The organism is Chryseobacterium sp. (genome assembly GCF_045629545.1).
In the GTDB taxonomy this organism is placed as follows: Bacteria; Bacteroidota; Bacteroidia; order Flavobacteriales; family Weeksellaceae; genus Chryseobacterium.
Window position 1 is genome coordinate 1 of record NZ_JAZQRK010000046.1, and the last position, 43,522, is coordinate 43,522.

The window sequence follows — 43,522 nt, forward strand, 5'->3', positions numbered from 1 at the left end:
AATGCCTTTTTACAATTCGTTTATTGCTACTTTTTGTCACCAATTAACACATGGCGAAACACCTACTATCGCTACAGATGGTGAAGTGAAATTGATTTATGTTCAAGAATTAGTACAGGTGATTCTTGATGAAATTAAATCCGAAAAATCAAATCCAGCCTTGTTAATAGAACCTACAGCACATAAAAAAGTATCTGAAGTTTTAGAATTGTTAAATGATTATAAAGCAAAGTATTTTGACAATGGAGAAATTCCCGTTTTAAATTCGAAGTTTGAACATAATTTATTCAATACGTTTAGAACGTATATCGATCATAAAAACCATTTCCCAGTAAAATTCACACAACACACCGATCCACGTGGAGCCTTTGTTGAAGTCATTCGTTTAGGTATTGGTGGACAATGTTCATTCTCAACAACGGTAGCAGGAATCACTAGAGGAAATCATTACCATACCCGTAAAATCGAACGTTTTGCTGTAATCAAAGGAAAAGCCTTAATTCAATTACGCAAAATTGATACAGACGAAGTTTTAGATTTCTATTTAGATGGAACCGAACCTGCTTATGTAGATATGCCAATTTGGTACACACACAACATCAAAAACATCGGAGACGAAGATTTATATACAATTTTTTGGATTGACGAGCCTTTTAATCCAGAGGATGCGGATACATACTTTGAAGTAGTTTAGTTGATCAAGTAAAAAGAGGGAAGGTAAAAGTAAAAAGTAGGATGTAAAAAGATAAAAGTTTTAAGTGAAATTTTATAATATGAAAGAAAATGATTTACTGAAAAGAACTTTTGATTTTGGAGTCACAGTTATTAAATATCTTAGAACTTTACCAGATACCTCTGATTTAAAAATTATCAAATATCAGTTAGTAAAAGCAGTAACTTCAATTGGTGCTAATTATGAAGAAGCTCAGGCTGGTTCTTCTAAAGCAGATTTTATAAACAAAGTAAATATTGCTTTAAAAGAAGCTAGAGAAACAAATTATTGGCTACGTATGATTGAAGCTCTTGAAGATGAAAAGAGTGGACTTTTATTACTGATTAAAGAATCAAATGAATTAAAAAACATATTAGGGACAATCGTGAAAAATGCAAGAGAGAAATAATTTTTTTAAAGTCTTTTTTTAATTTTAACATTTTCCTTTTTCCTTTAAAAAATACTAGGAGCAATCGTGAAAAATGCAAGAGAGAAATAACTTTATTTATGAGTTTATTTTTTTCCTTTTTCCTTTTTCCTTTAACCTTATATAGTAATGCAAAAATTAAAAGTAATGACAGTCGTGGGTACACGACCAGAAATCATAAGATTATCAAGAGTATTAATGGCTTTAGACAACTCTGAAGCTATTGATCATATTATTGTTCATACAGGACAAAATTATGATTACGAACTAAATCAAATTTTCTTCGAGGATTTAGGTTTACGTAAACCAGATTATTTCTTAGAAGCGGCTGGTAAAACAGCTACTGAGACTGTTGGTAACATCTTAATTAAGATTGATCCATTATTAGAAGAATTAAAACCAGATGCGTTTTTAGTATTGGGTGACACCAATTCTTGTTTGTGTGCGATTCCTGCAAAAAAACGTCATATTCCAATTTTCCATATGGAAGCTGGAAATAGATGTTTTGATCAACGAGTTCCAGAAGAAACGAACCGTAAGATTGTGGATCATACTTCGGATATCAACTTAACATATTCGGATATCGCTCGTGAATATTTATTGCGTGAAGGTTTACCAGCAGACCGTATCATTAAAACAGGTTCGCCTATGTTTGAGGTATTACATCATTATTTACCACAAATTGAAGCTTCTAATGTCTTAGAGAAATTAGGTTTAGAAGAAGGTAAATTTTTTGTAGTATCATCGCATAGAGAAGAAAATATCAATTCGGAGAAAAATTTTAGAGGTTTAATGACTTCTTTAAATGCAATCGCTGAAAAGTACCAATATCCAATTATTGTTTCTACTCATCCTCGTACGCAAAACATGATTGATAAAATGCAAATAGAGATGCGTCCAGAGATTCAATTCTTAAAACCTCTAGGTTTCCACGATTATAATGCATTGCAAATGCATGCTTATGCATGTTTATCAGATTCAGGAACAATTTCCGAAGAATCATCAATCTTGAATTTTAGAGCATTAAATATCCGTCAGGCACACGAACGTCCAGAAGCAATGGAAGAAGCTTCAGTAATGATGGTTGGTCTTTCACCTGAACGTATTATGCAAGGTTTAACACAAGTGTTACAGCAAAAGGTGGGTGAAGATAGAAACTATCGTCCAGTAACTGATTACTCTATGCCCAATGTATCAGAAAAAGTGGTAAGAATTATTATTTCTTATACAGATTATATCAAGAGAACAGTTTGGTCTGAAGAAATATAAAGGAGTATGAATATTATTTTTCTAACACTTGCAGGAATTGATTCTGTTGAGGAACGTGGCATCTATCAAGATTTATTACGGAAATTTCGTAATGAAGGACATAATGTTACCATCGTATCTCCTGTTGAAAGAAGAAAAGGAATTTCGACCAATTTTAAGAAGAAAGAAGGAGTTTCAATTTTACAAGTGAAAACCTTCAATATCCAGAAAACCCATATTATAGAAAAAGGTATAGGGACTTTGGCTATTGAATATCAATATTTATCAGCCATAAAGAAGCATCTCGGTGATCAGAAATTCGATTTGGTATTATATTCTACACCTCCAATTACTTTTGCAAAAGTAATTGAGTTTATTAAAAAGCGTGATCAGGCTTATAGCTATCTACTTTTAAAGGATATTTTCCCCCAAAATGCGATTGATATGAAGATGCTTACAGAGGGTGGTTTTATACACAAACAATTTGTAAAGAAAGAGAAAAAATTATATCAAATTTCAGATACAATTGGTTGTATGTCGCCAGCCAATGTGAACTTCGTGCTAAAGCATAATCCAGAGGTAAATCCGCAAAAGTTAGAAGTGAATCCGAATACAATAGAACCTATTTCGTTCAACTATTCTTTTGAGGAAAAGAAAGCGGTAAGAGAAAAATACCAAGTACCAGCTGATAAAAAAGTGTTGGTTTATGGAGGGAATTTAGGTAAGCCTCAAGGTTTGGATTTTCTACTGGAAACGATTTTAGCAACGAATAAAGAGGATGTTTTTTTCTTAATTGTAGGCGATGGAACAGAGTTTTCAAAAATGCAGACTTGGTTCAATAACCATCAACCTAACAATGCGAAATTATTACAGAGACTTCCAAAAGAGGATTATGATAAGTTGCTAGCAGCTTGTGATATAGGTCTAATATTTTTGGATAAAAACTTTTTAATTCCGAATTTCCCATCTAGGTTGTTGTCTTATTTAGAAATGAAAATACCTGTTTTGGTAGCTACTGATATCCATACAGATATAGGTGATATAGTGGAGGAGAATCGTTGTGGATATAAAGTAATTGCGGGTGACCAAACACAAATGCAATATAATATCAATTTGTTGTTAAATTCAGATTTAAAGGAAATGGGACAATTTGCTGAAAAGTTGCTTCTTAGTAATTACACTGTTGAAAAATCATATCAATTAATCTTGAATAAACTAAAATAATGTACAAACACTTTTTTAAAAGATTTTTCGATTTTTTTATAGCATTATTAGGGCTAATCATATTATCACCTATTTTTATCGTGGTAACAATAGGCTTATATTTTGCAAATGATGGTAAACCCTTTTTCTTTCAGGCGAGACCTGGTTTGAATGAGAAGATATTCAAAATAATCAAGTTCAAAACCATGAATGATAAAAAAGATGCAAACGGGAATCTTCTATCAGATGCAGAAAGATTAACACCTATTGGTGCTTTTGTACGTAAAACGAGTTTAGATGAAATCCCGCAATTGATTAATATGCTAAAAGGCGATATGTCCTTAATAGGACCACGACCTTTATTGCCACAATATTTACCTTTGTACAATGAGCAACAAAAGCGCAGACATCTTGTAAGGCCAGGAATTACGGGTTGGGCACAAGTAAATGGACGAAATGCAATATCTTGGACCAAGAAATTTGAATTGGATGTTTGGTATGTAGATCATCTATCTCTGACAACTGATTTAAAAGTTTTTTTTACTACTTTTAAAAAAGTATTTAAAAGCGAAGGAATTTCACAAGAAGGACAAGCAACAACAGAGGCTTTTAATGGAAATAATTAAATAAATGAAAAATATTGCAATTTTTGGAGCTGGAGGGTTTGGAAGAGAAGTTAAAACAATTATTGATAAAATAAATTCTATCCATCCCAATACTTATAATTTTTTAGGATTCTATGATGATGGTTTTGAAAAAGATACACTCATCAATGGATACCCTGTTTTAGGAGGAATTACTGATATAAATAGTATAAAAGAAAGTATCTGTTTGCTGATTTCCATTGGTGACCCCAAAATAAAACATAAAATTATCTCGAAAATCTCAAATAAAAATGTAGAATTCCCAAGTATTATTCATCCTAACTCATCTATATCAAATGATGCCGTTAAAATGGGTAAAGGATGTATTATTTGTGAAGGGACGATAATTACTTGTAACATAGAAATAGGGGATTTTGTAATACTAAATCTGATGTGTACGGTAGGCCATGATACTATAATTGATAATTATTGTGCATTTATGCCTTCTGTTAATATTTCTGGGGAAGTACATATCTATTCATCTGTATATGTAGGCACTGGAGCTAAGATTATCAATTTATTAGAAATAGGCGAAAATACGATTGTTGGTGCAGGTGCAGTAGTGTCAAAATCATTACCTGCAAATTGTACTGCTGTTGGAATTCCTGCTAAACCAATTAAATTTCACAATTAATAATTATCATATGGATACAAAAATATGGTTATCATCTCCACACATGGGAGGTAACGAACTAAAATACATTCACGAAGCATTCGATGCAAATTGGGTAGCTCCATTAGGCCCAAATGTAGATGGTCTAGAAAAGGATTTAGAAAGTTTCTTGAATACTGATGTTAAAGTAGCGGTACTTTCTGCGGGTACTGCAGCTTTGCATTTAGCTTTAATTGAGTGCGGAGTAGTACATGGTGACGAAGTTATTTGCCAATCGATGACGTTTTCAGCTTCAGCAAATCCAATTGCTTACTGTGGGGCAACTCCTGTATTTATTGACTCTGAAAACGAGACATGGAATATGTGTCCAATTGCATTAAAAGAGGCTATTGTAGATCGAATTTCTAAAGGTAAAAAGCCTAAGGCAATTATTGTAGTGCATCTTTACGGTATGCCTGCTAAAATGGATGAGATTACCAAAATAGCTGAAGAATTTGATATTCCTGTGATAGAAGATGCAGCGGAAGCATTAGGATCTACTTACAAAGGGAAAGCTTGTGGTACCTTCGGGCGCTTTGGGATTTTATCATTTAACGGTAACAAAATTATTACCACTTCTGGTGGTGGAGCATTAGTTTGCCGTAACCAAGAAGATAAGGATAAAGCTGTATTTCTGGCTACCCAAGCTAGAGATAATGCTCCTCACTATCAGCATTCGCATATTGGTTTCAATTACCGTATGAGTAATATCTCTGCAGGAATTGGTCGTGGGCAGATGGAGGTTTTACGAGATAGAGTAGAGGCTCGTAGAAAAATGCACGATTTTTACGTAAATCTATTTAAAGATATTGATGGCATAGAGGTATTCTCTGAGCCAACATCAGATTTTTATGCTAACCATTGGTTATCAGCAATTGTTGTAGACGAAAAAATAACAGGTAAATCCAGAGAAGATTTGCGTTTGGCATTTTTAGACCAAAACATAGAATCCAGACCTTTGTGGAAACCAATGCACTTACAACCTGTTTTTGAAACTTCACCTTACTATGGGACTAAAATATCAGAAACATTATTCGATAATGGATTGTGCTTACCTTCTGGATCTAATCTTTCTGAGGAGGATAGAGCAAGAATTAGCAAAGTAGTAAAAGATTTATTTTAAAAGATTAATTTAATAATTATAAAAAGCACCTTATCTTCGGATGAGGTGCTTTTTTTATAAAAACAGTTAGATAGAATTTCTAGATTTATTATTTTTATTAAATTGTTATATTTGTGAGGAATACAACACAAGTGAAAAAATATCCCCTTTGGAAAGCGATTTTAGACTACGGTATTACGATTCCATTAGTCTTTATTCTTACTCCTTTTTTAATTGTTTTAATTATTATTTCTGCAATCGATACTCAATCTTCTGGCATTTTTACGCAAAGTAGAATTGGCAGATTTGGTGAAAAATTTACCATTTACAAATTACAGACTTTTCATAGTGTGAAAGGGACAAAATCTAGTTTGGGTCAGTTTTTAAGAGATAAAAAATTAGACGAATTACCTCAACTTTTTAATATTCTAAAAGGTGATATGTCTCTAGTAGGTCCAAGACCGGATATTGAAGGATATTATGATTGTTTAGAAGGAGAGGATAAGGTGGTACTTCTACTAAAACCAGGAATTACCTGTGAAGCAAGCATCTTATATAGAAATGAAGAATATCTATTAAGCCGACAAGAAGATCCTTTGCAATACAATGATGAGGTTCTGTTTCCAAAAAAAGTGAAGCTAAATAAGGATTATTTTCACAATCAATCGTTAAAAAATGATCTAGGTATCCTTTTTCAAACTATATTTACTGTTTTAAAATAATCCTTGCATACAGAATATGAAGCAGACAATTGTAGCCGTTCACAAAGCTCATTTATTTTTTATCCTACTATTATCCACAAACTTGTTGGCACAGACAGATATAAAAATAAATACTCCATTTGTACCTTTAGGAATTATTAATATCGCCGCTGAGAAATCAGTGTCAAAACATATTTCAATTCAAGCTGAAGCATTTGTTTCACCATGGGAATCTTTTGGAGGTAAGAATCTTCAGATCTATATGGGAACGTTGGAAGGAAGGTATTATTTTAAAGAGATGATGCACGGTTGGTATGTAGGAGCGTATGGCTCTATTGCTGCTTTTAATTTACAAAAATGGAATTATTATTCTCCGCAGCCTGTATTTGATAATGAGGGGAACACTGAACTGTTAGCAGATGGAACTGTAAGATTGACTGAAAGATATCAAAAGGGCTTGGCTTTTATATTTGGGGTAAGCGGAGGTTATCATTTCAAGATCAACGATCATTTAGGATTGGATGCTTATATGGGAGTTGGAACTACACAATCCATCTACAAAGGTTATATGAAGGATAATAACCAGCGATATGATGGTGCTGAAAAATGGAATAGAAGCGGAGAGTTAATTCCCACAAGAGGAGGATTAATGATTACTTACCGCCTAAAATAATTTCTATTACTCAAATATGCTAATAGCGGTCTACTTAATTAATATCATTATTATATTAGAAGATATATATCATTTCGATTAGTGTTTATAAGGTATTACCGCCTTTTTTTCTTATAAGTTGATAAATATTCGATATATTTGTCTCTTTGTATTTTATTAAATAATAAGAACATTTGTTTCTTCCAAAAGTTATAGTATCAGTATGTCTAAAGCAGTCAATAAGGAAATAAGTATCAGCGAAATTTTAAAACCTTATTTATCCAAATGGTGGTGGTTTTTACTAAGTGTTTTTATCATGTTGGTATTAGGTGTTCTTTATATTAAAAAAGTAGCTCCTGTATACAAAATACAAACATCAGTTCTTATAAAGGATGCAAAAAAAATGTCTTCTGCATCTGGGGATTTTGGAATTTTGCAAAGTTTAGGTGGCTTTAGTGGGATGGGAACAAATAGTGTAGAAAACGAATTGAAGATATTCGAATCTAAAACCATCGTAGAGGATGTGTTGAAAATGCACAACTTTCAAACTCCCGTTTATGCAAAACAATCATTATTCGATTTAGAATTGTATGGAACCACAAGTCCATATAGAATTACCGTAATTTCTGAAAAAGAGAATGTGGAAATGCCTAAATATCAAATTGATATAAAAAGTAATGGTAATAAAATAATTCTTTCTTCAAATGAGTGGAAAAATGATATTATTTCAGAATTTAATAAAACAATCAGTTTACCTTTCGCAAATATTATTGTACAAAAAAACACTAGCTTCAAATCTCCGTACAAAGTAAAAATGGAGAATGTTTTTTTTAGATATACCAGTTTTGAAAAAAATGTTGAGGATTTTCAAGAAGCTTTAGAGGTAGAATTATTAGATAAAGACGGTACTATTATAGGATTATCTGTAAATATTGAAAATAGGGAGAAAGCTAAAGATTTTTTGAATGATATTGTAAGACAGTATAATATATATTCTGTGAACGATAAAAATATAGAATCTAAAAAAACTAAAGATTTTATTGATGAAAGAATAAACTTGATATCTAAAGAGCTAGGAGATGTAGAGACAAGTAAAGAAAATTACAAATCTGGTAACAATATAGTAGATCTTGCCACTGAAGCCAAAATTAGCTTGCAAATGAAAGAACAAAGCAAAGCAAAAATTTTGGATATAGAAACGCAACTAGAACTTAATAGAATTTTAGCTGGTACACTTAATAGAAAAAATTTGAGTGATGTATTACCTGTAAATATTGGTTTGGATAGTGAAGCTGCCATAAAGACCATAGAAAATTATAATGCGTTAGTTTTACAAAGAAACAAATTATTATTAAATGCAACTCCGGATAACCCCTTAGTAAAAGAAGTAGACAAACAAATTGAAGAAATAAAATCTTCGCTATCAGAGTCTTTACAGAAAAATACAACCTCTCTAGAACTTACTAAAAATAAGATATCTGGGCAGCTAATTTCTTCGAAAGAGGAAATAAGTAAAATCCCGAGGCAAGAAAAATTATTCAGAAGCTTAGAAAGACAACAGCAAATAAAGGAAAATCTTTACCTATTACTTCTACAAAAAAGGGAAGAGGCGGCAATCTCTATGGAAATTACCTCCGAAAAAGCAAGAGTTATAGACAAAGCTTATGTAAATAAAAAGATGGTTGCACCCAAAAAACCTATGATTGTTTTGGTATCATTTGTTTTAGGTTTATTAATACCATTTATTTATATCTACATTAAAGAATTACTGAATAATAAAATAATAACAAGAAAAGATATAGAAGGACTTTCTGAAATTCCTGTAATAGGAGAGATACCAAAATTATCTAGAGGCGCAAGCGAATTGATTACATTGTCTGATGTTTCACCACTAGCAGAAGCATTTAGAATATTGGCAACAAATCTAAAATACATTATACCAAAAGTAGATTCTGCTAAAAAGATAATGGTGACATCATCAGTAAAAGGAGAAGGAAAGACATTTGTATCAGTCAATTTATCATTAGTATTAGCTTCATCAGGTAATAAAGTTTTGGTAATTGGATCGGATATTAGAAATCCACAGTTACAACGTTATAATCTAGAAATGAAAAAGGCGACCGGTCTTACCGAATATTTATATGGTGAGGTGTCTGATGCAAGCGCAATTAAACACCCAAGCGGGCTTCATCCAAACTGCGACTTCATTTATTCTGGAGCAATACCACCAAATCCTGCAGATTTATTAGAAAACGGAAAATACCAAGAATTAATTTCAAGCCTAGAAAATTCTTACGATTTTATTATACTAGATACAGCTCCAATGATGTTGGTTACAGATTCATTGCTTATTTCTAATATTGTAGATGCTACAGTTTATATCACAAGATCAGAATATTCTGAAAATGATTATATACATTTTGCAAATCAGTTATCGGAAACCAAGAAAATAAAGAATGTAATTTTTGTGCTTAACGATTTGAATAAAATAAATTTTGGGTATGGAAATACCTATGGCTATGGATATACTGCAACTAAGAAAAGTTTTTTTAAAAAAATATTTTCCTAGATCATGAAGTTTATTTTTAGATATGATAAAAATAATCTAAAGATTAATTATTTTTTAAATATTATTAGACTACTATCTGCAGCCTTAGTTTATCTTATTACAACACCTTATATCAATCGTATTCTAGGAGTGTATTATGTAGGAAAGGTAGAATATGTAAATACAATAATTAATTATTTTCTATTATTTTCTGCATTGGGTATACCAATGTATGCGATAAGAGAAATTGCAAAATGTAAAAATGACGAGAAAAAGAGGGCTAAGGTAGTTTTAGAAATGCTCATTATTCTTGCAATTACTACAATTGTTTCATATATACTTTTATTTCTACTGATATTTAATCTAGGATCTTTTACAGATTATAGACCTTTATTGGTAATAATGAGCATTATGGTTCTACTTACCAATATTGGATGCGAGTGGTATTTTCAGGGTATAGAAGAACATTTATATATTACCATTAGACAATTGACAGTAAGGTTCGTAGGTGTTTTTTTAGTGTACTTTTGTATAGAACACAAGTCGGATTATGAATTATATGCTTGGTTTTTGGTCATTATTTCTTGTGGTGCCAATTTCCTAAATTTTTATTTGGTTCTGAAACTATTATTTAAGAATAATATAAGTTCACTCATCAAGAGTGTACAGATAAAACATCACATCAAGCCAATCCTTACTATTTTTGTAGCCACAATTTCTGTAAATATCTACCTGCAACTAGACTATTTATTATTGGGTATCTTAACTTCTGATGAATATATAGGATATTACTCTGTAGCCAATAAGCTTATAAGGTTTGTTATTAGTTTTATAACTATTATTGGTGTGGTATCTTTACCTAGACTCACGCATTATTTTCATACAAGCAAGTCCGATTATTTTATTTTAATAAAAAAAATATTTAATTATCTGATCATTATATCTCTGCCTATTAGCATCATGTTTTTTACGTATTCCGAATTTTTAATAGATTGTATAGGAGGAAAAGATTATAGTGAAGCCATTCTTACTATGAAAATTTTATCCCCTCTTTGCATAGTCGTAAGTATAGCTTATATTCTTGGTTTTTTAGTTTTATATCCTCAGAATAAAGAAAAAGTGTATACTTATGCTGTGTTAATTTCTGCTATACTAAGTCTACTATTTAATTATTATGCAATTTTGAATTTTCAGCAAAATGGTGCAGCTGTCATAGGTGTTTTAGCAGAGATAATCGCAGTAGTTATCATGTTTTGGTATATATCTAAAAATAAATTAATTCCAAAATTATTAGACTTTAACTTATTCAAAATTGTACTATGTGGAGTAGCAATGTTGATATTTTCAAATTTGTTATTACATTTCGTAAATAATTTTTGGTTTACACTGTTGCTTATAGTGGTATCGTATGTTGTTTATGCAGCATTACTATTTATATCAAAAGAAAAAGAAGTTAGAGAATTGTATAATGTATTGAAAAATAAAATGTCATGATCTATTTGCTAATTGCTATATTGATATTAGTTGCTGTATTACATTTCGAGGTACTAAATCGTGAGAAGGGTAAGATATTTTATATGTTTTTGCTCTATATTGTATTTGTTCTTTTATATGGTTTTAGATTCAGGATTGGAGGAGACTCCTTATCTTACGAAGAAAGTTATCCATTTATGCCAACCTTCAAAGATATTACAAGATACGGTTTGTATTATCGTGAATATTTGTATGCCTTTCAACCCTTGTGGCTGATTCTTATTGCGATAGCAAAATCTATAGGAAAAGAATTTTATTATTTTCAGTTTCTACATGCCATTATTATCAATGGCATTATCATGGTATATTTGATGAAGTATAGCAGTAAGCCCTTCTCTGTTCTGTTCTTACTGTATATATTGCACTATTATTTTTATTTAACGATAGAAATAGAGCGAGAAATTTTGGCGGTAGGAGTATTTTTGTTTAATATAAAAAATTTGGTAAATAGAAAGTGGTTACCCTATTATTTACTTTGCTTTTTATCCTTTTTGTTTCATATATCTGCAATTATATTATTTCTTCTACCACTGCTAGTTATTTTTAAAATATCATACAAGAATATGATAATAATAATGATTGCTTGTAGTCCGTTAATTTTCTTAAAAGAATTTTTCCTTACGCTAATAAAGCCACTATTATTTATGGAGCTGATGGAAAAAAAAGTAGAACATTACAACGAAATTGAATTTAGTATATTAGGTATTTTACTAAACTATTTTACTAGAGTTTTATGCATTATTCCTTTGTATTATTACTATTATAAAAAAGAAAATTCTGAAGACAAAATGTGGCTCTTTAATGGTATTCTTATTATATCTGTACTATGTCTTGGTTTAGTAGGTTTTGAAAGATTTTTGAATTATCTAATTATTCCTTATGTTTGCCTATTTGTAGAATTTATCTACTCTATAAAATTCGAAAAAAATAAAATCTTCGTTTATTCTATGGTTGGATTATTATCTTTTATCAATATAGGTTCTAATATTCCGGTAAGACTGCTGACAAAAAATAGCAAAGGAACTCCATACTATAGTTTGTTTTTTCCTTATGTAACCATATTTGAAAAGAAGATAATCTATGACAGAGAAAAATATATGATAGAAAATTGGTCAGAATAAGTATTAGAAAAAATGAAAGTAAATGTAGAAGAAATTTTATTCGTTATTGTTCTATATAAAGAAAAATTGGCGGATAGTCAAAGTTTTAAAACTATTACCAATTCTATCAGAAGTTTAGGATTAGATAATAAAAAAGTTACCTTATATGTACATGATAACAGTCCTGAGGCTCAGAGTCTTGATAAGGATTATGTATGGGAATTTGTGTACCATAGCGATATCTCAAACTCAGGACTAAGTATTGCCTACAATAACGCTGCATTGTTTGGTGAAAAAGGAGATTACAAATACATTTTCTTACTAGACCAGGATACTACATTCCCAGAAGATACTATTTCTACATATATAGATGCAATAAATCTACATACTGATATTAGTCTATTTGTGCCAATATTAAAAATTGCTGATGGAAGAATTATGTCACCATTCAGATGGTCTATGAAATGGGGTAAATTTTTAGATGAAGTTCATCCAGGAATTTATTCACTAGATGATACTGGTCCTGTTAATAGTGGATTATGTGTGCAATTATCTGAGTTTTGGAAAGTAGGAGGATACAATGAAAAAGTGAAAGTAGATGGTGCAGATACTCAATTTATAGAAAGATTCAAGAGGCACAATAACAAATATTTGGTTTTAGATGTACTAGGATTTCAGGATTTTTCTATTTTTGAAAAGGATATCAAAAAACTAACTACAAGATTTGATATCTTCTTAAAAGATGTTGATCATTTTGAGATGATTGATTCTTTCGATAGACCCCTATTTTTTATATTAAAAATAAAAAGAACATTGAGACTTACCTATGATATTAAGAAAATGGTTTTTATTAAAATGTTTCTGAAAAATGTTTTTCACGTATAAAACTTTGTTGCATGAGTAGATCTACATTTAGGTTTTATTTATTAATTTTTGTGGAGCTACTTTTTTTTCCTTTATTATACTTGTATCATTTTGGTTTAAATTTTTTTTCATCAAAAAGTTATTCAAGTAATGATAAAAAAAGAAAACCAATAGAACAAGATACTATATATGTTAATATACATGAATGGGGCGGTTATCTTGGGAAAAGAGAAAAAAACGTAAGTATTATTAAACCATTTACATGTGGATTATCTTACCAAATTGAACGTTTTCATAATGAAAAACGGGAGCTATCCATTGATCTTTCGGTTACCATTTCAGATCCTCAGTTGTATCAAGATTTAGATTCTATTAGAGAAGATGTAAATCAGATACATGAAGTGAATAATATTGGAATGGACTTTTCTGGTTATTCATATTTTTTTGAGAATATTAAAGACAAGAAAAATGCATATATAATTCTTACTAATACTTCTGTAAATGCTCAGCAAGAACTTTTTCTAAAGAGTCATATCAACTATATGGAGAATCATCCAGAAGTAGGGATGCTAGGAGTGTCTTATTGTAGTAAAGTGATACAAACATTTATAAGAAACAATTTTACTCCTCACCTCCAAAGTTTTTATGTACTTACAACCATTGATGTATTGAAAGAGGTTGTAAAAATAAATGGAGGTTTTCCTGGGGAAAATATAGATCATAAGCTATTACTTATTAGAAAGGGTGAAATAAATCTGTCCTCAAAAGTTTTAGATCTGGGATACAAAATGGCTATTGTCTTGGAAGATGGCAACGTATATTCTTTTTCTAAAAACAGCTATCTAGATAATGCTTATAACGCTTGGGAACTTCCTTTAGGGGATATAAGATTACAAAATAAGGTTCCAAACAGAATTAATCCCATATTACAAAAATCATGAAAATTACAGGCTGTATAGTTCTATACCAAAATAATAGGGAAATGTTGACCCAAGCAATTGATAGCTTTCTGTCAACAGATTTTGATGTTACCTTATACTTAGTAGATAATTCACCAGATAATTCACTTCAATCTATATCTATAGATACTAGAGTTGTTTATATTTTTAATAATAAAAATTTAGGTTTTGGTAAGGCTCATAATATTGCTATAAAACTGAGTTTAGAACAAAATTCAGAATATCATGTTGTTTTGAATCCTGATATCTATTATGATCAAAAAGAGTTCAACAAAATGATATCTTTCCTTACTGAAAATCCAAAAATTGGGCATCTGATGCCAAAAGTAGTTTATCCAGAAGGAGAAATTCAATATTTGTGCAAAAGAAACCCAACACCTTTCAATTTGTTCTCGAGACGATTTTTACCAAGTTCTATCCAAAAATTTTTTAAAACTAGTATGGATAGATATGAATACAAGGATCACGATTATAACGAAATTATTTACAATGTTCCTTATTTGTCTGGTTGCTTTATGCTTTTTAGGAGTTCTGTATTGAAAAAAGTAGGAGGATTTGATGAGAAAATTTTTATGTATATTGAGGACGCAGATATTACAAGAAGATTTTTGCAAATTTCGGAGACCGTATATTATCCAAAATCAGTAATTTCGCACCATTATGGAAAGGGATCTTACAAGAAAATAAAACTAATGATGTATAATATACATGGTGCTATGGTGTATTTCAAAAAATGGGGATGGTAAATTCATATTACACAAAACAAGTTAGATCAGAGTGCGAAGTTATATAGATAAATACAGGGTAAAAAAGAGATGCCTTTTTGTAAATGTAAGTGCTACTTCATTTAAATTAATCAATGGATATAAGCTCAATAAGTATTACAAATCCGTTAATTATTCTAGCAACGGACAGAGAGATATTGAAGACTATGTAGAGAAACTAAATGTGAAAATTATCATCATTGATAATACAAAGATCAATCATTTATCAGAAAAAGAGGTTAAATCTATTAGTGTTTTGAAAATGGAGGGTTTAGAGGTGATAGATGCGCAACATTTTTATGAAATTCTGAATAGAAGAGTTTCTCTAGTGAAGTTTAATCCTCATAAGTATCATGTAGATGATATTTTTTCAATAGGTATATCCAAAACTCAAGCAATGTTTAAAAGATTTTTAGATTTATTAGCAGTAGCTATTTGCTTGCCTTTTGCTATCCCGTTAATCATTTTTGGTGTTTTTATTACTAAAATATCTTCAAAGGGAAATGTTTTCTTTGTACAAGAAAGAATAGGTATAAATTCTAGACCTTTTAATATTTATAAAATAAGAACAATGTATGATGCGCCTATAGTTAACGGTAAAATCCAAAAGAAAGTAAATAGAATAGGTAGATTGCTGAGATTGACAAAAATTGATGAGCTTCCGCAACTGTTAAATATTTTGAAAGGTGATATGGCGCTAATTGGACCACGCCCCGAAACTTCTAATTTTGTAGAGGCATCCGTAAAAGAAAATGCTTTTTTTGATCTTAGACATTTAATACGTCCTGGAATAACTGGTTGGGCACAAGTTCATCTACCTAAAGCCACACCAGAAGATAACTTGAAAAAGTTAGAATTTGATCTTTATTACATTAAACATTATTCAATATGGTTAGATTTCGAAACAATTCTAAGAACAATTAGGATAGTTCTCACGATGAATAGCAACTAAAAATTAGATATGAAAAACTGTATATCATTTATATTATTATGTAATTTCATCCTTTTATCTTCTCAAAAAATCCCTATTCTAGGATTCATTGGTGTGCCAGGAGATAAAGCTACTGTAGAAAATTATAATACGATGAAGGATGCCGGATTTACTATTAGTCTAATGAATTTCAGCAATGGTGATATAGCACTCAATGCTTTGAATTCTGCCAAAGCTGCTGGTGTAAAATTAATACTATTTTATCCACAATTACATACAGATTCTAAAAATAGTATCACCAAAATAAAAGACCATTCTGCATTATTTGGTTATTTTATTGGCGATGAGCCTTCGCCAAAAGATTTCGGAAATTTCAATGTTTATGCTGATGTTATCAAAAAATATGATAACAACCATATGTTTTATACAAATCTACATCCCATCTATGCACCAAAAGAAAATCTAGAAGGATTAACCTATAGCGATTATATTGAGAAAGCTGTAAAAAATCTTCCATTATCTGTTATTTCATTTGATCATTATCCAATTGTAAATAATACCATTAGGAATAATTTTTACGAAAATTTAGAAATTATAAAAAAACAATCCATTAGTTCTAAACTTCCATTCTGGGGTTTTGCGTGTTCTACGATCCATTTTGATTATGAGGCACCAACATTAGCTTCTATAAAGTTACAACAATTTAGTAATCTGTTATATGGAGCACAAGGATTAGAATATTTTACTTATTGGACAATGACATCTGATGTCAACTGGAAAAAAGATAATTACTCTTATGCGATAGTAGATGATAATGGTAAGCCTACGGCTAGCTATAGTATTATCAAGAAAGTAAATGCTCAAATACAATTATTAGCTTCAGTTTTTATTAACTCGAATGTGGAGAATGTTTATCATACGGGCAAATCAATACCTTCCGGAACGACTAGGTTACCATCTCATGTTTTAGGTTTCAAATTGTTCTCTACAAAAGGTAGTGAAGCATTAGTTTCTTATATGACAAATGCGCAAGATAAATATATAATCATTCAAAATAAATCTTTAAAATCAAGCCTAAAATTACAATACAAAATATCTAGAAATATGTACAAAATAAGCAATGATACTGGTAAGAAAGATAAATTATCGTTATCTAAATCTTATACTAATACTATACCACCCGGAGATATTTTAATTTTAAACTATACTAATTAATTTTATTTAATAAAAATTTATGAAAATAATAGAAACACCCCTTAAAGATTGTTATATAATAGAACCTACTGTATTTAATGATGACAGAGGTTATTTTTTTGAAAAATATAATGAGAAAAAATTTGAACAGATGACAGGACTCAATGGTCATTTCGTACAAGATAATATATCTAAATCTTCATTTGGTGTTTTAAGAGGTCTTCATTTGCAGAAAGGAGAGCATGCACAAGCTAAATTGGTTTCATGTTTAGAAGGTACTGTTTGGGATGTTGCCGTGGATTTAAGAGAAGATTCACCAACGTATGGAAAATGGTTTGGTATAGAACTTACAGCAGAAAACAAAAGACAACTTTATGTGCCACGTGGATTTGGACATGGATTTTCGGTTCTTAGCGATACGGCAGTTTTTTCTTACAAATGTGATAATTTTTATAATAAGGATTCTGAAGGATGTGTGAAATATAATGATAAGGACTTAAAAATTGATTGGAAGCTTAAAGAAGAGGATATTGTTTTATCTGATAAAGATTTAGTGGCGCCATCTTTTAAAGATAAAAATTTTTAGTTTGCAGATTAAAAATTTTGCTGTAATTAATGTGCGGTTTTAGTTCCACATTAATATTTGTATCTTTGCACCCTCAAAAAAGGAAAGATGCGCACAAAATCTGTAGGTAAAAAAAAGATTAATATAGTAACACTTGGCTGTTCGAAGAACGTTTATGATTCTGAAGTTCTGATGAGTCAGCTAAAAGCGAACGGCAAAGAAGTAGTACACGAAGAAAAAGGAGACATCGTTGTTATCAATACATGTGGTTTTATTGATAATGCGAAAGAAGAGTCTATCAATACGATTTTAGATTTTGTAGAGGCAAAAAATAGAGGAGAGGTAGAGAAAGTATTCGTTACAGGATGTTTATCCGAAAGATACAAACGAGATTTAATTCAAGAAATACCAGATGTAGACCAATACTTTGGTACTAGGGATCTTCCTATATTATTAAAGCATTTAGGGGCAGATTATAAGCATGAATTGGTAGGAGAGAGATTAATCACGACTCCGAAACACTATGCTTACCTGAAAATTTCAGAAGGTTGCGACAGACCTTGTTCTTTCTGTGCTATCCCTTTGATGAGAGGTGGACACGTTTCTACTCCCATAGAATCTTTGGTAAAAGAAGCTCAAAAATTGGCTAAAGTTGGTGTAAAAGAATTAATTCTTATTGCACAAGATCTTACCTATTATGGTTTAGATATTTACAAAAAGAGAGCTTTAGGAGAACTTCTAAAAGAATTGGTAAAAGTAGAAGGTATAGAGTGGATTCGTTTGCATTATGCATTCCCAAGTGGTTTCCCAGAAGATGTTTTAGATATCATTAGAGAAGAACCTAAGGTTTGTAACTATATTGATATTCCTTTACAACACATCAATTCAGAATTATTAAAATCGATGAAGAGAGGAACTACGCATGAGAAAACTGATGCTTTGCTTTCAAAATTCAGAGAGAAAGTGCCAGATATGGCGATTAGAACTACGCTAATTGTTGGTTATCCTGGAGAAACTGAAGAGATTTTCGAAGAGCTGAAAGCTTGGGTTAAAGAGCAAAAATTTGATAGATTAGGTTGTTTCACATACTCTCATGAAGAAAATACTTCTGCTCATGTTTTGGAAGATAATATTCCTCAAGAAGTAAAAGAAGCTCGAGTAGAAGAAATAATGAACATACAATCTGAAATTTCTTGGGTAAAAAACCAAGCAAAAATTGGAGAAATCTATAAATGTGTGTTCGATAGAAAAGAAGGAAATTACTTTGTTGGTAGAACAGAATACGATTCTCCAGATGTGGATAATACGGTACTGGTATGCGCTGAAGACACGTATATCTCAATTGGCGAGTTTGCCATGGTGAAAATTACATCAGCAGAAGAGTTCGATTTATATGGTGAATTGGTATAGTTCATCAAGTTATAAAAAATTTAACCAATGACATGTTCATTGGTTTTTTTTATGTCTTTTTATCATTTTATAAAAATATATAAAACATTGATAATCAATAAAATGCATTTTCTTGAAATACTCTAATTTAAGCATTTTGTTAATTATGTTAACTTTTGACTAGTTATTTTAACACTATTTAACAATACCTTTTAAAGTCCCTATTAATAGGGACTTACAGAGAATGTTGGCTTTTTATTAATGTTTTATTACCATATGTTAACAAATAAAATAGGCTACTTGTTAGTTTCAATATACTTTTGCCTCGTCAAACAATAAAAATTCAAAATGATGAAAAGATTCATTCTCGTAATCATAATGATGATTTCAGCGCTAGGTATTTATTCTTTTTCGGATAATACTGTAGATGCAAAGAAAACAAGTTATGCGTCGTTTTACCACGATAAATTTAATGGTAAAAAAACTGCAAGTGGAGAAGTTTTTGATAATTCAAAACTTACCGCTGCAAACAGAACAATTCCTTTTGGTACCAAGATTAAAGTAACCAATTTGAATAATGGTAAAGAGGTTATTGTAAGAATAAATGACAGAGGACCTTTCCATGCTTCAAGATCTTTAGATATGTCTAAAGCAGCGTTCGTAGCAATTGGTGATGCCAAAAGTGGTAAAATACCAGTAGAATATGAAATTTTAAATTAATAACCTTTTAAAAATGCAAAAGCCAACTTTCTCAGTTGGCTTTTTTTTGTTTATATACTCAATTCCACCAAAGCAGGACAATGGTCTGAATGTACTGCTTCTTGAAGGATAGAGGCTCTTTTAAGATTGTCTTGCAAAGTATTGGTTGCAAAATTATAATCCAAACGCCAACCTTTATTTCTGGCTCTGGAGTTTTGCCTGTAGCTCCACCATGTGTAATTGTCTGGCTCACCATGAAAATGTCTAAAAGTATCTATCAATTCGCACTCATCCATAAAGTTGGTCATCCATTCTCTTTCCATCGGCAAAAATCCAGAAACATTTTTTAGTTTCACAGGATCATGAATGTCTATTGCTTCATGGCAAATATTAAAATCTCCAGAAATAATGAGATTGGGTATTTCTTTTCTTAAATTTTTAATGTAATCTAAAAAATCATTACAGAATTTCATTTTGAACTCTAATCGCTCAATATTAGAAGCGGAAGGTACATAAACAGAGATTACAGAAAAACCATCGAAGTCTGCACGGATTATTCTACCTTCGTTATCATAGCTTTCAATTCCGCAACCGTACTCAATATGTTTGGGTTTTATTTTGGTAGCAATGCCCACGCCACTATATCCTTTCTTCACTGCAGAATGCCAGTAACTATTATATCCCGCAGCTTCCAAACTTTGTATATCTATTTGGTCATTACCCGCTTTGCTCTCTTGTATGCAGATGATATCGGGATTTGCTAATTTCAGCCAACCCAAAAAATCTTTGGTAAAAGCGGCTCTTATTCCGTTTACGTTGTATGTAATTAATTTCATGAGTCAAAAATATAAAAAATCGGGCGGAAAAAATCGAAGATTTTTTCCCCCCGAGCCATGTATTAATTTTGATAGGGCTATTTCGGTTCCAAAATACAAATAGGAATAATACATTCTTCCAAAGAAATACCACCATGTTGGTAAGTTTCTTTATAATAATTAACAAAGTGGTTATAATTTTTTGGGTATGCCAAAAATGTGTTATTCTTTGCGAAAATATATTTAGAACTCAAATTTCCTTTGGGTAAAAATAGCTTTTCTGGATTGGTTACTGCCCATACATCTTTTTCTTCATAGGTTAAGCTTTTACCAGTTTTATATCTGATGTTGGTAGAAGTCTCTCTGTCTCCAACAACACGACTTGGCTTTTTTACATACACTGTTCCGTGATCAGTTGTAATCACCAACTTGTAACCGCTTTCAGCTGCAAGTTTTATTATTTTTATTAAAGATGAATTTTCAAACCAATTTTGGGTAAGAGATCTAAAAGTTTTATCATCTCGAATTAATTGATCTACAATATGATTATCAGTTTTGGCATGAGATAGAATATCTATAAAGTTATAGACAATTACCAAAAGATCATTGTTTTTATACTGATTGAAATCTTCATAAATTTTCTTTTCAAAATCGGCATTCAATATTTTAAGGTATTTCATGGATTTAGATTTTAGACCTAATCTTTTCATTTGGTCTTCAAGAAAATCTCGCTCAAATTCATTCTTATTGCCATCCTCATTATCATTAAACCATTTTTCTGGAAAACGTTTTTCTATTTCAGAAGGTAACAATCCTGCAAAAAATGAATTTCTAGCATATTGAGTTGCTGTAGGAAGTATGCTATAATAATAATCCTCAGACACTTTGTTGTAAAATTTTGTGAATAAAGGCTCTATCATTTTCCACTGGTCGTAGCGCAAATTGTCTACCATTAGTAACAATACCTTCTCTTTATCTACTTCCGCTTTTATTTTTTCTTTAAATAATGTATGACTCATTAATGGCTTATCAGACCCATTCAACCAATCCTCATAATTATTTTCTATAAATTTTGCAAATTGTATGTTGGCTTCTTCTTTCTGAGATTGTAAAAGATCAGCAAATTCATTATCCGAAACTTTGTCAAATTTAATTTCCCAATTCAGGATTTTCTTATAATATTCTGCCCAATCTTGGTAAGTGCTTAGATATGACATCTCAATAGACAGATTTCTGAACTCCTGCTGATATTGTAAAATAGTTTTTTGCTCCACCAAATTATCTTGCTGCAAGTTCTTTTTCAAAGAAAGCAATATTTGGTTTGGGTTTACTGGCTTTAATATATAGTCGGCAATCTGCGATCCAATAGCCTCTTCCATAATGTGCTCTTCTTCACTTTTGGTGACCATTACTATTTTTAGTGAACTATCTTTCTCCTTGAGCATGGGTATTGCCTCCAAACCAGAAATCCCTGGCATATTTTCATCGATTAATGTAAGTGCAAATTTCTCAGAATCCATTAATTCTAAGGCTTCATTTACATTATTCACGGGCGTTACATTGTACCCTTTCTTCTCCAAAAATACGATATGAGGTTTTAGTAAATCTATTTCATCATCGATCCATAATATCTTATCCAACATGCTAGTTTATTTTTTTTTCTAAATTAATTGTATCAAAAGTGCGACCAAAAGGCTGCTTTTATAAATTATAGCGAGGTGTTGATGCGTTAAAAATTAGTTAAAGAATAATTAACCCAAGAATCTTCCTCGCGAAGAGAAAGATCGAGATTTTAGGATGATAAAACTACCACAAGACAATGATGTTCTGTAAATAAGAAATGATAAGTAATCAAAATATAACTTTAAAATCCTAATTTTGCTCTACTTACAGTATATTTCTATGCAAAATAAACTTAAAATCATTAATGATCCCGTTCACGGATTTATAAAAATACCACACGAAATTCTTTTCGATGTGATAGAGCATCCCTATTTTCAGAGATTAAGAAGGATTTCGCAGACTGGTTTGCTGAATCTTATTTTTCCAGGTGCTACTCATACTCGTTTTCATCATGCTATTGGTGCCATGCATCTTATGTTTACGGCTTTGGAAACTCTAAAGCAGAAAGGAATTGTAATCACTGAAGAGGAAGAGAAAAGTGCCATGCTCGCTATCTTAATGCATGATATTGGGCATGGACCTTTTTCTCATGCACTAGAAAATATGCTGATGGACGATTGGCATCATGAAAAGCTTTCTTTGTTGTTGATGAATCGATTGAATGATGAATTTTGTGGGCAACTTACTACCGCGATAGAAATGTTTCAGGGGAAATATCATAGAAAATTTTTTAATCAGCTAATTAGTTCTCAATTGGATGTAGATCGGTTAGATTATCTTAAGAGAGATAGTTTCTTCACCGGTGTTTCCGAAGGTAATGTGAATGCCCAAAGAATTATTTCGATGATGAATGTTTGTAATGACGAATTGGTTATCGATGCTAAAGGAGTGTACTCCATAGAAAACTTCCTCACCTCTAGGATGTTTATGTATTGGCAAGTATATTACCATAAAACTTCTGCGCTTGCCGAATTTATTTTAGTTAAAATTTTAGAAAGAGCAAAAATGCTTGTTTCTGAAGGTGCTATATTGCCAGCAACAGATAATTTACAATATTTCTTGAACCGTGAGAAAAATGCCGCTACTGATGAAGATGTAGAAAGATTCACTCAGATGGATGATAATGAAATTATACACGCTATGAAACTTTGGCAAAAGTCCGAGGATTTTGTTCTATCGTATTGGTGCCAATGTGTCATCCAACGGAAATTTCCAAAAACCATTATTTCTTCACAACCTTTTTCAGATCAATTCATCCAAGATAAAATAAAAACGGTGAATGAAAAGCTAGGCATAAGCAATGCCAACGAGCTGGTTCATCAAATAGAGAGAAGCTTATTATCTTATAGTAAAGACAAGCAACCCATCTATCTACTACAAAAAAGTGGAGAAATTGTACGTTTAGATCAATCTGAAGACCAACTTCTTTCTGGATTGATGACCAATAAAACGACAAGGTATATTCTTACTTTTCCTCGTATTTAGAGGAAGTATGGTTGAAAAATATCATATAATTATAATTCAGTAAACTAAAAAATGTTGGTGAATAATAGATTTTCTTATCTTTGCAGGATATGGAATTCACAGCTTCGCAAATTGCGAGTTTTATTAACGGAAAAATTATAGGTGATGAAAATGCACTTATAACAGGCGTATCACCTATAGAAAATGGGGAGAAAGGTCATCTGTCTTTTATTGCTCAAGAGCGTTTTTCTCAGTATTTAGAAACTTCAGAATGTTCTGTACTTATTGTTTCTGAGAATATTATCTCTAAGGATAGTTACAAACAAACCATTATTACTGTAAAAGATGCTTATCTATCTTTTCAGGTATTAATGAACCTATATATGGAAATGCAAGGTAGAAAAGAAGGTGTCGAGCAAGGCTCATCTATACACGAATCTGCTACTATAGGCGATAAAGTGTATATAGGAACTTTTACTTACGTGTCCGAAAAATCCAAAATTGGTGACGGAACTCAGATTTATCCGCAAGTTTACATCGGTAAAGGAGTAAAAATAGGGAAAAACTGCAAAATAGATAGTGGAGCAAGAATCTATGATTATTGCATTATTGGTGATAATTGTGTTATCCATTCTAATACCGTAATCGGGGGTGATGGATTTGGTTTCCAACCAACGGCGGAAGGTTTCAAGAAAATTCCTCAGTTGGGGAATGTTATTATTGAAGATGATGTAGAAATTGGATCCAACTGTAGTATCGATAGAGCTACTATAGGATCTACAGTTATTGGAAAAGGAACCAAAATAGACAACCTGATCCAAATAGCTCATAATGTGAAAATTGGAGAAAACAATGTAATCGCTGCACAGACAGGTATTGCTGGATCTGCCACCATTGGGAATTGGAACCAAATTGGTGGACAAGTGGGAATCGTAGGTCATATAAAAATAGGTAACCAAGTGAAAATACAAGCGCAAAGTGGTGTAAACTCTAGCGTGGAAGACAAACAAGCCTTGTATGGATCACCTGCAATAAACTATAACGAATATCTAAGAAGTTACGTACATTTCAGAAATCTACCTGAAATCGTAAGAAAAATAAATAATCTTGAGAAATAACTCAAAAGATTCTACAATGAGTGATATGCAAAAAACACTTCAGGAAGAAGTAACGCTTTCTGGAATTGGCCTTCATACTGGTAAAGAAGTAAAACTAACCATCAAACCTGCCAAAGAAAATACAGGTTTCATCTTCGTAAGAACAGATTTAGAAGGGCACCCCCAAGTGGAAGCCGATGTAAATTATGTTGTAGCTACAGAAAGAGGAACTACTCTTGAAAAATTAGGAGTAAAAATTAACACGTGCGAGCATCTCCTTGCGGCCCTTGTAGGGTGTGATATAGATAATGCTTACCTCGAGATGGATGCATCTGAACCTCCTATTATGGATGGATCTTCAAAATTCTTTGTAGATGCTATAGAAAAAGTAGGTGTTATTGAGCAAAATGTAGCAAGAGAATATCTAGTGGTAAAAGAAGTACTTTCCTATAGCGATCCTGCTACAGGATCTGAGATTACCATTATTCCCGCAGATAACTACGAGATTACAACTATGGTAGATTTTGGGACTAAAGTATTAGGAACTCAAAATGCCACTCTTAAAAATATTAGCGATTTCAAAGATGAGATTTCTTCTGCAAGAACATTTAGCTTTTTGCACGAATTAGAAATGCTTTTAGATCACGGTTTAATCAAAGGAGGAGATATCTCAAACGCTATTGTGTATGTGGACAAAGACCTTACTCCTGAAACCACAGAAAAATTAAAAAAGGCGTTTGGTAAAGACAATGTTTCTATCAGACCCAATGGTATTCTAGATAACCTTACCCTTAATTATCCAAACGAGGCTGCTAGACACAAATTACTAGATGTAATTGGAGATTTAGCACTTTGTGGAGTTAAAATAAAAGGTAAAATTATTGCCAATAAACCTGGACATTTCGTTAATACACAATTCGCTAAGAAACTCAATCGCCATTGGAGATTGCAGCGTAAGAAAAACGTTCCAGATTTCGATCTTACAAAAGAACCTGTTTTCGATATCAACGGAATTATGAAGTTGATGCCACACAGACCACCATTCTTATTAATTGATAAGATTTTGGAGCTTTCAGATTCTCATGTAGTAGGTCTGAAAAATGTAACGATGAACGAGCCATTCTTTGTTGGGCATTTCCCTAAAGAACCTGTAATGCCAGGCGTTCTACAAGTAGAAGCGTTGGCGCAAACAGGGGGAATATTGGTACTAGCAAGTGTTCCAGATCCAGAAAATTATTCAACTTATTTTATCAAAATAGACAAAGTGAAATTCAAAAGAAAAGTGGTTCCTGGTGATACCATGATTTTCAAGATAGAACTTATTTCACCAATCAGGAGAGGAATCGTACATATGCAAGGGTACGGATATGTAGGAGATCAAGTAGCTGTAGAAGCAGAATTAATGGCTCAAGTTGCAAAAAATAAAGTGGAGTAGATGATTCATCAATTAGCAGCCGTTGATAAACGTGCAAAAATTAGCAAAAACGTTATTGTAGAGCCATTCACTACAATTGCGGCAGACGTAGAAATTGGTGAAGGTACTTGGATAGGATCCAATGTTACCATTATGGATGGAGCAAGAATCGGTAAAAATTGTATGATTTTTCCAGGAACAGTAATATCAGCTATTCCACAAGATTTGAAATTTGATGGCGAAGATACCCAAACCATCATTGGTGACAATACAACGCTGAGAGAATGTGTTACCGTAAACAGAGGTACAAAAGCATTAGGCTATACAAAAGTAGGAGATAATTGTCTCATTATGGCAACTTCCCACGTTGCACATGATTGTATCATTGGTAATAACGTGATTATTGCCAACGGTTGTGGCATTGCAGGACATGTAGAAATTGGGGATTTTACCGTAATGGGTGGTCTTTCTGCGGTACAACAATTTGGTAAAATTGGTAAGCATGTAATGATCTCTGGAGGATCGCTTATCAGAAAAGATATACCACCTTACATCAAAGTAGGTAGAGAACCTATTTCTTATGCGGGTATTAACTCTGTTGGACTTCGTAGAAGAGGATTCAATAATGATAAAATTTTCGAAATTCAGAAGATTTATCGTTATCTATTTCAAACCAAAATGAACGTCACACAAGCTCTTAATACCATAGAGAAAGAAATGTTACCAACTGCAGAGAGAGACGAGATTACAGAATTTATCAAAAATTCTCCTCGTGGTATCGTAAAAGGGTACGGAACAAGTAAAGAATAATAAACAAAAAAGTTAATATAAAAATTTAATGGCAACAAGTAACGATATAAAAAAAGGTCTTTGCATCGAGTTTAGCAATGATATTTTCAAAGTAATAGAATTCATGCACGTAAAACCAGGTAAAGGTCCTGCGTTTGTAAGAACGAAAATGAAATCTGTAACCAATGGTAAAGTGTTAGACAATACATTTTCTGCAGGTCACAAAATCGATGAGGTAAAAGTAATCACTAGAAAATTCCAATACCTTTACGATGACGAAAATGGTTTCCACTTTATGAATAACGAAGACTTTTCTCAGTTGTATCTAAACAAAGAAATGATCGAAAACGCACAGCTGATGAAAGCAGGTGAAGAAGTAACGATCATCCTTAAGGAAGCAGACGAAACTCCACTCTCTGCAGAACTTCCTCAATCTGTTTACCTAGAAGTAATAGAAGCAGATCCAGGTGTGAAAGGGAATACTGCTACCAATGCTCTGAAAAACGCTATCGTAGAAACAGGCGCAAGAGTAATGGTTCCATTATTTATAGAGCCAGGAGACAAAATCAAAGTAAACACAGAAGACGGTTCTTACTTAGAAAGAGTAAAATAAGTCCAAAACCCATAGATGGAAGTCTGAAGTTGATCTTCATGCTTCCATTTTTATTTTTTGGCAAAAACTTTAGCATTACAAATTATTTTTTTTGGCAGCTATTTCCGCCCTCCGTTCTCGCTTTTTTGCAAACTTCCCACGCTATTCCTTTGCTAGCATTTGCAAAAAGAGCTCCACTAAGGTCGGGCTGCGATACCCAACCCAAATTCCAATTACTTTATCCGTTTTCCAACAAACCAAGATAAAGAGGATGCAAATACCCTAAAGAAAAATATGACATTCCATTCTCCTCAAACCCTGAAAAATATTGCAGAACTTATAGATGCAAAATTTGTAGGACCAGAAGATTTCCAAATTTTAGGAACCAACGAGATTCACAGAGTGAAAGCTGGCGAAATAGTTTTCGTAAACCACCCAAAATACTACGAAAAAGCCCTTAATTCTGATGCTACCATCATTCTTATCGATAAAGAAGTAGAATGCCCAGAAGGCAAAGCACTATTGGTTTCAGAAGATCCATTTAGAGATTTTAATAAAATCAATACTCATTTTACAAGAATTACCAATTTTTCAGAAGAATTACACGACGTTCAAATTGGCGAAGGAACCAAAATACACCGTACCGCTGTCATTGGCAACAACGTAACCATCGGAAAAAACAGCCTCATATTTCCAAACGTAGTTATTGGTGACAGAACAGTTATTGGCGATAACGTAATCATCCAATCGGGAACTGTATTGGGAGGCGATGCATTTTATTACAGAAAATTGGAGGGTAATTATGATCGTTTAATATCTGTAGGAAATGTAATCATAGAAAACAATGTAGAGATTGGTAACAATTGTACCATCGATAGAGGAGTTACAGATTCTACCATTATTGGACAAGGTTCTGTATTAGACAACCAAATCCAAATTGGTCACGATACCGTGATTGGCAAAAGATGCCTTATTGCTTCTCTTACAGGGATTGCAGGATGTTGCATTATAGAAGATGAGGTTACCATTTGGGGACAAGTTGGTATGGCATCTGGCAATAGGATTGCAAAAGGATCAATAATCCTTGGAAAAACAGGAGTAAACAGAGACTTAGAAAAAGGAACTTACATTGGTATGCTTGCCGAAGATTTTAGAACTTATCTAAAAAAAGAAGTGAAACTAAAGAACTTATAAGCCAATACTATTTTAATCAACAAAAAATCAATATCTCCGACTTTAGATATTGATTTTTTGTTTAATGGAAAATTACGAAACTATCTAACTATCCTCAATTTTCCCTAATATAGATATTGTTATAATCCAAAATAGTGTCAAGCTTTTTATCTCGGTACAAATAGATTTTCAAGCTACCTTTCTCTTTTACAATAGAATCTCCCTTTTGAAATATGCTATATTCCCATTCAGGTGTTAAAGTTTCAATATCATATTTATCTTTACCCTTAAGTGTCATTGCATTATGGTTTCTGTTATCCCTAAATATTGTGTCTACTTTGAAATTATAAAAATCTTTCTTATATTTTTCCAAATATATTTCTTTTCGAGTTCTATTATCCATAAGACTTTCAATAAAAAAATACCCAAAGAAAATGATCAAAGGTAAAAAACACATGCTTAGGAGAAAAATTACAGCTTTTTTATTCATATTTTAAATTATCCTAATTTTACTGATGGTACAAGCTTAAAAATAGTTTTAGAAACTTTCATTAGACAAGATAAGAATATATTTTTCATTTTAAAAATTAAAAAAATGCTAATTGAGTTTCACAGAAAGAGCAACCAAATTTTTCCGTGAAACTAGATTGTGTTGCCCCAAAATTGGGTTATTTAATTTTATAAAAAAACACCAACTTTTATGATATGTCATGAGCCAAAAAGTAGGATTGAGATGGTTTTCTGACATCAAAAAAATAGAATAAGTAGGTTTGCAATACTGCTTTTAGGTAATTACTACCATAAATATCATGCTTAAAACAAATTTTTATAAACTCTATATTTCCACGATAATTAACGTGATTGTAGTAATATTAACGTTTTTTAATGAAGGTGATAAACATTAATCGCTAGGTTTTACCAAAATTCAAAGAAAATTAAGTAGATTTGTGAGCAATAATAAAAATTAAAACAACAATAAAATGTCAATTTTAGTAAACAAAGATTCTAAAGTAATCGTACAAGGATTTACAGGTAACGAAGGTACTTTCCACGCAAGTCAGATGATTGAATACGGTACAAACGTTGTAGGTGGTGTTACTCCAGGAAAAGGAGGAAGCGAGCACTTAGGCAAGCCAGTTTTCAACACCGTTGCAGATGCAGTAGAAAAAGCAGGAGCTAATGTAAGTATCATTTTCGTACCACCTGCATTCGCAGCTGATGCTATTATGGAGGCTGCAGAAGCAGGTATCAAAGTAATTGTATGTATTACAGAAGGTATTCCTGTAGCAGATATGGTAAAAGTAAAATCTTATATCTCAGAAAAAGAGTGCAGATTAATCGGGCCAAACTGTCCAGGTATTATTACTTCAGATGAGGCTAAAATTGGTATTATGCCAGGTTTTGTTTTCAAAAAAGGTAAAGTAGGTATCGTTTCAAAATCTGGTACTCTTACTTATGAAGCAGCTGACCAAGTAGTGAAAGCTGGTTTTGGTGTTTCTACAGCAATTGGTATTGGTGGAGACCCAATTATTGGAACTACAACTAAAGAAGCATTAGAATTATTCATCAACGATCCAGAAACTGAAGCAGTAGTAATGATCGGAGAAATTGGTGGAGGTCTAGAGGCTGAAGCTGCAAGATGGTACAAACAAAGTGGTTCTACAAAACCAGTAATTGGTTTCATCGCAGGTCAAACTGCACCTAAAGGAAGAACAATGGGTCACGCAGGTGCTATTGTTGGAGGAGACGAAGATACAGCACAAGCTAAAATGGAAATCATGAGAGAAAACGGTATCAACGTAGTAGACTCTCCTGCAGATATTGGTGCTACTGTAGCTAAAGTATTAGGATAAACAAACATAAATGATATGAAAAAAACTTTATTAGCCTCTGCATTGGCTTTTTCTACTCTATCTTTTGCACAAATAGATTTTAGTAGTACGCGATTTGGTGTAACTGCAGGTGGCAACTATTCTAGGGTGAAAAATGCACATAATCCTTCCGGAGCCAGATTTGGCTTCCAAGGTGGTGGTTTGGCATTGATCCCGATGGGAAGTAGCAATCAATTTTATCTTCAACCCGAGGTAGTGTATTATAGCGCTGGTGAGAGTGGGAAGGATAAAGATGCGAAAGGTATAGATGGTTATAATGCAGTGTATGCTAATAATTACATCAGTGTGCCAGTTTATTTCAAAGGATATTTTTCTGAAGCAGAATCAGAATTTTTCGGAATAATTGGTCCAAGGTTCAATTTCTTACTAGATCAAAAAGTAAAAAACGCTCCTGCGAGCAGACCTTATTATGATCCAGATGTAACAGATCCTAATTATCCACAGATCAACGGTAAAGCGAGTTCATTCAACTTTGCAGTGGGTGTAGGTATTGGATACAGCTACAAAAGACAATTGGAATTAGCACTGAAGTACGATTTTGGAGTATCTAATACATATCCTAATTTAGTGGAAAGTTTTACTAAAGATCCAAATACTGAGAAAAAGAAATCTGAACAAGTACTAAGTGTTAGTTTAAGCTACATTTTCAACTAAAAGATTGTAATTTTATCATAAATAAACCCAGAAATGAAAAATTTCTGGGTTTATTGTTTTTGGAAATTATTTATTTTAAGAATAATATCATTACAGGTCTTTAAAGGTCTCAGATAAATTGTTATCTGTAATCGCTAAAGGCTGAGCCTCAATTTCTCTGATGAAGCGTACCAATTTTGCCGTTTCTCTGGTCGGGTTGTCCCACCAATTGGTACTCCAAATACGATGGAACACAAAACCATGATTTTCTAATATTTTTTGCCTGTGAGTATCATGCAAATACGCTTCCCTGCTAGAATGATATTTGGCTCCATCACATTCTATCGCAATTTTCGGTACTCCTGGGATTTTAGAATCATACACGATATCGATACGGAATTCTGAAACCTTCAACTGTGGAATAAGATGCTGAGATCCCAATTCATCCACCAATCTTTGGTATACTTCCTCTTCAAATGGAGATTCTAAGTTATGGCCCAGGAAATCATCATAACCCGAAGCGTTAGAGCTATTTTCTGCAAGGCTTGTAAGTACACCAATTCTAGATTCTTCATTCTTCTCACTTACTGCTTTAGCATAGGCTAAATAAGCAAATAAGACCGCTTTCTTGTTGTTAGAACCTTCTGTCACCAAATAATCTTTATAGTTCATAAATACAGATTCTGGGATAGAAGTACAGACGTACACTTTGTATTTGGCTCTAGTTACAATTACATTCAGCAACTTGTATCCTTTAGAATGATTTATCGGACCAAACCTTTGTGCAAATTTCCCATCTTTGCTCACTCCATAAGTGGTTGATAATATAATAACATCTCTTTCGTCACCTTGTATATTTTCTAGATTTTTTATGAAAAATCCTTTTCCTTCTAGCTCTTGAATTTTTTTATTAAATGCATCAAATTCTGGATATTTTTGACGATCCAAAATTTTACTTTTAATTAAGTTTCTCTGAGTAATATTAAATGTTGCAACACCTACAGAAGGATATTCTCCATTCGGTAACCTTTGGATGCTATTTTCAATGATTGATAATATTTTTTCTGCCTCAGCTTCATTGGTATAATCTGAGAAGGTTCCATTCACTTGTACGTAACTTATCGGCGTGTATTGGAAATGTGCAGGCAACGGTTTTAGCCTTTGGTTATAGAAAGCATAGTTGGAGAAATCTATTAAATAAGGATGTTTAGAACGGTAATGGAAGTCCAAATATTGTTTTTCAAACCTCAATTCAGAACCAAATTCTAGAAGAGACTCACAAGACAAAAGAAGGTTTTCTTTATCTACTTCAATTTTTTCTTCTTCTACTTCTTCCTCATCTTCAATTTCACCATCAAAAACTTTGCTGAAATAGTTGGAAGGTGGCATTTGATGCTCATCACCAGCGATAATCACTTGTTTACCTTTGAGTATAGCAGGTAAATTATCTTCCAATCTTAGCTGACTTGCTTCATCGAACATTACAATGTCAAAATATCCATTCATCCCTTTAAAAAGATTACTCGCAACATCTGGCGAAGTAAGGATAATCGGAAAAAAATTAGTAAACAATTCTAAATCATACTGCACAATTTGTCTTAGCGATAACCTCTTGAATTTTACACTGCTTCTTTTGTTGTACAGATTTTCAACAGATAAATTTCTATTATTTAATTCAAAATCTTTCGTTTTCTCAACTTGTTGGCTGTTCCAGAAGTCTTTTACATATTTCAATTGTTCATTGCCAATGCCTTTTAGTGTGGATTTTAGTTCCAAATGATCGTTGTCATTCGTGGGCAAATCCATATTTGCAGAAGATAATAGAAGCGCGTTCAGATAATACATCAAAAAGTCTTTTCTCCAATTTTGACTTTGTTGCAAAGCATCAATTATAGATTTATCATCAAAGTTTAAGGCATTGTAAAACTGAAACCAACTGAATTCTATATTAAAATTATCGTGTGCAGCGTTGAAATAAAAGTCTTTTTTTGCCAAAAGTTTCTCGGTCTCTTCAATAAATTGTGGAAGAGTAGAAGTGCTTATTTTTTCTGCAATCCATTGGTCTTCACTTATTTTTTGATTTAAAGATTTTACTTCATTTTGCAATAAAGCCAAGCTTTTAAGTCGCATTTCGGAATCATCAGTTTCTAGAAGATTTATTTCTTTAAATTCTTCATCCAATTGATTGTCCAATTCATTTTTAATCAAATTGATTCTCTGTTTTATTTCTGTAAAAAGAATTTTATTTTCCTCAAAAGTACGATCGAAAGAGTAGTTAAGTTGAAGATCTTTGTGATTATGCAAATGATTTCTCAGATTGGCAAGATCGGTTGATACATCAGTTTGTATCATCTGAAATTGCTTTTTCATGGAAATTAATATTTCTTTAAAAGCTGCCGAATTTTGATTGTTTTGAATGGATTGATCAATAGCTTGATATACATTTTGAGACTCTTTACCATCCAAAATAGTATTGAGTTTAAAAGCATTAAACTTCGTTTCAATTTGATAAGAAAAGTTATTTTTAGTAGATTCTAGTTCAGATTTCAATGCAATAAGATCGGTCTGTTTATCCAATAATGTTCCTCTAAATTCCTTTTTAGGTAAATCTTTTGATAAGTTTAAAGTATTTTGAAGAGAATTAAATAGTTCTACCAAAGTTTGATGATCGGCGATGGTTTGCTTTTTATCTTTTGAAAAAATAGAAAACATCTTGTATCCAAAACCATTTATTTTATCCTCATCTTTCAGATCGTTATTATTTCTATTTTCATCCAAAATGCGCTCTATACTTGCAATATTTTGTTGCGTTTTAGAATTTTGTTCACGGTATTCATTTTCTCTAAACTGAGTATAATTATGTCTTGCACTTTCTATAGCTGTGTACAACTGATTTTCGTGAGAAATAATTCCGTTGATAATTTCGTCTATCAACAAACTTAAATTAGAAAATTCTGTATTTCTTAGGATATGATATTCATTTCTATTGTCTTCCAACAAAGATTTTATACGTTGTAGAGCGCTTGCATATTGGTCGAAATCGTCATTCAAATTTTGTTTAACCAAAAATTGATTTTCGCCGAACATCTTATTGCTATTCAGGAAATTATTTGCTGAAATGGGTTCGTAAGCTGCAAACAATCTGTGTCCATTTTGAACTAAATCCAATTTCGCATTCAGTTCGGTAGGAGAAAATTCGAAAATACTTTTATCAATATCCAGTTTTGGTAGAGAAGGAGAATTTTTCGAGGCTTGAAGAAATTTACCAACAATCTGAGTCCAATTATCTGATCCCAAAAGTTCTTTCCCTACTTTTTGATGTTTTTTATTAATACTCTCAATTAGCGATTTTGCTTTATTAATGGTGTTGGCAAGCGCATCTTTGGAAGCTTTAGAACCTAGTCTTCTAAACTCTGGCATATCTATTCTGTCTCGTACAGAATCCACTACCGTCTTTCTATCCTTAATGAGATCTCTAATGAGCACACAATTATTTTGAAGTCCTTTTTCTACTAATGCATTATACAGTACTTCTAGTGCTGTTCTTTTTTCGCAAACAACAATTGTTTTTTTATTATTTTCTAAAGCATTGATAAGAACTGCAGTAAGGGTTTGGCTTTTTCCAGTTCCTGGAGGACCTTGTATCAGTAGATTTCTTTTGTTTTCTAACGCATGAAGGATGCTTTGTTGCGAAGGATCTGTTTCTACAGACGATATAGATTGAAACGTATTATTCTCTAAATCTTCCAGACTTATTTCTTGATCTTTTAGCTTTAATAATTCATCAAAATCACTGATGATATTTTGTTTTTGAACTTCAAAAATAGAAAATAATCCACTAAAATCTATCAAAGAATTGGCAGGCGTAAGTGGAAGACTTTCGTAGTTGTTTTTGCTTCCAATTGAGGTTACATTTTGTAATTTCTGTTGCAGAATTTCTCTTAAATCATCGGTAACAGAGGCGTTGACGGTTTTTAGAATCGATGTGCAAATATCCAATAACTCATCATTATTAATCAAACCATCTTCTAACATTTCGTTAGGAATTGGGTCTATTGTTACTTGCGCATCGCTCTGCAAATGATTGATGAGGACTTCATTGATATAGATAGGGTCTTCATCATTTCTTAGGATTTCCCAAGTTTGAGACTCCCGAGTTCTTTTTATCCTTAGCGACCAAATTAAGATAGGGGCTACTGTTAATTTGTTATCGGCTTTATCTCTTCTTACCAAAATCGGAAACCCAAACCCAAAAGTATTGATACCTTTCTCGGATTCAATAACTTCAGTTTGGTTGACTAAATTTTCAAATGCTTTGGAGATTTTTACCAATTGTAATTGTTCTTCTTCAAACAAAGTATTGATATCCGATGCACTTTCTTTTCCACTTATTTTAAATTTTAAAGGTTGCTGAGATAGCAAGTCTTTAATGAAATTATTGGGCAAATTTTTATCAATAAGGGAGAGCCTATTTAAGTCAAATTTATATTTAGAATGAGAAGGTATGGCATTAAGATGTACGCCACGTCTGTTGCCTATTTTTAGGCGTTTTTGCAGTTCTAAAATAAGTTTATCTGATAATTGCATAGTATTCAATGGTTTGTTCTCCCCAGAAATAATGTGCTTCTAGGGCTTTTAAAAATAGTAAATGTAAGAATTTTACCTATCTAAGGTAAGCACAATGCTCAGTATAGATCCTAACTTCTAATCCACTTCCAAATTTCTTTTAAAGTAGCTTTATTACCATACATTAAGATACCTACACGATAGATTTTTCCTGCCAAGAAGATCATGAAAATAGTGGTGATTAGCAATAAAAAAATTGATAATGCGATTTGCCAAGCAGGAACTCCAAAAGGTATTCTCGCAATCATAGCAACCGGCGAAGTGAATGGGATAATAGATAACCATACTCCCAAAGGCCCATCTGGATTATTCATTACAGAAAAACTACCATACATCCCCAAACTAAGTGGCAAAATGGCAAATAAGGTAAATTGTTGTGTTTCGGTTTCGTTATCTACTGCAGAACCAATAGCTGCATAGATAGAACTATAGAATATATATCCTAAAAGAAAGAAAACTATGAATACAAAAATAATTAATGGAAAATTAAGATCTAATAAAGTATGAGAAATTTCGGTTCCCAATTTTAAGATATCAAATTTATTCAGCACGCTGTCACTTTGTCCTGGGATGTTATTTTGTAATGCTGAAAACCCAGTATTCAAGAATAATGCCCCTGCAACAGACATGGTAATCCAAATAATAAATTGGGTAAGTGCCACCATCGTTACGCCCAAAATCTTACCCATCATCAGTTCAAACGGTTTTACAGAAGAAATAATAATTTCTACCACACGATTATTTTTTTCTTCTAAGACACTGCGCATCACACGAACTCCATAGATGATAATAAACATGAAAGTAACGTACATTAATCCCATACTTAATCCTGTTTTTACCCCAAAACTAAGATTAGAATCTTCTTTGTCGTCATCATTCACATTAATCGTCTTGAGACTGAAATTTTTATCAAGATTTTCCAGTTGAGTCTCAGCGATGCCCAATTGTTTTATTTTCTCCTTTTTTATGACATTGCTTATGTCTGAAATTATATCTTGTTTGGTATCAAAGCCTAACTTAGTATTTACCAAAAGACGAGAGTTTTTCTCAATATCATCAAAGTTATTACTTGTAATTTGGGGCAGAATTAGAATTCCGTCTATATCTTTATTTTCCTTTAAAGTACTTACCTTACTGTTCTCATCTTGTACAGGAACAAATACATATTCCAGTTGATCGGTGGATTTCAGTTTCCCCGTAAAAATACCTGAATTATCTACTACTTCAATGACATTGTGAGACTCGTTGGCTTTAAACATTAGACCAACTACAGCACCAAAGCCAATGATCATTAGTGGAGCGAGTAAAGTAAGTATGACGAATGATTTTTTCTTTACTTGGGTAAGAAATTCTCTTTTTGTGATTAAAAATATATTATTCATAGAATTTAAGAATGGTTACCAACTGCATTTATAAACACTTCGTTCATGCTCGGAATTTTCTCATCGAATGAACGTACTTTCCCAATATTCACAAGGTCTAGCAAAATGTCGTTTTGGTTGGCTGAATTTTTTAGGTCGAATGATAAAAGCTGATTTTCGTTTGTAAGATTGAAGATTTCATATTTGTTTTGGAAACTTTGAAACAGTTCAGCATTTACGTCTGCAAGGGTAACACCGAAAATATTTTTCTTGAATTTTTCTCTCACTTCGAAAACCTTACCATCAATTATTTTTTTAGAATGATTCACCAACGCTACAGAGTCGCACATCTGTTCTACACTTTCCATACGATGGGTAGATAGAATAATTGTGGTACCATTATTTTTTAGCTCTAAAATTTGATCTTTAATTAGATTAGCGTTCACTGGATCAAAACCCGAAAAAGGTTCATCCAAGATCAGAAGATGAGGTCTATGTAACACGGTGACTACAAATTGTATTTTTTGTGCCATTCCTTTAGAGAGTTCAGAAAGTTTTTTCTTCCACCATTGGTCTATGTGTAGCTTATCAAACCATTTTTTAGCTTCATTTTGAGCATCATTTTTCGTCATTCCTTTCAATTCCCCGAAATAGATAATTTGGTCGCCAACGCTCATATTTTTATACAAACCTCTTTCTTCAGGCATATATCCAATGTCTCTAATATGAGAAGGATTTAGTTTTTCTCCATTAATGAAGATTTCTCCAGAATCAGCCTGTGTGATTTGATTGATGATTCTAATAAAAGAAGTTTTACCAGCGCCATTGGGACCTAGAAGTCCATAAATACTTCCTTTTGGGACATCTATACTAAAATCTTCCAGCGCTATTTTCTTTCCAGCATTATAAGTTTTAGTAATATGTTCAGCTTTTAGCATTCAGTAGTTTTTAAAAAGTGTAAAAATATCTCGAAAGTTACGGAAATAATAAAACAGATTTTATGTAAAGTAAAAAAATCCTGAAATATTCAGGATTTTATAATTATTGTTTTACGATTTGTGTTACTTTCTGTGTATTATCGCTTAAGGTGTATCGGATAAGGTATTTTCCAGGTTTTAGTCTTTCAATATTAATTTCTGCTTTATTAGCATTAATTGCGTAATTAGCAGCTTGCGTACCTAGAATAGAGTAGAAGGTTACGTTTTTTATTTTTAACGCTGTATCCTTGCTTTTTATCATTAGAAAATCTCTCGCTGGATTTGGATAAGCGATGAGCACACCGTCATCAGACTTCTGTGTCAGAGAATTGGGCTCTCTCATTTGCGCATGGGTAGTTTCAGCAGTACCGAAAAATAAACCAGCAAAAAGAGACAATAGTAAAAGTTTTTTCATCTACGAGTAAATATTATTTGTGTATTTTAAACAAATCTAATAAAATCTATATATATCTGCAACAATTATTTACAGAACTTATAGTAAATTTGTAGTCTAATGTTCAAAAAGTATTCCAAAGATGATATATTCAAGAAATAGAAGATTGAGAGTGAATGCCTCAATAAGAAGTTTGGTAAGTGAAAATACATTATCCACAAATGATTTTGTAATGCCAATCTTTGTAATGGAAGGTCAAAACAAGCAAGAACCTATAGATTCTATGCCTGGTATTTTTAGAAGGAGTATAGATCTTACTGTAATAGAATGTAAAGAGTTATTTTCTCTAGGAGTAAAAGCAGTAAACTTGTACATGAAGGTTTCGGATACCCTAAAAGATAATACAGGGAAGGAAGCTTGGAACAAAAACGGATTGACGCAAAACGCGATAAGGGCGATTAAGGATGCAATTCCTGAGATGATTCTTATGCCTGATGTGGCTTTGGATCCTTACTCTATCTATGGTCATGACGGTATCATAGAAAACGGAAAGATCGTAAACGATGCTACCAATGACGCTTTGGCAAGAATGTCTGTGTCATTAGCGGAAGCAGGTGCTGACATTATGGCACCTAGTGATATGATGGACGGAAGAGTATTGGTCATAAGAGAAGCTTTGGAAGAAAGTGGATTTACAGATGTAGGCATCTTGAGCTATTCTGCAAAATATGCGAGTTCTTTCTATGGACCATTCCGTCATGCTTTGGATAGTGCACCTGTGGATCACGAAAATATTCCAGAAGATAAAAAAACCTATCAGATGGATTTTCATAATTCTAGAGAAGCCCTAAATGAAGTTTACAAAGATGTAGAAGAAGGCGCAGATATCATCATGATAAAGCCAGGTTTGCCCTATCTAGATATTGTAGCCAAAGTGCGTGAAGCGATAGATTTACCCATTGCCGTGTACCACGTAAGTGGTGAGTATGCAATGCTGAAAGCTGCTGCACAAAATGGGTGGTTAGACAATGACAAAGCTATTCTAGAAAGTCTTACGTGCTTCAAAAGAGCAGGAGCAGATATGATTTTTACTTATGCTGCTAAGGAAGCTGCTATTCTTCTGAATAAATAATATAACCATAAAAAAATATAATCGGGTGGAGCATTCTATCCGATTATGTTTTGAATGGTAGATGAGATGACAGCCTTGTAAGTTGTAGTGAATAATGAAATCAGTCTTTGTTAAGGCATCAAATTGTTTTATTCAATTCTTTTTGAAACTTGTTTAAATACTGCGTTATGTGCAATCCATCGGCTAAGCCATGATGCGCTTCTATCGCAACAGGCAAATATTTTTTACCCTCTCTGATCGCAAATTTTCCAAAAACTATTTTAGGAACGGTATCTTTATTATCTAAATTGGAAGGATTCAACAAAGCAGAAAAATGTGACCATGGAAGGGTAGAGTGGCGAATAAGACCTAAAGTTAAATCTTCATTTTTAAGTCGTAAACCTGTAGAATTTTGAACTTCATTAATTTCTCTTTGTAATTCTTTATTAAAGATTTCGAAATCTGGTGAAAACGGAACATAAATAAACCCGAAAGTACCATCTTCTCTGGAAATTGTTGTTCCCGCATCAATGGTATCAAAAAGAACAACTTTATCGTCTACCAATCTCAATTTTAATTCTTCTACGGTATTTACAGCGATCATCGATTTATGAAAATAATGGGCGAAGAAAGAGCGCTCTTTAGATTTTGCCTCCTCATAAGCAATGGTACAGTCTACTTCTGTGGTGATGCCAAAAGAAGGATTTGCCAGTTTAGAAAAAAATTCAAAATGTTCTTTTCTTTTCCAGTTTTCAATATCAATAATCTTCATAGTCTTGCTGCAAATATTTCTGCAAAAATGAGGTATTTTATTCTAATTTCAAATTATATTTCTTTATCCGAAAAATTGTTTGGTTTTATAATAAAAATACCATTTCAAGGTCTTTTTTGTTGAGATTGTTGTAAAGAATCCAAAATCTGAAGATTTCTAAGTGCATTTTCATTTCCCAATTCTTGAGCTTTTTTCAAATACAATTCTGATTTATCATAATCTCCTTTCTCCAAATAACTTATCCCCAATGTATTTGCTATTTTATCATAATAACCTTCTTTCTCGCCAATTTTTTTATCGTAGGCCTCTTTTAAATTAGAAATCGTATTTTGGAAATCCTTTTTTTCAAAGTATGAAAATCCTAATGGAGCAACAATATCCGGATATTTATTTTTTTCAACTTTATTTAGATAAAATATTGTTAAGTCATATTGTTTGTTTTCATAGGCAGTCCAACCATCTTCGTATAGTTTTGTTTGTCCATCAGTAAAAAAAATGTTTTTAATTATTGCAATGAAAAATATAATTGCAATAATAATCCCTATAATACCAGTAATTAAAATAATTTTTCTTTTCACGATTGTTTGATTTTTGAATTTACTTATTACCAAATAATTAAGAAGAATAAATAAACAATATTTAAAAAGAATAAAACGCTTAATGGTTTATTTAATGAAATTCCTCCAGAGTTATCAACCAAATTTCCCCCCAAAATTATAAATCCAATAAATAAAAAAATCAGAAAAAAAAATATTTTTCTCTTAGAAATAGAAAAATATCAAAAAAGTAATTAAGATTTTTTTCAGTTTGGTTGAGTCCAAAAAAAGGAATTTTATCTTTTTGATTAAACTCCTCGTTTTTTTCTATTGAAAAATATAGAACTTCGTTATTCTCATATTTTCTATATTCAAATAATTTTTTCCAATTGGTAATAAAACCAGTATATTTTCTTTCAAATTTTATTTTTTTATTTTGTTTTTCAACAATAAAGGATACTCGTCTTTTGCTAGCATGTTTATCAATCATTATTGTTTTGTTAAATTTTCCAAGTATTACTATTTCCCTTATGGGTTTTAAATTTGAATCAGTTTTTTTTATAGAAAACACAAAAAAAAATGTAACCAAAAAAGGAAAAATTAACATAAGGATTAGGTAAAGTGTATTTTTCATTAATCTTTTCCAGCTAATACTGTTATTTTTGATCTTTCAAAAACAAAAAGAGACCTTTAAAGAAGTCTCTTATTTTATTTTCTGTTCATTCTCTAGCGAATCTATGATTTGAATATTTCTTATACTATTAGAACCTCCGTGTTTTATTGCTTCTTTAAAATAAAATCTCGCTTTTTTATAGTTTCTAATTTGCAAATAGCAATATCCTAGAGAGTATCGAATTTTGTTATAATCTTCGGTTCCTTTACCTAAATTCTTTTTATATGCTTGTTGAAAATTTTGAATAGCATTATCAAAATCCTCTGTATTCATGTAACATGATCCTAAGCCAACATAAACATCTGGATATTTAGTTTTATCTATCTTTTCAAAATAAAAAATAGCAGTATTATAATCCCCTTTTTCGTAAGCTGTCCAACCATCATCATATAAACGATTATCTGCACTTGTAAAAAGAGTATTTTTAGCAATTACGATAGTAAAACCTAATGCAATAATGCCAATTATGATTTGTATTATTTTTTTCATTTTAAACAATTAAATTTATGAAAAGTAGTACAAAGAAAAAAATCATGAATTCTCCTATTTTACTTTCTATTTTTGAATTATTATTTTTATATATGGATACTTTCATGATTTTTTTTAAAATAAAAATTATAAAATATGGCAAGATTAGTAAAATAAATGCAATAAGGATATTGTAATTATATTTCCAAACATCTAGTGTTAGTAGTAATTTATTAGAATATATATTTATTTCTCTCAATCCAAAAAATGGTATTCCTTCGAACTCATTTAGCTCATTACCAAAAATATCCTTTCTATTTGTTAATTTATTATTAAGTATTCTTTCATAATCTGAATTTTTAATGTAAAAAGATATATCCACCTTTTTATTATTTTTATCAATATTCCACATCCAAGTATTTAATCCTTCTAAAATACCTGGATACTTTCGAGTAATTCTTATACTATCCTTTATAAAATCATAAGTAACAGTAGTACTTCTTCTACTTGAGTATATTGTACTTTGATTTTCTGCATGTTTCCAATTTTCATGCTTTAGATTATTGATATCACAAATAGTTTGGATCATTGAAAATAAGAAGTAAAGTAAACATAGGGATAATGTTATTTTTTGAATGTTAGATTCATTTATATTCATATATATCTTAAATTTAATCTTTCCCAGCTAATACTGTTATTTTTGCTCTTACTTCAGCTTCATCTTTTTTCATAGTTATTGAACTTAGTCCAGTCTCAAATTTTATTTCTGTATCACAAGTCACACTCACATTTCCAGCATTATCTAATTTTAAAACAGAATTTGCACCACCTCCGTCTTTACTATCAATATTAATTGTATTCGCCGTAGTAATATTAGTGGTTTGATTGCCTCCAATATTTTCAGTGTAATCTGCACTAATCTCAGTTGTAAGATTACCTGTTCCGCTTAAGGTAACATGATTTCCAGCCTTGTCTTTAATTTCAATTCCTGCACCATCATTCAATGCAATGATGTTTCCGCTTTTAGAACTAAAACTTCTTAACCTGAGTTCGATTATAAATTTAGAATAAATAGCTTGTGATAAAAGGCAAAAATTAGTATCTTTAAGTTTCTGACATTTAATGATTTAACTAAGATTTGCCTTATGATTTGTTTTGATAAAATTACGGATATTTATTCAATTGTTGATGAGTTTTGTAAAAATTTTGAGCAATTTTCTGAACC

The 43,522-nt window shown here is 31.8% G+C and carries 41 protein-coding genes and 1 pseudogene; 29 read left to right on the top strand and 13 right to left on the bottom strand.

Annotation, left to right across the window (positions count from 1 at the left end; all coding sequences use genetic code 11):
• The 20 genes from ACKI42_RS11315 to ACKI42_RS11410 all read left to right on the top strand — a co-directional run.
• Positions 1-694, top strand: a 694-nt coding sequence (locus tag ACKI42_RS11315; RefSeq protein WP_407405489.1) for a glucose-6-phosphate isomerase family protein, incomplete at its 5' end; no start/stop codon positions are given.
• 79 nt (positions 695-773) lie between these two features.
• Complete coding sequence (locus ACKI42_RS11320; protein WP_407405491.1) at positions 774-1,121, top strand: four helix bundle protein; 348 nt, start codon at positions 774-776, stop codon at positions 1,119-1,121.
• Positions 1,122-1,268: 147 nt separating this feature from the next.
• Positions 1,269-2,408, top strand: coding sequence for a non-hydrolyzing UDP-N-acetylglucosamine 2-epimerase (gene wecB, locus ACKI42_RS11325; protein ID WP_407405493.1), 1,140 nt, complete (start codon positions 1,269-1,271; stop codon positions 2,406-2,408).
• Between the two features lie 6 nt (positions 2,409-2,414).
• On the top strand, positions 2,415-3,611 hold the full coding sequence (locus tag ACKI42_RS11330) for a glycosyltransferase family 4 protein (protein WP_407405495.1): 1,197 nt from the start codon (positions 2,415-2,417) through the stop codon (positions 3,609-3,611).
• Complete coding sequence (locus tag ACKI42_RS11335; RefSeq protein WP_407405497.1) at positions 3,611-4,216, top strand: sugar transferase; 606 nt, start codon at positions 3,611-3,613, stop codon at positions 4,214-4,216. Before ACKI42_RS11330 ends, ACKI42_RS11335 begins: the two co-directional genes overlap by 1 nt.
• Before the next feature lie 4 nt (positions 4,217-4,220).
• Positions 4,221-4,868, top strand: a complete 648-nt coding sequence (locus ACKI42_RS11340; protein ID WP_407405499.1) for an acetyltransferase — start codon at positions 4,221-4,223, stop codon at positions 4,866-4,868.
• Positions 4,869-4,878: 10 nt separating this feature from the next.
• Positions 4,879-6,009 carry an aminotransferase class I/II-fold pyridoxal phosphate-dependent enzyme gene (locus tag ACKI42_RS11345; RefSeq protein WP_407405501.1) on the top strand — a complete coding sequence of 377 codons (1,131 nt, stop codon included), beginning with the start codon at positions 4,879-4,881 and terminating at the stop codon, positions 6,007-6,009.
• A gap of 113 nt (positions 6,010-6,122) precedes the next feature.
• Positions 6,123-6,710: a sugar transferase gene (locus tag ACKI42_RS11350; protein ID WP_407405503.1), complete on the top strand. Its 588-nt coding sequence runs from the start codon at positions 6,123-6,125 to the stop codon at positions 6,708-6,710.
• A gap of 16 nt (positions 6,711-6,726) precedes the next feature.
• On the top strand, positions 6,727-7,362 hold the full coding sequence (locus ACKI42_RS11355; protein WP_407405505.1) for a DUF3575 domain-containing protein: 636 nt from the start codon (positions 6,727-6,729) through the stop codon (positions 7,360-7,362).
• 202 nt (positions 7,363-7,564) lie between these two features.
• A complete protein-coding gene (locus tag ACKI42_RS11360) occupies positions 7,565-9,910 on the top strand; it encodes a GumC family protein (protein ID WP_407405507.1) in 2,346 nt (781 codons plus the stop codon).
• Between the two features lie 3 nt (positions 9,911-9,913).
• Positions 9,914-11,383 carry a flippase gene (locus ACKI42_RS11365; RefSeq protein ID WP_407405509.1) on the top strand — a complete coding sequence of 490 codons (1,470 nt, stop codon included), beginning with the start codon at positions 9,914-9,916 and terminating at the stop codon, positions 11,381-11,383.
• On the top strand, positions 11,380-12,543 hold the full coding sequence (locus tag ACKI42_RS11370) for an EpsG family protein (protein WP_407405511.1): 1,164 nt from the start codon (positions 11,380-11,382) through the stop codon (positions 12,541-12,543). The genes ACKI42_RS11365 and ACKI42_RS11370 overlap by 4 nt, the downstream gene beginning before the upstream one ends.
• A gap of 12 nt (positions 12,544-12,555) precedes the next feature.
• Positions 12,556-13,407 carry a hypothetical protein gene (locus ACKI42_RS11375; protein WP_407405513.1) on the top strand — a complete coding sequence of 284 codons (852 nt, stop codon included), beginning with the start codon at positions 12,556-12,558 and terminating at the stop codon, positions 13,405-13,407.
• Positions 13,408-13,418: 11 nt separating this feature from the next.
• Entirely contained in the window at positions 13,419-14,327 is a 909-nt protein-coding gene (locus ACKI42_RS11380; RefSeq protein WP_407405515.1) for a hypothetical protein, read from the top strand.
• Positions 14,324-15,091 carry a glycosyltransferase gene (locus ACKI42_RS11385; protein ID WP_407405517.1) on the top strand — a complete coding sequence of 256 codons (768 nt, stop codon included), beginning with the start codon at positions 14,324-14,326 and terminating at the stop codon, positions 15,089-15,091. The genes ACKI42_RS11380 and ACKI42_RS11385 overlap by 4 nt, the downstream gene beginning before the upstream one ends.
• A gap of 31 nt (positions 15,092-15,122) precedes the next feature.
• On the top strand, positions 15,123-16,061 hold the full coding sequence (locus tag ACKI42_RS11390) for a sugar transferase (RefSeq protein WP_407405519.1): 939 nt from the start codon (positions 15,123-15,125) through the stop codon (positions 16,059-16,061).
• Between the two features lie 9 nt (positions 16,062-16,070).
• Positions 16,071-17,255 (top strand): hypothetical protein, encoded by a 1,185-nt coding sequence (locus ACKI42_RS11395; protein WP_407405521.1) that lies wholly within the window; start codon positions 16,071-16,073, stop codon positions 17,253-17,255.
• Positions 17,256-17,274: 19 nt separating this feature from the next.
• On the top strand, positions 17,275-17,820 hold the full coding sequence (rfbC, locus tag ACKI42_RS11400) for a dTDP-4-dehydrorhamnose 3,5-epimerase (RefSeq protein WP_407405523.1): 546 nt from the start codon (positions 17,275-17,277) through the stop codon (positions 17,818-17,820).
• Positions 17,821-17,907: 87 nt separating this feature from the next.
• Positions 17,908-19,209 carry a 30S ribosomal protein S12 methylthiotransferase RimO gene (gene rimO / locus ACKI42_RS11405; protein ID WP_407405525.1) on the top strand — a complete coding sequence of 434 codons (1,302 nt, stop codon included), beginning with the start codon at positions 17,908-17,910 and terminating at the stop codon, positions 19,207-19,209.
• 327 nt (positions 19,210-19,536) lie between these two features.
• On the top strand, positions 19,537-19,908 hold the full coding sequence (locus ACKI42_RS11410; RefSeq protein WP_407405527.1) for a septal ring lytic transglycosylase RlpA family protein: 372 nt from the start codon (positions 19,537-19,539) through the stop codon (positions 19,906-19,908).
• A 50-nt stretch (positions 19,909-19,958) separates the two neighbouring features.
• On the opposite strand, the gene ACKI42_RS11415 is transcribed toward ACKI42_RS11410, so the two are convergent.
• Together ACKI42_RS11415 and ACKI42_RS11420 are read right to left on the bottom strand one after the other, a co-directional pair.
• Positions 19,959-20,723: an exodeoxyribonuclease III gene (locus ACKI42_RS11415; protein ID WP_407405529.1), complete on the bottom strand. Its 765-nt coding sequence runs from the start codon at positions 20,721-20,723 to the stop codon at positions 19,959-19,961.
• A 77-nt stretch (positions 20,724-20,800) separates the two neighbouring features.
• Positions 20,801-22,345 carry a PglZ domain-containing protein gene (locus ACKI42_RS11420; protein ID WP_407405531.1) on the bottom strand — a complete coding sequence of 515 codons (1,545 nt, stop codon included), beginning with the start codon at positions 22,343-22,345 and terminating at the stop codon, positions 20,801-20,803.
• A gap of 259 nt (positions 22,346-22,604) precedes the next feature.
• Between ACKI42_RS11420 and ACKI42_RS11425 the strand changes: the two genes are divergently transcribed.
• The 6 genes and pseudogenes from ACKI42_RS11425 (at position 22,605) to ACKI42_RS11450 (ending at position 28,875) form a co-directional block, all read left to right on the top strand.
• Positions 22,605-23,810, top strand: coding sequence for an HD domain-containing protein (locus tag ACKI42_RS11425; protein WP_407405533.1), 1,206 nt, complete (start codon positions 22,605-22,607; stop codon positions 23,808-23,810).
• An 89-nt stretch (positions 23,811-23,899) separates the two neighbouring features.
• Positions 23,900-24,923 (top strand): annotated as a pseudogene (gene lpxD / locus ACKI42_RS11430) (UDP-3-O-(3-hydroxymyristoyl)glucosamine N-acyltransferase); the annotation flags it as partial.
• Entirely contained in the window at positions 24,924-26,321 is a 1,398-nt protein-coding gene (locus ACKI42_RS11435; RefSeq protein WP_407405569.1) for a bifunctional UDP-3-O-[3-hydroxymyristoyl] N-acetylglucosamine deacetylase/3-hydroxyacyl-ACP dehydratase, read from the top strand.
• Positions 26,322-27,110 carry an acyl-ACP--UDP-N-acetylglucosamine O-acyltransferase gene (gene lpxA / locus ACKI42_RS11440; RefSeq protein ID WP_407405535.1) on the top strand — a complete coding sequence of 263 codons (789 nt, stop codon included), beginning with the start codon at positions 26,322-26,324 and terminating at the stop codon, positions 27,108-27,110. It abuts the gene before it with no gap.
• Between the two features lie 28 nt (positions 27,111-27,138).
• Complete coding sequence (gene efp / locus ACKI42_RS11445; protein WP_407405537.1) at positions 27,139-27,702, top strand: elongation factor P; 564 nt, start codon at positions 27,139-27,141, stop codon at positions 27,700-27,702.
• 273 nt (positions 27,703-27,975) lie between these two features.
• Positions 27,976-28,875, top strand: coding sequence for an LpxD N-terminal domain-containing protein (locus ACKI42_RS11450; protein ID WP_407405539.1), 900 nt, complete (start codon positions 27,976-27,978; stop codon positions 28,873-28,875).
• 94 nt (positions 28,876-28,969) lie between these two features.
• Here ACKI42_RS11450 and ACKI42_RS11455 read toward each other — a convergent pair whose 3' ends face one another.
• Positions 28,970-29,344, bottom strand: a complete 375-nt coding sequence (locus tag ACKI42_RS11455; RefSeq protein WP_407405541.1) for a hypothetical protein — start codon at positions 29,342-29,344, stop codon at positions 28,970-28,972.
• 490 nt (positions 29,345-29,834) lie between these two features.
• Here ACKI42_RS11455 and sucD point away from each other — a divergent pair, with 490 nt between their 5' ends.
• Together sucD and ACKI42_RS11465 are read left to right on the top strand one after the other, a co-directional pair.
• A complete protein-coding gene (sucD, locus tag ACKI42_RS11460) occupies positions 29,835-30,707 on the top strand; it encodes a succinate--CoA ligase subunit alpha (protein WP_407405543.1) in 873 nt (290 codons plus the stop codon).
• Between the two features lie 15 nt (positions 30,708-30,722).
• Positions 30,723-31,400, top strand: a complete 678-nt coding sequence (locus ACKI42_RS11465) for a porin family protein (protein ID WP_407405545.1) — start codon at positions 30,723-30,725, stop codon at positions 31,398-31,400.
• 90 nt (positions 31,401-31,490) lie between these two features.
• On the opposite strand, the gene ACKI42_RS11470 is transcribed toward ACKI42_RS11465, so the two are convergent.
• The 4 genes from ACKI42_RS11470 to ACKI42_RS11485 form a co-directional block, all read right to left on the bottom strand.
• Positions 31,491-35,966 carry an AAA domain-containing protein gene (locus tag ACKI42_RS11470; RefSeq protein ID WP_407405547.1) on the bottom strand — a complete coding sequence of 1,492 codons (4,476 nt, stop codon included), beginning with the start codon at positions 35,964-35,966 and terminating at the stop codon, positions 31,491-31,493.
• Positions 35,967-36,076: 110 nt separating this feature from the next.
• Positions 36,077-37,387, bottom strand: coding sequence for an ABC transporter permease (locus tag ACKI42_RS11475; RefSeq protein WP_407405549.1), 1,311 nt, complete (start codon positions 37,385-37,387; stop codon positions 36,077-36,079).
• Positions 37,388-37,392: 5 nt separating this feature from the next.
• The gene (locus ACKI42_RS11480) at positions 37,393-38,304 is read right to left on the bottom strand and encodes an ABC transporter ATP-binding protein (protein WP_407405551.1); all 912 of its coding nucleotides are present in this window, start codon (positions 38,302-38,304) and stop codon (positions 37,393-37,395) included.
• Positions 38,305-38,407: 103 nt separating this feature from the next.
• The gene (locus ACKI42_RS11485; protein ID WP_407405553.1) at positions 38,408-38,758 is read right to left on the bottom strand and encodes a T9SS type A sorting domain-containing protein; all 351 of its coding nucleotides are present in this window, start codon (positions 38,756-38,758) and stop codon (positions 38,408-38,410) included.
• Between the two features lie 121 nt (positions 38,759-38,879).
• Between ACKI42_RS11485 and hemB the strand changes: the two genes are divergently transcribed.
• The gene (gene hemB / locus ACKI42_RS11490) at positions 38,880-39,869 is read left to right on the top strand and encodes a porphobilinogen synthase (protein ID WP_407405555.1); all 990 of its coding nucleotides are present in this window, start codon (positions 38,880-38,882) and stop codon (positions 39,867-39,869) included.
• 118 nt (positions 39,870-39,987) lie between these two features.
• On the opposite strand, the gene ACKI42_RS11495 is transcribed toward hemB, so the two are convergent.
• The 6 genes from ACKI42_RS11495 to ACKI42_RS11520 all read right to left on the bottom strand — a co-directional run bounded on the left by ACKI42_RS11495 (position 39,988) and on the right by ACKI42_RS11520 (position 43,301).
• Complete coding sequence (locus tag ACKI42_RS11495; RefSeq protein ID WP_407405557.1) at positions 39,988-40,620, bottom strand: CatA-like O-acetyltransferase; 633 nt, start codon at positions 40,618-40,620, stop codon at positions 39,988-39,990.
• 104 nt (positions 40,621-40,724) lie between these two features.
• Positions 40,725-41,198, bottom strand: a complete 474-nt coding sequence (locus tag ACKI42_RS11500; protein ID WP_407405559.1) for a tetratricopeptide repeat protein — start codon at positions 41,196-41,198, stop codon at positions 40,725-40,727.
• A gap of 160 nt (positions 41,199-41,358) precedes the next feature.
• Positions 41,359-41,790: a hypothetical protein gene (locus ACKI42_RS11505; RefSeq protein ID WP_407405561.1), complete on the bottom strand. Its 432-nt coding sequence runs from the start codon at positions 41,788-41,790 to the stop codon at positions 41,359-41,361.
• A gap of 69 nt (positions 41,791-41,859) precedes the next feature.
• Entirely contained in the window at positions 41,860-42,318 is a 459-nt protein-coding gene (locus ACKI42_RS11510) for a tetratricopeptide repeat protein (RefSeq protein ID WP_407405563.1), read from the bottom strand.
• 1 nt (position 42,319) lies between these two features.
• Entirely contained in the window at positions 42,320-42,955 is a 636-nt protein-coding gene (locus ACKI42_RS11515; RefSeq protein WP_407405565.1) for a hypothetical protein, read from the bottom strand.
• A 13-nt stretch (positions 42,956-42,968) separates the two neighbouring features.
• Positions 42,969-43,301 carry a hypothetical protein gene (locus ACKI42_RS11520; RefSeq protein ID WP_407405567.1) on the bottom strand — a complete coding sequence of 111 codons (333 nt, stop codon included), beginning with the start codon at positions 43,299-43,301 and terminating at the stop codon, positions 42,969-42,971.
• Positions 43,302-43,522 lie beyond the last annotated feature (221 nt).

What these genes read in the sequence shown, in the direction of transcription:
- rimO (WP_407405525.1), top strand. Translation starts at nt 17,908, where the DNA reads ATGCGCACAAAATCTGTAGGTAAAAAAAAGATTAATATAGTAACACTT.
- ACKI42_RS11410 (WP_407405527.1), top strand. Translation starts at nt 19,537, where the DNA reads ATGATGAAAAGATTCATTCTCGTAATCATAATGATGATTTCAGCGCTA.
- ACKI42_RS11505 (WP_407405561.1), bottom strand. Translation starts at nt 41,790, where the DNA reads ATGAAAAATACACTTTACCTAATCCTTATGTTAATTTTTCCTTTTTTG.
- ACKI42_RS11435 (WP_407405569.1), top strand. Translation starts at nt 24,924, where the DNA reads ATGAGTGATATGCAAAAAACACTTCAGGAAGAAGTAACGCTTTCTGGA.
- ACKI42_RS11455 (WP_407405541.1), bottom strand. Translation starts at nt 29,344, where the DNA reads ATGAATAAAAAAGCTGTAATTTTTCTCCTAAGCATGTGTTTTTTACCT.
- ACKI42_RS11515 (WP_407405565.1), bottom strand. Translation starts at nt 42,955, where the DNA reads ATGAATATAAATGAATCTAACATTCAAAAAATAACATTATCCCTATGT.
- ACKI42_RS11345 (WP_407405501.1), top strand. Translation starts at nt 4,879, where the DNA reads ATGGATACAAAAATATGGTTATCATCTCCACACATGGGAGGTAACGAA.
- ACKI42_RS11360 (WP_407405507.1), top strand. Translation starts at nt 7,565, where the DNA reads ATGTCTAAAGCAGTCAATAAGGAAATAAGTATCAGCGAAATTTTAAAA.
- ACKI42_RS11365 (WP_407405509.1), top strand. Translation starts at nt 9,914, where the DNA reads ATGAAGTTTATTTTTAGATATGATAAAAATAATCTAAAGATTAATTAT.
- ACKI42_RS11420 (WP_407405531.1), bottom strand. Translation starts at nt 22,345, where the DNA reads ATGTTGGATAAGATATTATGGATCGATGATGAAATAGATTTACTAAAA.
- ACKI42_RS11370 (WP_407405511.1), top strand. Translation starts at nt 11,380, where the DNA reads ATGATCTATTTGCTAATTGCTATATTGATATTAGTTGCTGTATTACAT.
- wecB (WP_407405493.1), top strand. Translation starts at nt 1,269, where the DNA reads ATGCAAAAATTAAAAGTAATGACAGTCGTGGGTACACGACCAGAAATC.
- ACKI42_RS11465 (WP_407405545.1), top strand. Translation starts at nt 30,723, where the DNA reads ATGAAAAAAACTTTATTAGCCTCTGCATTGGCTTTTTCTACTCTATCT.
- ACKI42_RS11485 (WP_407405553.1), bottom strand. Translation starts at nt 38,758, where the DNA reads ATGAAAAAACTTTTACTATTGTCTCTTTTTGCTGGTTTATTTTTCGGT.
- ACKI42_RS11385 (WP_407405517.1), top strand. Translation starts at nt 14,324, where the DNA reads ATGAAAATTACAGGCTGTATAGTTCTATACCAAAATAATAGGGAAATG.
- rfbC (WP_407405523.1), top strand. Translation starts at nt 17,275, where the DNA reads ATGAAAATAATAGAAACACCCCTTAAAGATTGTTATATAATAGAACCT.
- efp (WP_407405537.1), top strand. Translation starts at nt 27,139, where the DNA reads ATGGCAACAAGTAACGATATAAAAAAAGGTCTTTGCATCGAGTTTAGC.
- ACKI42_RS11470 (WP_407405547.1), bottom strand. Translation starts at nt 35,966, where the DNA reads ATGCAATTATCAGATAAACTTATTTTAGAACTGCAAAAACGCCTAAAA.
- ACKI42_RS11510 (WP_407405563.1), bottom strand. Translation starts at nt 42,318, where the DNA reads ATGAAAAAAATAATACAAATCATAATTGGCATTATTGCATTAGGTTTT.
- sucD (WP_407405543.1), top strand. Translation starts at nt 29,835, where the DNA reads ATGTCAATTTTAGTAAACAAAGATTCTAAAGTAATCGTACAAGGATTT.
- ACKI42_RS11355 (WP_407405505.1), top strand. Translation starts at nt 6,727, where the DNA reads ATGAAGCAGACAATTGTAGCCGTTCACAAAGCTCATTTATTTTTTATC.
- ACKI42_RS11495 (WP_407405557.1), bottom strand. Translation starts at nt 40,620, where the DNA reads ATGAAGATTATTGATATTGAAAACTGGAAAAGAAAAGAACATTTTGAA.
- lpxA (WP_407405535.1), top strand. Translation starts at nt 26,322, where the DNA reads ATGATTCATCAATTAGCAGCCGTTGATAAACGTGCAAAAATTAGCAAA.
- ACKI42_RS11395 (WP_407405521.1), top strand. Translation starts at nt 16,071, where the DNA reads ATGAAAAACTGTATATCATTTATATTATTATGTAATTTCATCCTTTTA.
- ACKI42_RS11450 (WP_407405539.1), top strand. Translation starts at nt 27,976, where the DNA reads ATGACATTCCATTCTCCTCAAACCCTGAAAAATATTGCAGAACTTATA.
- ACKI42_RS11475 (WP_407405549.1), bottom strand. Translation starts at nt 37,387, where the DNA reads ATGAATAATATATTTTTAATCACAAAAAGAGAATTTCTTACCCAAGTA.
- ACKI42_RS11320 (WP_407405491.1), top strand. Translation starts at nt 774, where the DNA reads ATGAAAGAAAATGATTTACTGAAAAGAACTTTTGATTTTGGAGTCACA.
- ACKI42_RS11480 (WP_407405551.1), bottom strand. Translation starts at nt 38,304, where the DNA reads ATGCTAAAAGCTGAACATATTACTAAAACTTATAATGCTGGAAAGAAA.
- ACKI42_RS11425 (WP_407405533.1), top strand. Translation starts at nt 22,605, where the DNA reads ATGCAAAATAAACTTAAAATCATTAATGATCCCGTTCACGGATTTATA.
- ACKI42_RS11380 (WP_407405515.1), top strand. Translation starts at nt 13,419, where the DNA reads ATGAGTAGATCTACATTTAGGTTTTATTTATTAATTTTTGTGGAGCTA.
- ACKI42_RS11375 (WP_407405513.1), top strand. Translation starts at nt 12,556, where the DNA reads ATGAAAGTAAATGTAGAAGAAATTTTATTCGTTATTGTTCTATATAAA.
- ACKI42_RS11330 (WP_407405495.1), top strand. Translation starts at nt 2,415, where the DNA reads ATGAATATTATTTTTCTAACACTTGCAGGAATTGATTCTGTTGAGGAA.
- ACKI42_RS11335 (WP_407405497.1), top strand. Translation starts at nt 3,611, where the DNA reads ATGTACAAACACTTTTTTAAAAGATTTTTCGATTTTTTTATAGCATTA.
- hemB (WP_407405555.1), top strand. Translation starts at nt 38,880, where the DNA reads ATGATATATTCAAGAAATAGAAGATTGAGAGTGAATGCCTCAATAAGA.
- ACKI42_RS11340 (WP_407405499.1), top strand. Translation starts at nt 4,221, where the DNA reads ATGAAAAATATTGCAATTTTTGGAGCTGGAGGGTTTGGAAGAGAAGTT.
- ACKI42_RS11415 (WP_407405529.1), bottom strand. Translation starts at nt 20,723, where the DNA reads ATGAAATTAATTACATACAACGTAAACGGAATAAGAGCCGCTTTTACC.